52 protein-coding genes and 1 riboswitch are annotated in these 49,079 nt (G+C 64.4%); of the genes, 19 read left to right on the top strand and 33 right to left on the bottom strand.

Features of this window, described 5'->3' with window-relative positions; genetic code table 11:
- Positions 1-413 (top strand): sulfite exporter TauE/SafE family protein (locus tag GJ698_RS27630; RefSeq protein WP_154361067.1); only part of this gene is annotated, 413 nt, incomplete at its 5' end.
- Here GJ698_RS27630 and arfB read toward each other — a convergent pair.
- Complete coding sequence (arfB, locus tag GJ698_RS27635) at positions 410-805, bottom strand: alternative ribosome rescue aminoacyl-tRNA hydrolase ArfB (protein ID WP_154361068.1); 396 nt, start codon at positions 803-805, stop codon at positions 410-412. The genes GJ698_RS27630 and arfB overlap by 4 nt on opposite strands.
- A 114-nt stretch (positions 806-919) precedes the next feature.
- On the opposite strand from arfB, the gene GJ698_RS27640 reads away from it, so the two are divergent.
- Complete coding sequence (locus GJ698_RS27640; protein ID WP_154361069.1) at positions 920-1,399, top strand: chemotaxis protein CheW; 480 nt, start codon at positions 920-922, stop codon at positions 1,397-1,399.
- A 12-nt stretch (positions 1,400-1,411) separates the two neighbouring features.
- Here the strand turns inward: GJ698_RS27640 and GJ698_RS27645 are convergent, their stop codons facing one another.
- From GJ698_RS27645 to GJ698_RS27665, 5 genes are all read right to left on the bottom strand, one after another.
- A complete protein-coding gene (locus GJ698_RS27645) occupies positions 1,412-3,418 on the bottom strand; it encodes an ATP-binding cassette domain-containing protein (protein ID WP_154361070.1) in 2,007 nt (668 codons plus the stop codon).
- A gap of 12 nt (positions 3,419-3,430) precedes the next feature.
- Positions 3,431-4,321: a 50S ribosomal protein L3 N(5)-glutamine methyltransferase gene (gene prmB / locus GJ698_RS27650; RefSeq protein WP_154361071.1), complete on the bottom strand. Its 891-nt coding sequence runs from the start codon at positions 4,319-4,321 to the stop codon at positions 3,431-3,433.
- 46 nt (positions 4,322-4,367) lie between these two features.
- Positions 4,368-5,501 (bottom strand): succinyl-diaminopimelate desuccinylase, encoded by a 1,134-nt coding sequence (dapE, locus tag GJ698_RS27655; protein ID WP_154361113.1) that lies wholly within the window; start codon positions 5,499-5,501, stop codon positions 4,368-4,370.
- Between the two features lies 1 nt (position 5,502).
- Positions 5,503-5,856 (bottom strand): ArsC family reductase, encoded by a 354-nt coding sequence (locus GJ698_RS27660; RefSeq protein ID WP_154361072.1) that lies wholly within the window; start codon positions 5,854-5,856, stop codon positions 5,503-5,505.
- Between the two features lie 68 nt (positions 5,857-5,924).
- Entirely contained in the window at positions 5,925-7,070 is a 1,146-nt protein-coding gene (locus GJ698_RS27665) for a DUF4236 domain-containing protein (protein WP_154361073.1), read from the bottom strand.
- A 331-nt stretch (positions 7,071-7,401) separates the two neighbouring features.
- Between GJ698_RS27665 and GJ698_RS27670 the strand changes: the two genes are divergently transcribed.
- Entirely contained in the window at positions 7,402-7,887 is a 486-nt protein-coding gene (locus GJ698_RS27670; protein WP_154361074.1) for a hypothetical protein, read from the top strand.
- 165 nt (positions 7,888-8,052) lie between these two features.
- On the opposite strand, the gene GJ698_RS27675 is transcribed toward GJ698_RS27670, so the two are convergent.
- The 4 genes from GJ698_RS27675 to dapC are packed head-to-tail and all read right to left on the bottom strand — an operon-like array spanning position 8,053 to position 11,832.
- A complete protein-coding gene (locus GJ698_RS27675) occupies positions 8,053-8,604 on the bottom strand; it encodes a glutathione peroxidase (RefSeq protein WP_154361075.1) in 552 nt (183 codons plus the stop codon).
- A 7-nt stretch (positions 8,605-8,611) separates the two neighbouring features.
- Complete coding sequence (locus GJ698_RS27680) at positions 8,612-9,757, bottom strand: PilT/PilU family type 4a pilus ATPase (protein WP_154361076.1); 1,146 nt, start codon at positions 9,755-9,757, stop codon at positions 8,612-8,614.
- Between the two features lie 24 nt (positions 9,758-9,781).
- The gene (gene dapD, locus GJ698_RS27685; protein ID WP_154361077.1) at positions 9,782-10,609 is read right to left on the bottom strand and encodes a 2,3,4,5-tetrahydropyridine-2,6-dicarboxylate N-succinyltransferase; all 828 of its coding nucleotides are present in this window, start codon (positions 10,607-10,609) and stop codon (positions 9,782-9,784) included.
- Positions 10,610-10,626: 17 nt separating this feature from the next.
- The gene (gene dapC, locus GJ698_RS27690; RefSeq protein ID WP_154361078.1) at positions 10,627-11,832 is read right to left on the bottom strand and encodes a succinyldiaminopimelate transaminase; all 1,206 of its coding nucleotides are present in this window, start codon (positions 11,830-11,832) and stop codon (positions 10,627-10,629) included.
- 86 nt (positions 11,833-11,918) lie between these two features.
- Here dapC and GJ698_RS27695 point away from each other — a divergent pair, with 86 nt between their 5' ends.
- Positions 11,919-13,736 carry a DUF4153 domain-containing protein gene (locus GJ698_RS27695; protein ID WP_154361079.1) on the top strand — a complete coding sequence of 606 codons (1,818 nt, stop codon included), beginning with the start codon at positions 11,919-11,921 and terminating at the stop codon, positions 13,734-13,736.
- Positions 13,737-13,747: 11 nt separating this feature from the next.
- Here the strand turns inward: GJ698_RS27695 and GJ698_RS27700 are convergent, their stop codons facing one another.
- Positions 13,748-14,614, bottom strand: coding sequence for a type 1 glutamine amidotransferase domain-containing protein (locus GJ698_RS27700; protein WP_154361080.1), 867 nt, complete (start codon positions 14,612-14,614; stop codon positions 13,748-13,750).
- A gap of 27 nt (positions 14,615-14,641) precedes the next feature.
- Positions 14,642-15,457 carry an SDR family NAD(P)-dependent oxidoreductase gene (locus tag GJ698_RS27705; RefSeq protein WP_154361081.1) on the bottom strand — a complete coding sequence of 272 codons (816 nt, stop codon included), beginning with the start codon at positions 15,455-15,457 and terminating at the stop codon, positions 14,642-14,644.
- A gap of 148 nt (positions 15,458-15,605) precedes the next feature.
- On the opposite strand from GJ698_RS27705, the gene GJ698_RS27710 reads away from it, so the two are divergent.
- Positions 15,606-16,553, top strand: coding sequence for a GlxA family transcriptional regulator (locus GJ698_RS27710; RefSeq protein WP_154361082.1), 948 nt, complete (start codon positions 15,606-15,608; stop codon positions 16,551-16,553).
- 16 nt (positions 16,554-16,569) lie between these two features.
- On the opposite strand, the gene GJ698_RS27715 is transcribed toward GJ698_RS27710, so the two are convergent.
- The 3 genes from GJ698_RS27715 to GJ698_RS27725 all read right to left on the bottom strand — a co-directional run bounded on the left by GJ698_RS27715 (position 16,570) and on the right by GJ698_RS27725 (position 17,886).
- A complete protein-coding gene (locus tag GJ698_RS27715; protein ID WP_154361083.1) occupies positions 16,570-17,028 on the bottom strand; it encodes a MarR family winged helix-turn-helix transcriptional regulator in 459 nt (152 codons plus the stop codon).
- Positions 17,025-17,429, bottom strand: a complete 405-nt coding sequence (locus GJ698_RS27720; protein WP_154361084.1) for a tautomerase family protein — start codon at positions 17,427-17,429, stop codon at positions 17,025-17,027. The genes GJ698_RS27715 and GJ698_RS27720 overlap by 4 nt, the downstream gene beginning before the upstream one ends.
- 79 nt (positions 17,430-17,508) lie before the next feature.
- Positions 17,509-17,886 (bottom strand): MerR family transcriptional regulator, encoded by a 378-nt coding sequence (locus tag GJ698_RS27725; protein WP_154361085.1) that lies wholly within the window; start codon positions 17,884-17,886, stop codon positions 17,509-17,511.
- A gap of 78 nt (positions 17,887-17,964) precedes the next feature.
- On the opposite strand from GJ698_RS27725, the gene GJ698_RS27730 reads away from it, so the two are divergent.
- A complete protein-coding gene (locus GJ698_RS27730) occupies positions 17,965-18,423 on the top strand; it encodes a hypothetical protein (protein WP_154361086.1) in 459 nt (152 codons plus the stop codon).
- Here GJ698_RS27730 and GJ698_RS27735 read toward each other — a convergent pair.
- Complete coding sequence (locus GJ698_RS27735; RefSeq protein WP_154361087.1) at positions 18,329-18,883, bottom strand: isochorismatase family protein; 555 nt, start codon at positions 18,881-18,883, stop codon at positions 18,329-18,331. The genes GJ698_RS27730 and GJ698_RS27735 overlap by 95 nt on opposite strands.
- Positions 18,884-18,939: 56 nt before the next feature.
- Between GJ698_RS27735 and GJ698_RS27740 the strand changes: the two genes are divergently transcribed.
- Positions 18,940-19,548 (top strand): TetR/AcrR family transcriptional regulator, encoded by a 609-nt coding sequence (locus GJ698_RS27740; RefSeq protein ID WP_229260197.1) that lies wholly within the window; start codon positions 18,940-18,942, stop codon positions 19,546-19,548.
- Position 19,549: 1 nt separating this feature from the next.
- Here GJ698_RS27740 and GJ698_RS27745 read toward each other — a convergent pair whose 3' ends face one another.
- Both GJ698_RS27745 and GJ698_RS27750 read right to left on the bottom strand, forming a co-directional pair.
- The gene (locus GJ698_RS27745) at positions 19,550-20,428 is read right to left on the bottom strand and encodes a hypothetical protein (protein WP_154361089.1); all 879 of its coding nucleotides are present in this window, start codon (positions 20,426-20,428) and stop codon (positions 19,550-19,552) included.
- Complete coding sequence (locus GJ698_RS27750; RefSeq protein WP_154361090.1) at positions 20,428-21,417, bottom strand: dipeptidase; 990 nt, start codon at positions 21,415-21,417, stop codon at positions 20,428-20,430. The genes GJ698_RS27745 and GJ698_RS27750 overlap by 1 nt, the downstream gene beginning before the upstream one ends.
- A 74-nt stretch (positions 21,418-21,491) precedes the next feature.
- Between GJ698_RS27750 and GJ698_RS27755 the strand changes: the two genes are divergently transcribed.
- Entirely contained in the window at positions 21,492-21,854 is a 363-nt protein-coding gene (locus GJ698_RS27755; RefSeq protein ID WP_154361091.1) for a hypothetical protein, read from the top strand.
- A gap of 42 nt (positions 21,855-21,896) precedes the next feature.
- A complete protein-coding gene (locus tag GJ698_RS27760) occupies positions 21,897-23,150 on the top strand; it encodes a DEAD/DEAH box helicase (protein WP_154361092.1) in 1,254 nt (417 codons plus the stop codon).
- On the opposite strand, the gene GJ698_RS27765 is transcribed toward GJ698_RS27760, so the two are convergent.
- Positions 23,151-24,104, bottom strand: coding sequence for a GlxA family transcriptional regulator (locus tag GJ698_RS27765; RefSeq protein WP_154361093.1), 954 nt, complete (start codon positions 24,102-24,104; stop codon positions 23,151-23,153). It abuts the gene before it with no gap.
- A gap of 97 nt (positions 24,105-24,201) precedes the next feature.
- Here GJ698_RS27765 and GJ698_RS27770 point away from each other — a divergent pair, with 97 nt between their 5' ends.
- On the top strand, positions 24,202-24,816 hold the full coding sequence (locus tag GJ698_RS27770; protein WP_154361094.1) for an isochorismatase family protein: 615 nt from the start codon (positions 24,202-24,204) through the stop codon (positions 24,814-24,816).
- Here GJ698_RS27770 and GJ698_RS27775 read toward each other — a convergent pair.
- From GJ698_RS27775 to GJ698_RS27805, 7 genes are read right to left on the bottom strand one after another with little or no spacing between them, the layout of a single operon-like run.
- Entirely contained in the window at positions 24,813-25,157 is a 345-nt protein-coding gene (locus tag GJ698_RS27775) for a translation initiation factor Sui1 (protein ID WP_154361095.1), read from the bottom strand. The two genes, GJ698_RS27770 and GJ698_RS27775, sit on opposite strands and share 4 nt — an antisense overlap.
- A gap of 3 nt (positions 25,158-25,160) precedes the next feature.
- Entirely contained in the window at positions 25,161-26,135 is a 975-nt protein-coding gene (locus GJ698_RS27780; RefSeq protein WP_154361096.1) for a nucleoside hydrolase, read from the bottom strand.
- A 30-nt stretch (positions 26,136-26,165) separates the two neighbouring features.
- A complete protein-coding gene (locus tag GJ698_RS27785) occupies positions 26,166-26,666 on the bottom strand; it encodes a DUF2867 domain-containing protein (RefSeq protein WP_154361097.1) in 501 nt (166 codons plus the stop codon).
- A complete protein-coding gene (locus GJ698_RS27790) occupies positions 26,663-27,313 on the bottom strand; it encodes a hypothetical protein (protein WP_154361098.1) in 651 nt (216 codons plus the stop codon). Before GJ698_RS27790 ends, GJ698_RS27785 begins: the two co-directional genes overlap by 4 nt.
- Positions 27,310-28,278, bottom strand: a complete 969-nt coding sequence (locus GJ698_RS27795) for an MlaD family protein (protein ID WP_154361099.1) — start codon at positions 28,276-28,278, stop codon at positions 27,310-27,312. The genes GJ698_RS27790 and GJ698_RS27795 overlap by 4 nt, the downstream gene beginning before the upstream one ends.
- Position 28,279: 1 nt before the next feature.
- On the bottom strand, positions 28,280-29,068 hold the full coding sequence (locus GJ698_RS27800) for an MlaE family ABC transporter permease (protein WP_154361100.1): 789 nt from the start codon (positions 29,066-29,068) through the stop codon (positions 28,280-28,282).
- A 40-nt stretch (positions 29,069-29,108) separates the two neighbouring features.
- Positions 29,109-29,975: a LysR family transcriptional regulator gene (locus GJ698_RS27805; protein ID WP_154361114.1), complete on the bottom strand. Its 867-nt coding sequence runs from the start codon at positions 29,973-29,975 to the stop codon at positions 29,109-29,111.
- A gap of 84 nt (positions 29,976-30,059) precedes the next feature.
- Here GJ698_RS27805 and GJ698_RS27810 point away from each other — a divergent pair, with 84 nt between their 5' ends.
- Positions 30,060-31,451: an MFS transporter gene (locus GJ698_RS27810; RefSeq protein WP_154361101.1), complete on the top strand. Its 1,392-nt coding sequence runs from the start codon at positions 30,060-30,062 to the stop codon at positions 31,449-31,451.
- A 59-nt stretch (positions 31,452-31,510) separates the two neighbouring features.
- Here GJ698_RS27810 and ribB read toward each other — a convergent pair whose 3' ends face one another.
- The gene (gene ribB, locus GJ698_RS27815; RefSeq protein WP_154361102.1) at positions 31,511-32,173 is read right to left on the bottom strand and encodes a 3,4-dihydroxy-2-butanone-4-phosphate synthase; all 663 of its coding nucleotides are present in this window, start codon (positions 32,171-32,173) and stop codon (positions 31,511-31,513) included.
- A gap of 93 nt (positions 32,174-32,266) precedes the next feature.
- Positions 32,267-32,385, bottom strand: a riboswitch (FMN riboswitch).
- Between the two features lie 93 nt (positions 32,386-32,478).
- On the opposite strand from ribB, the gene GJ698_RS27820 reads away from it, so the two are divergent.
- Both GJ698_RS27820 and GJ698_RS27825 read left to right on the top strand, forming a co-directional pair.
- Positions 32,479-35,304 carry a M16 family metallopeptidase gene (locus tag GJ698_RS27820; RefSeq protein WP_154361103.1) on the top strand — a complete coding sequence of 942 codons (2,826 nt, stop codon included), beginning with the start codon at positions 32,479-32,481 and terminating at the stop codon, positions 35,302-35,304.
- Between the two features lie 9 nt (positions 35,305-35,313).
- Entirely contained in the window at positions 35,314-35,514 is a 201-nt protein-coding gene (locus GJ698_RS27825; RefSeq protein ID WP_072780462.1) for a hypothetical protein, read from the top strand.
- Here the strand turns inward: GJ698_RS27825 and GJ698_RS27830 are convergent.
- Positions 35,511-35,909, bottom strand: a complete 399-nt coding sequence (locus GJ698_RS27830; RefSeq protein ID WP_154361104.1) for a VOC family protein — start codon at positions 35,907-35,909, stop codon at positions 35,511-35,513. The two genes, GJ698_RS27825 and GJ698_RS27830, sit on opposite strands and share 4 nt — an antisense overlap.
- 69 nt (positions 35,910-35,978) lie before the next feature.
- On the opposite strand from GJ698_RS27830, the gene GJ698_RS27835 reads away from it, so the two are divergent.
- From GJ698_RS27835 to GJ698_RS27845, 3 genes are read left to right on the top strand one after another with little or no spacing between them, the layout of a single operon-like run.
- The gene (locus tag GJ698_RS27835; protein WP_229260198.1) at positions 35,979-37,433 is read left to right on the top strand and encodes a cytochrome P450; all 1,455 of its coding nucleotides are present in this window, start codon (positions 35,979-35,981) and stop codon (positions 37,431-37,433) included.
- Positions 37,434-37,448: 15 nt separating this feature from the next.
- The gene (locus GJ698_RS27840) at positions 37,449-37,973 is read left to right on the top strand and encodes an SRPBCC family protein (protein WP_154361105.1); all 525 of its coding nucleotides are present in this window, start codon (positions 37,449-37,451) and stop codon (positions 37,971-37,973) included.
- Between the two features lie 11 nt (positions 37,974-37,984).
- The gene (locus GJ698_RS27845) at positions 37,985-38,419 is read left to right on the top strand and encodes a hypothetical protein (RefSeq protein ID WP_154361106.1); all 435 of its coding nucleotides are present in this window, start codon (positions 37,985-37,987) and stop codon (positions 38,417-38,419) included.
- Here GJ698_RS27845 and GJ698_RS27850 read toward each other — a convergent pair.
- Positions 38,416-39,438, bottom strand: coding sequence for an AraC family transcriptional regulator (locus tag GJ698_RS27850; protein ID WP_154361107.1), 1,023 nt, complete (start codon positions 39,436-39,438; stop codon positions 38,416-38,418). The genes GJ698_RS27845 and GJ698_RS27850 overlap by 4 nt on opposite strands.
- 100 nt (positions 39,439-39,538) lie before the next feature.
- On the opposite strand from GJ698_RS27850, the gene GJ698_RS27855 reads away from it, so the two are divergent.
- From GJ698_RS27855 to GJ698_RS27865, 3 genes are read left to right on the top strand one after another with little or no spacing between them, the layout of a single operon-like run.
- On the top strand, positions 39,539-41,128 hold the full coding sequence (locus GJ698_RS27855) for an FAD-binding oxidoreductase (RefSeq protein WP_154361108.1): 1,590 nt from the start codon (positions 39,539-39,541) through the stop codon (positions 41,126-41,128).
- On the top strand, positions 41,125-42,681 hold the full coding sequence (locus GJ698_RS27860) for a glycerol-3-phosphate dehydrogenase/oxidase (protein WP_154361109.1): 1,557 nt from the start codon (positions 41,125-41,127) through the stop codon (positions 42,679-42,681). Before GJ698_RS27855 ends, GJ698_RS27860 begins: the two co-directional genes overlap by 4 nt.
- A gap of 15 nt (positions 42,682-42,696) precedes the next feature.
- Positions 42,697-44,259, top strand: coding sequence for an FGGY-family carbohydrate kinase (locus GJ698_RS27865; RefSeq protein WP_154361110.1), 1,563 nt, complete (start codon positions 42,697-42,699; stop codon positions 44,257-44,259).
- 99 nt (positions 44,260-44,358) lie between these two features.
- Here GJ698_RS27865 and GJ698_RS27870 read toward each other — a convergent pair whose 3' ends face one another.
- From GJ698_RS27870 to GJ698_RS27885, 4 genes are all read right to left on the bottom strand, one after another.
- Positions 44,359-45,717 carry a diguanylate cyclase domain-containing protein gene (locus tag GJ698_RS27870; RefSeq protein WP_154361111.1) on the bottom strand — a complete coding sequence of 453 codons (1,359 nt, stop codon included), beginning with the start codon at positions 45,715-45,717 and terminating at the stop codon, positions 44,359-44,361.
- Between the two features lie 367 nt (positions 45,718-46,084).
- Positions 46,085-47,278, bottom strand: coding sequence for an aminotransferase-like domain-containing protein (locus GJ698_RS27875; RefSeq protein ID WP_154361112.1), 1,194 nt, complete (start codon positions 47,276-47,278; stop codon positions 46,085-46,087).
- A gap of 94 nt (positions 47,279-47,372) precedes the next feature.
- The gene (locus GJ698_RS27880; protein ID WP_072780445.1) at positions 47,373-47,834 is read right to left on the bottom strand and encodes a RidA family protein; all 462 of its coding nucleotides are present in this window, start codon (positions 47,832-47,834) and stop codon (positions 47,373-47,375) included.
- A 105-nt stretch (positions 47,835-47,939) separates the two neighbouring features.
- The gene (locus GJ698_RS27885) at positions 47,940-48,869 is read right to left on the bottom strand and encodes a DMT family transporter (protein ID WP_166454954.1); all 930 of its coding nucleotides are present in this window, start codon (positions 48,867-48,869) and stop codon (positions 47,940-47,942) included.
- Positions 48,870-49,079: the final 210 nt, after the last annotated feature.

Below are 49,079 nucleotides of genomic sequence, written 5' to 3' on the forward strand. Positions count from 1 at the left end.
TGGGCTACGGCGTGCTGGGGCTGACCGGCTGGCGCATGCCGGTGGCGCCGAGTGCCGAGCGCTGGGCCGGGCCGCTGGCCGGCGCCGCCACCGGCGTCATGGCCGGCGTGACCGGCGTGTTCGTGATGCCGGTCGCGCCCTATCTGCAGGCGCTGAACCTGGACAAGGACCAGCTGATACAGGCGCTGGGCATGGCCTTCACCGTCTCCACGCTGGCGCTGGCCGTGATGTTGACGGTGCGCGGCGAATGGCATGCGGCGGCGGCCGGCGGCTCGCTGCTGGCGCTGATTCCGGCCATGGCCGGCATGCAGCTGGGCCAGTGGCTGCGCAACCGCATGCAGCCGGCGCTGTTCCGCCGCTGCTTCTTCATCGCTCTGCTGGCGCTGGGTGCGCACCAGTTGGTGCGACTCTAGAAATTGACTTTGCCGCGCATCTGTTTGCGCTCGCCGTCCCTGGCCTTGCCTTCGAGGCGGCGGCGCTGCGAGCCGAGCGTGGGCTTGGTGGCGCGGCGCACGGTGGGCAGCACGGCGATGCTGTCGACCATCTCCTGCAGGCGGCGCAGCGCGTCCTGCTTGTTGGCGCCCAGGCTGCGCGACTGCTGCGCCTTCATCACCACCACGCCTTCGCGCGTGATGCGGCTGTCGCGCAGGGCCAGCAGGCGTTCCTTGATGTGGGCCGGCAGCGACGAGGCGGCGATGTCGAAGCGCACGTGCACGGCGTTCGACACCTTGTTCACGTTCTGGCCGCCCGGCCCCTGGGCGCGGATGGCGGTGAATTCCACTTCGTCGGGATTGATGAGGTTCATGCAGCGATTGTAGCAAACACGCCCGCGCACCGGTGAAGGTTGATGCCTGTCAACGCTTGCGGCGGCGCGCGCGGTTAGGATGACATTTGCTGTTCTCCGAACGAAAGGATCATCATGTCTTCTTCGACAACGCAGGCCAGCGCCGGTGCGGCGCAGCAGTATCTGGTATTCCGGCTCGGCGGACTCGATTACGCGCTGGACTTCAACAAGGTGCAGGAGCTGCGGCCCTTGCAGGCGCTGGAGCGCTTTTCGTCGGATGACGGCGAGATTATCAGCGGCGTGGTGGTGTCGCGCGGCGTGATCATGCCGATCGTCGACATGCGCATCGCTTTCGGTCCGCGCCCGCCGCAGCACGATCCGCTGACGGATGTGATCATCCTCAAATTGTCGAGCTGCGTGATGGGGATGGTGGTGGATGGCGTGACCGACATCGTGGCGCTGAAGCTGGAACAGATCGAGCCGATCGCCGGGGCGGCGGCGGTGGATTACCTGATCGGCATCAGCGAGGTGGAAGGGCGCCGCCTGATCGTGGTGGACATCGACAAGCTGATGTCCATCCGCAAAGTGCAGTTCGGCGCCCGCCAGGCGGCGTAGGCCGCCGCTGGTTTAGCCCAGCGCTTCCATCTGCTCCTGCAGTTCCAGCCATTGCGCTTCCAGCTCGCCCAGGTCCTTGGTGAAGAACGACTGGTCGGCCAGCGCCTGTTTCAGCTTGGCCTTGTTGGCGGCTTCGTAGATCGATTCCTCGCCCAGCTTGGCGTCAATCTCGGCCTTCTGCGCGCTGCGCTTGGCGATCTGCTCGTCCAGGCGTTTGATCTTCTGCTCCAGCGGCTTGCGCAGCGCGGACAGGCGCTGGCGCTCTTCCGCCTCCTTGCGCTTCTGTTCCTTGCTGTTGGCGGCCGCCGCGGCCGGATCGGCCTTGGCCGGCGCCACCGGCGACTGCACCGGGAACTCGGTCTTGTTGTCCTTGCCCGCCGCCGGCAGCACGTCGGTGCCTTTACCCAGCTTGGTCTGGAACAGCCAGTCCTTGTAGTCATCCAGGTCGCCGTCGAACGGCTGCAGCTTGCCGTCGGCGACGATGATGAACTGGTCGGTGGTGGCGCGCAGCAGGTGGCGATCGTGGGACACCACCACCAGCGTGCCTTCGAACTGCGCCAGCGCTTCGGTCAGCGCCTCGCGGGTTTCCAGGTCCAGGTGATTGGTCGGTTCATCGAGCAGCAGCAGGTTGGGGCGCTGCCAGACGATCAGCGCCAGGGCCAGGCGCGCCTTCTCGCCGCCGGAAAACGGCGCGATCGAGCTGGTGACCATTGTGCCGGGGAAGTTGAAGCCGCCCAGGAAGTTGCGCAGTTCCTGCTCGCGCGTGGTCGGCGCGATCTTCGCCAGGTGCCACAGCGGCGATTCGTCGTGGCGCAGCATCTCCACCTGGTGCTGGGCGAAGTAGCCGATGTTCAGGCCCTTGCCGGTGGTCGATTCGCCGGTCAGCGGCGCGATCTCGCCGGCGATGGTCTTGATCAGCGTCGATTTGCCGGCGCCGTTCACGCCCAGCAGGCCGATGCGCTGGCCGATCTGCAGCGAGAAGTTGATGTTGTTGACGATGGTCTTGTGGGTGATGTTGCCGGTTTTCTCGTCTTCGATCTTGTAGCCGGCGTCGACGTCTTCCATCACCAGCAGCGGATTCGGCGCGTTCAGCGGCTCGCGGAATTCGAACGAGAATTCGGCGGCGGCCCGCAGCGGCGCCAGTTCTTCCATCTTGGCCAGCGCCTTCATGCGGCTCTGCGCCTGGCGGGCCTTGGAGGCCTGCGCCTTGAAGCGGTTGACGAACGATTCCAGGTGGGCGCGCTTGCGCTGCTGCTTTTCCAGCGCGCCGGCGGCCAGGATCATCTGCGCCGCGCGCTGACGTTCGAAGGCCGAGTAGTTGCCCGAGTAGCGTTTCAGCTTGCGCTCGTCGATGTGCACGACCACGTTGACGATTTCGTCGAGGAAGTCGCGATCGTGGGAGATGATCAGCAGCGTGCCGGCGTAGCGTTTCAGCCAGTCTTCCAGCCAGATGATGGCGTCCAGGTCCAGGTGATTGGTTGGTTCGTCAAGCAGCAGCAGGTCGGAAGGGCACATCAGCGCCTGCGCCAGATTCAGGCGCATGCGCCAGCCGCCGGAGAAGCTGGCCACCGGCTGCTGCATCTGGTCCAGCGAGAAGCCGAGGCCCAGCAGCAGCTGTTCGCCGCGCGACTGCACGGTGTAGGCGTCGGCGTCGGCCAGCGCGCTGTAGACTTCACCGATGGCGATGCCGTTCTCGGTCGATTCCGGCTCGCCCTCCAGGCGCGCCAGTTCGGCTTCCAGCTTGCGCAGGTTGACGTCGCCGTCGATGGCGTAGTCCAGCGCCGCGCGGTCCAGCGGCGGGGTTTCCTGCGCCACGTAAGCGACGCGCCATTTGGCCGGGAAGTCGATGTCGCCCTGGTCCGGGTGCAGCTCGCCGCGCATCATCGCGAACAGGCTGGATTTGCCGGCGCCGTTGGCGCCGATCAGACCGATCTTGTCGCCTGGGTTGAGGGTAACGTCGACTTGTTCCAGCAGCGGCTTCACGCCGCGCATCAGGCTTACTTGGTTAAAACGGATCATTGCGTATTCTTTTTAGAGTTTCAGCTGGTCGGCGGTCAGCAGGAAGACCATATCGTCGCCGTTGCTGGTGGTGAGCCAGGTCAGGCCCAGTTCACCAAACGCCGCTTCGGCAAATTCTTTTTCATTGCCGATTTCGACGATCAGCAGGCCGTCGTCGGTCAGGCGTTCGGCGGCGCCGGCCACGATGCGGCGCACGATGTCCATGCCGTCCTTGCCACCGTCCAGCGCCAGTTCAGGCTCGGCGCGGTATTCCATCGGCAGCTTGCTCATCGAGCCGGAGTTGACGTACGGCGGATTGGTGATGATCAGGTCATACTTTTTACCTGCCGGTACCTTGGCGTACAGGTCGGACTCGATCAGCGTCAGGCGGTCTTCCAGTTCGTAGGTGGCGACGTTGCGCTTGGCGACTTCCAGCGCGTCGGCCGAGATGTCGACCGCGTCGACGGTGGCGTCGGGGAAGGCATCGGCCATCATGATCGCCAGGCAGCCGGAGCCCGTGCACAGTTCCAGGATGTTCGAGACGTTTTCCGGCTCGTTGACCCACGGCGCGAAGTACTCGGGTATCAGTTCGGCGATGAAGGAGCGCGGAACGATGGTGCGCTCGTCGACGTAGAACTTGTAGGTGCCGAGGAAGGCTTCGTTGGTGATGTAGGCAGCCGGCACGCGGTCGTTGGTGCGGCGGTCGATCACGGCCAGCACGGCGGCCACTTCTTCCGGCAGCAGCTTCGCATCCAGGAAGGGATCGAGCAGGTCCAGCGGCAGCTTGAGCGTGTGCAGGATCAGATAGGCTGCTTCGTCATACGCTTCGGCGCTGCCGTGGCCGAAAAACAGCTTGGCGGTGTTGAAGCGGGTGACGGCGTAGCGCAGCAGGTCGCGCGGCGTGGTGAAAAGAGTCGTGTTCATGGCTATCTCGGTAAAACGGTCATCGGAGCCCACGCCGCGCTGCCGCTTACGTCAGCAGGTTTTCCAGCGTGCGGCGATAGATATTCTTCAGCGGATCGACAAATCGCAGCTCGATATGCTCGTCGATCTTGTGGATACTTGCGTTGGGAGGACCGAATTCTATCACCTGAGGGCAGATCTGAGCGATAAAGCGGCCGTCCGAGGTGCCGCCGGTGGTCGACAATTCGGTCTCGACGCCGGTTTCCGACTTGATCGCCGCCGACAGCGCGTCGCTCAGGGTGCCGCGCGGCGTCAGGAACGGCAGGCCACTCAGCGCCCATTTCAGGTCGTAGTGCAGATGATGCTTGTCCAGGATGGCGTGCACGCGGCGCTTCAGTTCCTCGTGGGTGCTGGCGGTGGAGAAGCGGAAGTTGAAGTCGATGACCATCTCGCCGGGGATGACGTTGTTGGCGCCGGTGCCGGCGTTAATGTTCGACATCTGCCAGGAGGTCGGCAGGTAGTACTCGTTGCCGTGGTCCCAGACCTCGGCCACCAGCTCGGCCAGCGCCGGCGCGGCCAGGTGGATCGGGTTCTTGGCCAGCTGCGGATAGGCGATGTGGCCTTGCACGCCCTTGATCGTCAGCTTGCCGGACAGCGAGCCGCGACGGCCGTTCTTGATCATGTCGCCCAGCGTCTCGTCCGAGGTCGGCTCGCCGACGATGCAGTAGTCGATGGTCTCGCCGCGTTCCTTCAGCAGGTTGCAGACAATGACGGTGCCGTCGGTGGCCGGGCCTTCTTCATCGCTGGTGATCAGGAAGGCGATCGAGCCTTTGTGGTCGGCGTGCTTGGCGATGAACTCCTCGCAGGCGACGACGAAGGCGGCGATCGAGGTTTTCATGTCGGCGGCGCCGCGGCCATACAGCTTGCCGTCGCGGTGGGTGGGCGTGAAGGGCTGCGAGCGCCATTGCTCGATCGGGCCGGTTGGCACCACGTCGGTGTGGCCGGCGAAGACCATCACCGGCGAGGTCGTGCCGCGACGCGCCCACAGATTGGTGACGCCGTTCGAGGCGATGGTTTCGCAGACGAAGCCGAGTGGGGTCAGCAGGTCGATCAGGTGCTGCTGGCAGCCCTTGTCGTCCGGCGTGACGGAGGACAGGGAAATCAGCTTTTCGGTCAGCGCCAGGGTCTTGGAAGGAGTCATATCAGCCATTGAAAATTTGTTGGTACTGCGCGTCGGAGAAGCCGACGGAGAAGGCGCCGTTGTTGTCGAGTACCGGGCGCTTGATCACGGACGGGTTTTCCAGCATCAGGGCGATGGCCGCTTCGTCGTCGACGATGGACGCCTTGCGCTCGTCGGACAGCGCGCGCCAGGTGGTGCCCTTGCGGTTCACCAGCACATCGCGCGACAGGTGTTTCAGCCAGCCGGCGACGATCTCGCGCGTCAGGCCCTGCTTTTTGAAATCGTGGAAGACAAAGTCCTGCTGCTGGTCAGTCAGCCAGGTACGCGCTTTTTTGACGGTATCGCAGTTGGGGATGCCGTAGACGGTAATGGTCATGATAGGTCGGGAAAGTTGGACCCGGTAGGATACCATGACCAAGGACAGCGCTCATAGTTGAAATCTGCTCATCTCGCCAGCGTCTGGCTGCGATTCGATTGGTAGTGAGCGAGCTTGGTTAACGCGGCAGCGAAGGCTTCCGCGGTGCCAGTGCGCGAAAATTGGAAGCATTCCTGTATGCCTTGCGTAGAGGACAGGCATAGCTCTTCATACTGGGCGATCGGGATCTGAATATTGTTGTTGAAACGCCGATCCGGGGTGCCGTTCTTGTTCACGAAACGCCAGGTTTGGCCTACAACATTGGAGTCGGATGGAACCCCTCCGTCTTCAATGAAGCGAGTAAGTCGAGCAGTCGAATTGAGAGAGCCGTAAGTACATGCCGCCACGCGACTGCCGCTGACAATGAACACACGGTCAGGGTAAAAATATAACGAGTTGCGGCCAGCGTTTAGCCACGGAACGTCGATATTGCATTGCAGGTGGCTGATGCCGCCTTTGCCCAAAACTGCAGTCTTGCGCTGTAATGTTCTCCCTGCACCCGCGTTGTAGCGTCCATCCAGGACCTGGCCGCTGGCCAAAACGCGCCAGGAGGCTTTGCATTGATATAAACCTGCGAAGCTGCTTAACACTTGTTCATATACGTGCTCGGCTCCGCTGTCGAAGTCATAGAAGAGAACAGTGCTGCGGCGCGCTTCATCCCACATATATAGCCAGAAAGTGCCAACGGCGACCATTATCGACAGGGCCAATAACACGCCAGTCATTATTGGACTGGAAGGGCTGTCTTCGCGTAATAGGTACCACAGCATGCCGATGAAAATCAGTGGCCAGTACCATATGGCCATTTTGCTCCGCTTGCTATTGATTTCCTCCACGATGTCGACCGAATCTGCATCGGAGAGGTGGCTGACGTCTGCTGACTGAATAACTTCCAGCGGCGCGACAGTGGCGCTGCCACTAGGGATGAAACGCTCTCCGGGACGCGGTTCCGCATCGCTTCTTGGTACCTGTAAAGATGCTGTTTCACCCGCCTTTGGATAGTTTGTCGAGTCCTTGCGGTATGTGAATCTGCCGCCTGCCATCGAAATATAGTTGCCGCGCGGACCTGTGCCGACACGAAACCCAGGTATTCCAACAGATACTCCAATTCCAGAGCCGGAAAGATTGAAGTTGAAAGGCCCGGCTTTAATAGTCTTTCTAAATGATAACCCCATATATATCGACCCTACGTTGGCACATCACTAATGCGAGCGAGGATTTTAGAATAGCATTTTGCCTTAGTGAAAAAATGCACAAAATCTCACTAAGAGATCGGGTGTCGCGAGGGGTGGGTGTTGGGTATCTCTTTCGGCAATTTGTTCTAAATGAGTCTAAAACAGGATAGTAAAGTCTAGAGTGGTCTAATAATCATAGATTTGGGTCTAAAATGCGCTGTAATTTTGAGCCGATAATCTAAACCGTTCTAGTTTTTGGACTTCAAAGTCTAAAACGAACGATAATCGGGTGCCGCAATCTAACTTTTAGACCAATTGCGGAGGGCTTATCATGGCATATATACCGAAGGCTGCTGTATATCTTTCCCTCATCGATTTTCAGGAGTTGGAATTTCATTTGTTGGCGACAAGGCCGGGCGTCACGGTGGAAGATTTTGTGAGTGAGCTTGTTCATCGCTGGCTGGCGATTGAGAAGGAGCGGCTGGCGCTGCGACAGAACGGCCCGTCGATGCGAGGTTTTCAGTGGAAGAGCGTATTTCTGCCTGATGGCACCAGTCTGCGAACGCAGCACAATCAGACTATTGAATTTGCCAAAGTGGTTGGTGACCATATCCGTTCCGAGGAGGGCGAGTTATTGACGCCATCTTTTATGGCGAATCGCTACGCCAAGGGGCGCAATGCCTGGCGCTGTATCTGGCTGCGATTTCCTGGCGAAAGCTACTGGATACGCGCCGACGATTACCGCAGGCGCTTTGAAGAGAGGCATCTGAATGAGTCTAAAAGTTGGGCTACAGAACGAGATTCTGGAGCGTTTTAGACTTTAGGGGTGTAAAAATCGACCGTTTTAGATTTTTATCCCGATTTTATGGAGTGTTTTAGACTGCGCCCGCTCATTTTTAGAGCGTGTTAGAGCACTGCGGTCTGGATTAGATCGAATTAGACCAAATTGCGGCGAGGAATACCCAGCCCTGCGCCGCGTCCATCAGGCGCGCAATTCGCGTTCGATCGCTTCTTTCAGCAGGGCGTCGTCGGTGGTGGTGTCGGGCGCGAAGCGGCCGACGACTTTGCCTTCTTTGCTGATCAGGAATTTCTCGAAGTTCCACAGCACGTCGCTCGGATTGTCCTGCTTGATGCCGTAGCCGGCCAGCTTGGCGCGGAAGTCGCTGCCTGGCTTTTCCTGCGCCTGCGGCTGTTCTTCGATCAGGCGCTGGTACAGCGGATGCTGGCCCGGACCCTTGACGACGATCTTCTCGAACATCGGAAACTTGACGCTGAATTTGCTGGTGCAGAAGGCGGCGATTTCCTCGTTGGTGCCCGGTTCCTGCGCGCCGAATTCGTTGGCGGGGAAGCCCGCCACCACCAGACCCTCGGCCTGCTTTTCCTCGTACAGCTTTTCCAGGCCTTCGTACTGCGGCGTCAAGCCGCAGGCGGAAGCCACGTTCACCACCAGCACGACTTTGCCGCGATAGGCGCCGATGCTGGTTTCTTCGCCGTCGATGCGGCGCACTGGAATGTCGTAGACAGCTTGGCTCATATGGACCTCAAGTATTCAGGGTGAATTCGGTGAAGGACGCTTCGCTCGTCGTCGGCTTGGCCTCAGGTTCGGCTGCCTGCGCGGTTTTGCTGTCCGGGCCATTATTCAATAGCCACAGCAGGTTGGTGGCGGAATCGGCGTTGGCCAGCGCTTCGTCCTGGCTGATCTGGCCATCCTGCACCAGCTTGAGCAAGGCCTGCTCGAACGATTGCGAGCCGGGCGACATGCTCTTTTCCATGGCCTCCTTGATCTGGCCGATTTCGCCCTTTTCGATCAGGTCGGAGATGTAGCGGGTGTTGACCATCACTTCCACCGCCGCCGAGCGCGTGCCGCCGTTGGCCGAGCGGACCAGCCGCTGCGAGACGATGGCCTTGACGGTGGTCGACAGATCCTGCAGCAGCGCCGCGCGGTTCTCCATCGGGTAGAAGCTGATGATGCGGTTCAAGGCGTTGTAGCTGTTATTCGCATGCAGCGTGGCCAGCACCAGGTGGCCCGACTGCGCGTACGCCAATGCCGCCGCCATGGTCTCCTTGTCGCGGATCTCGCCGATCAGGATGCAGTCCGGTGCCTGGCGCATGGAGTTGCGCAGCGCGGTGGCAAAGTCCTTGGCGTCGCTGCCGATCTCGCGCTGGTTGACGATGGATTTTTTATTCCGGAACAGGTACTCGATCGGATCTTCCAGCGTCAGGATATGGCCGGAGCGCAGTTCGTTGCGGTGATCGAGCATCGAGGCGATGGTGGTCGATTTGCCGGAGCCGGTGGAACCCACCAGCAGCAGCAAGCCGCGCTTTTCCATGATCAGCTCCGACAGCACCGGCGGCAGCTGCAAGTCGGCCAGCACCGGGATGTTGGCGGGCACAAAGCGGAACACGGCGGAGATCGAGCCGCGCTGCTTGAAGGCGGACAGGCGGAAGCGGCCCAGGTTGGGCACCGACACGCCCATGTTCAATTCATTGGTGGCTGCCAGTTCATCCATCTGCTCCGGCGTGGCAATTTCCGCCAGCAGGGAATGGATGTTTTCCGGCTCCAGCTTCTGCTGGTTGATCGGGATGAGGTTCCCGTTGATCTTGATGTGAACCGGAGAGTTCACCGCGAAGAACATGTCTGACGCGTTCTTTTCCTTCATCAGTTGGAACAGGCGGTCCATGGCCATGGCGAATCTCCGGTTTTTACGGCATTAAACGCCGCGCAGCAGTTCGTTGATGCTGGTTTTGGAGCGGGTTTGCGCATCGACGCGCTTGACGATCACCGCGCAGTACAGCGAGTATTTGCCGTCATCCGATGGCAGCGAACCCGATACCACCACCGAACCCGATGGCACGCGGCCGTAGGTGACTTCGCCGGTGGCGCGGTCGTAGATCTTGGTCGACTGGCCGATGTACACGCCCATCGAGATCACCGAGTTCTCTTCCACGATCACGCCTTCGACGATTTCCGAGCGCGCGCCGATGAAGCAGTTGTCTTCGATGATGGTCGGATTGGCCTGCATCGGCTCCAGCACGCCGCCGATGCCCACGCCACCGGACAGGTGGACGTTCTTGCCGATCTGCGCGCACGAACCGACGGTGGCCCAGGTATCGACCATCGCGCCTTCATCGACATAGGCGCCGATGTTGACGTAGGAAGGCATCAGCACCACGTTCTTGGCGATGAAGGAGCCGCGGCGCGCCACGGCTGGCGGCACCACGCGGAAGCCGCCCTTGGCGAAATCGTCGGCGGTGTAGTTGGCGAACTTGGTCGGCACCTTGTCGTAGAACTGCATGGTGCCATCCGATGGCAGCACGACGTTGTTCTCCAGGCGGAACGACAGCAGCACGGCCTTCTTGACCCACTGGTGAACCACCCAGGCGCCGGTGGCTTTGTCGGCCACGCGGATGCTGCCGTTGTCCAGGCCAGCCAGCACGTGGTTTACGGCGTCGCGCAGTTCGGCGGAACCGTTGGCCGGGTTGATGTTCGCGCGGTCTTCCCAGGCGGTTTCGATGATGTTCTGGAGTTGTTGGCTCATGATTTGACTCTTAATATTTAAAGGGACTTGCAGAATTGGACGATGCGTTGCGCCGCTTCCAGGCCTTCCGCCGTTTCGGCGACCAGCGCCATGCGGATGCGGTTGCGGCCCGGATTGATGCCGTGCGCCTCGCGCGCCAGGTAGCTACCCGGCAGCACGGTGACATTATATTCGGCATACAGGCGCTGGGCGAATTCGGTGTCGGACAGGCCGGTGCGGCTGACGTCCGCCCACAGGTAGAAGCCGGCGTCCGGCAGTTCCACGTCCAGCACTTGTTTCAGCAAAGGCGTGATGGCGTTGAACTTGGCGCGGTATTGTTCGCGGTTCTGTTCGACGTGGGTTTCGTCGTTCCAGGCAGCGATCGACGCAGCTTGCACGGAGAGGCTCATGGCGCCGCCGTGATAGGTGCGGTACAACAGGAATTTTTTCAGCACCTCGGCGTCGCCGGCGACGAAGCCCGAGCGCATGCCCGGCACGTTGGAGCGCTTCGACAGGCTGCTGAACACCACCAGGCGCGCATACGGCTGTTCGATGGTGGCGAGGCCCAGCTGGTGCGCCGCTTCCATCGCGCCCAGCGGCGGCTCGCCCTGGTAGATCTCGGAGTAGCACTCGTCGGCGGCGATGATGAAGTTGTAGCGCTCCGACAGGGCGAACAGGTTCTCCCAGTCGGTCAGCGACAGCACGGCGCCGGTCGGGTTGCCGGGCGAGCAGACGAACAGCAGCGCCACGCGCTGCCACACTTCTTCCGGAATGCTGTCGTAGTCGCAGCCAAAGTTGCGCGCCGGGTCGGAGTTGACGAAGTACGGCTCGGCGCCGGCCAGGTAGGCCGCGCCTTCATAAATCTGGTAAAACGGATTCGGGCTGACCACCAGCGATTTGGCGTCCTTGTCGATCACCGCCTGCGCCAGCGCGAACAGCGCCTCGCGCGAGCCGTTCACCGGCAGCACCTGCGTGGCCGGATTCAGCTTGGGCAGGTTGTAGCGGCGTTCCAGCCAGCCGGCGATGGCGTTGCGCATCTCGGGCGAGCCGATGGTGGTCGGATAGACGGCCAGGCCGCCGAGATTGTCGGCCAGCGCCTGTTCGATGAATTTCGGCGTAGGATGCTTGGGTTCACCCATGCCCAGGCTGATGGCCTTGTACTGCGGAGCAGGCGTGACCTGTTCAAACAGCAGGCGCAGTTTTTCAAACGGGTAGGGATGCAGCTTGTCGAGAAGTGGATTCATAGTCTTTGATTATAGCGCCTCCACGCATGCCCGGTCATCCATGCTAAATTATTAAACTATTCGGATTCACAACCTTGGACGGGACAATGGGGCAAAACGAAATTGCACTGGAGGCGCAAGTCAGCCGCAAGGTCATGGCGTGGCGGCTGGCGACGGGACTGGTGCAGGGGCTGCTGCTGTACTGGCTGTACGCCGCCGTGCGCGACGCCGCCTGGCCGTCCACCGCGCCGTACCTGATGGCACCGCTGATGACGACGCTGCTGATCCTGCCGGTGCTGCTGATTTCCAGCCTGGGCCACCTGGCGCCGCGCCAGGTGGGCGCCTGGCTGCTGGTGGCGCTGGCGGTGCTGCTGGTGCTGTCGCTGCACGACGTGTGGCGCGGATTGAACACGCATCCCTTGCTGCCCAATTCGGGGCGCAAGGAGGTCACGTCGCCGTCCGCGCTGCTGGTGGCGCTTAGCTGCGTGTTCTTCTTCATCGCCCATACGCTGGTGCTGGCCGGCGCACAGGAGCGCAAGCGCATCGCCAGCTACAACGCGTACTTTGAGATTGCCTGGAAGCTGGCTATACAACTTCTGTTCTCCGTCTTCTTTGTCGGCGCGCTGTTCCTGGTGCTGTTCATGGGCGCCAGCCTGTTCATGCTGGTCAAGCTGAAATTCCTGCGCGAGCTGCTGGAGAACGCGTGGTTCAACGTGCCGGTGGCCTTCGCCGCCTTGTCCTGCGCGATGCACGTGACGGACGTGCGGCCGGCCATCGTGCACGGCATCCGCACCTTGCTGCTGGTGCTGATGTCGTGGATATTGCCGGTGGCCGTGGTGCTGGTGACCGGCTTCCTGTGCACCTTGCCGTTCACCGGCCTGACGGCGTTGTGGGAGACGCGCCACGCCACCTCGGTGCTGCTGTCGACTGCGGCCGTGCTGCTGGTGCTGACCAACGCGGCGTTCCAGAACGGCGAAGCCATCGTGGCGCTGCCGCTGCGTGTCGGCGCGCGCACCGCCGCCATCCTGATCCTGCCGGTGACCATGGTCGGGATCTACGCGCTGGGACTGCGGGTGGCGCAGTACGGCTGGACCTCGGACCGCGTGATCGCCGCCGCCTGCCTGCTGGTGGCCTTCAGCTACGCGGCCGGCTATCTATGGGCCGCCTACCAGTACGACACCTGGCTGGCGCCGGTGGCGCTGGTGAACATCTACGTGTCCTGGCTGGTGCTGGCGGTGTTGCTGGCCTTGTTCACGCCGATCGCCGATCCGGCGCGCATCGGCGTGCATAGCCAGATGGCGCGGCTGGCCAACGGCAAGACCGCCGCCGCCAAGTTCGATTTCTACTATCTGCGCTTTGAAGGCGGCCGATACGGACGGGCCGCGCTGGAGGAACTGAAACGCAGCACCGGCCCGGACGCCGCGCTGCTGCAGCGCGAAGCCGCCAGCTTCCTGGCGATGGAGGATGCGGACCGCTGGCATCCGCCGGCGCGGTCGACCGCGCCGGTGTCCGTCGCCGCCAATATGACCGTGTGGCCGGCGGGCGCGCAACTGCCGGACAGCTTCCTGGCGCAGAAATGGGATGCACTGAAGGACAATCAAAAGCCCGACTGCCTGACCAGCAAGGATGCCAGGTGCGACGCCTTCCTGCTGGATGCGGACGGCGACGGCAAGCCGGAGGTGCTGCTGGTGGATCAGTCGCGCATGCGCGCCGGCCAGCTGTTCGCGCAGGGCGGCGACGGTAACTGGGCGGGCGTCGCCAGCATGGCGTATGGCGACGTTCTCTGTCCGCCGCTGCTGGAAAAGCTGCGCAAGGGAGAATACAGCCTGGTCGCGCCGCCGTTCAAGCAACTGAATGTCGGCGGGCGGCGCGTGGCGTTCGAGCCCAGCGCCGCACCGGTGGTGGAGTGCTCCACGCTTAAATAATCGGCCGCAGCTCAGTGATGGCGCGCGTTCAACTGCCGCACCAGCACGTCGCCGAATTCCGGCGCGGACATCGGCTGCTGGCCGGTGATCAGTTCGCGGTCGACAATGACATTGCTATGCCAGTTGGCGACGCCGTCGACGTGCGCGCCTGCTTCCGCCAGCGCGTTCACCGGGTAGAACTGCACATTGCCACCGAGGCCGGACGGGCCTTCCAGCTGCTGCTCCTCGCCGGTGGAGAACACCGTCAGGCGATAGCCGGCATAAGGCCAGCCGGCCGCCAGCGCGTTGGCCTTGCCGTCATTGGCCGCCATCGAGGCAAGGAAGGCATCCGGGTCGCCTAGCGCAGACAGCAGCACGACTGGACCGTGGCAGATGATGCCGGTGGGGCGGCCGGTTTGATGGAAACTGGCGAGTATCCGGCCCAGGTTGCGGTCCTTCAGCAGGTCGGCCATCGGCGCGTGGCCGCCGGGGATGAACAGGCCGACATAGCTGTCCGTGCCCTCGGCCGCGATGGAGGCCAGGGTCTTAGGATGCTTCAGCTGCGCCAGGCCTTGCGCGTATTGCTCCGCATTGGCGCGCGCCGCATCGTCGCCGCCGAAGAACATCTTGTTGTTCGAATTGACGTCCATGACCGGCAGGTCGCCTTTCGGATTGGCGATCACCGGCTCGTAGCCGGCTTCCACCAGCTTGCGGTAAGGGACCACGAACTCGTTGAGATAGTAGCCGGTCGCGTAGCTCTTGCCGTCGCGTAGGGCCAGCTCGTGGGCGCTGGACATGACGACCAGCACCTTGCCCTTGGATTGGGCCGACGCCGAAAGCGGCATGGCGAAAGCCGTCGCCATGGCGAAAGCGGCTGCACTGATTTTGAGGATGCGCATGATGATGCTCCTTGAATGTTGATGGATTCAGACTTTGCCGGCCGGCGCGGCGACGTAGCGTGGCGCCGGCCTGGCGTTGGCGAATTGCGGCGCCAGCGCGCGGCGCCCGGCCTCCCAGCGGGTCCATTGTTCACCGTCGTGCAGCGTCGGAATGGTCACCAGTTCGCCCTGATCGAGGCCGGCCAGCGCCGCGTCGACCAGGTCGGCGGCAGTCATCGTGCTGGCGGCGTCCTTTTGCTTGGGATAGCCGGCGACGTCCCAGAATTCAGTGGCGGTGGCCGCCGGCAGCACGGTCTGGACGCGCACGCCCTTGTCGGCGAGATCGCGCTGCAGCGTGTGGCCGAAACTGAGCACATAGGACTTCGACGCGCTGTAGACGCCATTCAGCGCCTCCACCGCGATGGCGACGGCGGAACTGATGTTGATGATGGTGCCGGCGCCCCTGGCGGCGAACACCGGCGCGATGGCATAGGTCAGCCGCGTCAGCGCGGTGATGTTCAGGTAGATCATCGCTTCCATTTCGTCGACGTCGGCGTTCAGCACCGAGGCCACTGAGCCGACACCGGCGTTATTCACCAGCATGGTGATGCGCTGGTCCTCGCGCAGGACGGTTTCGATTTTGGCGAGTCCCGACTTGTCGTTGAGGTCCGCCACGATGGTGCTGATCGCGCGGCCGGTTTCTGCGCTCAGGTGGGACGCCAGCGTCGCCAGGCGGTCGGCGTTGCGGCCGGTGAGGATCAGGTCATAGCCGCGCTTTGCCAGGCGGTCGGCGTACACGGCGCCAATGCCGGCGGATGCGCCGGTGATCAATGCGGTGCCTTTCGGGGAGTTCGAGGTATTCATATCGTTTCTCTTTCAGGTTGGTCGCGCGACGGAATGTCGGGATAGGTGCCCATTCTGAGCCGGAAGCGATTTGTCCTCAATGACGTAGATGCCATGATTCAGGACATGATATATTCCTGGAATTGTGACGATCACGCGCGGAGCAGCCATGCACACAGTCGGACTCCTGGTCTACCCGAATTTCCAGGCACTGGGCCTCGCCGTGGCGAGCGTTTTCGAATACGCGAACCTGTTCCGGGGCGAGAAGGCCTACCAGTTTCGCCTGGTGTCCGAGGACGGCGGCCCGGTCATGACGTCGCAGAGCTTTTCGGTCAACACCGAGCGGCTGCGCGACGCCAGCTACGACACGCTGATCGTCGCTGGCGACAACGAATGCCATCTTCCGCCGGACAGCCTGCTGGATTATCTGCGCGACGCGCCAAGCCGCAGCCGGCGCGTCGCGGCGATTTGCACCGGTGCGGTGGTGCTGGCCGCCGCCGGACTGCTGGAAGGGAAGCGCGCCACCACGCACTGGTTCCATGCCCAGGAATTCAAGAAGCAGTATCCCAACGTGCTGCTCGACGAAGACCGCATCTTCGTGGTGGACGGCCAGATCTGGACCTCGGCCGGCATGACCGCGGGCGTCGATCTGGCGCTGGCCATCGTCGAAAAGGATTTCGGCCTGGAGACCGCGCGCATGGTCGCGCGCAAGCTGGTGGTGTATCAGCGGCGCGGCGGCGGGCAGTCGCAGTTCTCGGCGCTGCTGGAGCTGGACGCCAAGTCGGACCGGGTGCAGATGGCGCTGGCCCACGTCCGCGAAAATCTCGCCGGCGAGCTGACGGTGGAAAGCCTGGCCGACGTCGCGCGACTCAGCCCACGCCAGTTCAGCCGGGTGTTTCGCGAGGAGACCGGCCAGTCGCCGGCCAAGGCCATCGAACGCCTGCGCGTGGAAGCGGCGCGGCTGATGATGGAAACGACGCGCCATCCGATCGAAGTCATTGCGCGGGAGACCGGCTTCGGCGACCGGGAACGGATGCGGCAGGCGTTTCTGCGTGCCTTCGGGCAGCCTCCACAGGCCATACAGCGGGCGTCGGCGGGAGAGGCGCTGGCCATGTGACGATGGCGGCTGCCGCCTAATCGCGCAGGAAAGCTTCGGCGAATTCGTCGGAAAAAATATCGGCCAGCGCAAGCCGCAGCGCTGCCGCGCGGTCGGCGCCATAGGTCTTTTCAAAGCGCGTCTGCGCTGTTCGCCACAGCAGGTTGGCCTCATCCAGCTTGGCGCTGCCCGACGGCGTCAGCGCGACGCGCCGGCTGCGGCCATCCTTCTCATCCCTGGCCTGCACGAGATAGCCATCGCGTTCCAGCGGTTTCAGATTGTGCGCCAGCGCCGAACGGTCCAGCACCATGGCGTGCGCCAGCTCCGACATCGTCGGCGTTCCCGCCCGCTGCACATGGACCAGCACCGAGCGCTGGGAAATGGTCAGCCCGCACGGAGCCAGCAGGTTGTCGTACAGCTGGGTCACGCGGCGGCTGGCCTTGCGCAGCGCGGCGCCGTTACAGACCAGGGGGTCTTTGATGCTTTGCCGGGTCAATGCCTGTCTCCCATCACTTCGTTCTCGGACCACTCCGGACTGAAGCCGCCCAGGGTTGGATGATACATCTCGTCGCCGGAGTGCTGGGTGAACTCGACGTTCAGCCGGTCCTCGCGCAAGCCGAGGATGTCGATGCAGTCGGCGCACAGCGCCTTGGCCACCTCCATGCGCAGCTCGGCGCTACGGCCCTTGCGGATATCGCACATCAGCACCGACACGGGGACTGGCTCGCCATCCACCACGCGCCAGACGCCGCCTTGGCCCACCTCGCGGATGGCGATGCTGATGCGGCGGATATCAACGGTCATCAGCCGGGCATAGGTGGCGGCCATTCTACCGGCCAGTGTTTTTTTAAGGTCGACAGGGTAGCTGTCGTTGACGTCCAACTGCAAGTAAGGCATGGCGTATCTCCCTGGTTCGCGACAAGGCACATACGTGCATATGCCAGTATCTTAATTTAATTGCATATGCCAGTATTTGTCAAGGAGATGTGCTGGTGGCCGGGTTTAGCGGGCAGGCCTGCATGTCTTCGCCGAGGCGGCGCGTCAGTTCGCCACGCAGCAGGTGCAGGCCGTTGATGCGCTGGTCGATATCGGCCAGTTTGCGTTGCAGGGCGGCGCGCAGCTGCGGCGCCGAGGCGTCCGGCTCGGCCAGCAGCGGCAGGTCGGCTTCGATTTCGGCCAGCGTGAAGCCCAGTGTTTGCGCCAGCTTGATGTAACGCAGCCAGTCCACCGCCTCCGGCGGATAGTCGCGATAGCCATTGGCGCTGCGGCGCGCGCGCAGCAGGCCGCGTTTCTCGTAGAAGCGCAAGGTGTCGCGGCTCAGGCCCGTGGCGCTGGCGATTTCGCCGATCTGCATCTGAAGTCTCCCAATATCGCTTGACCCTGGAGTGTACTCCAGCCTTTAGCATGGCTCCATCATTGACAGGGAGAGCTCATGCTGACATCCGCCACGTATCGAAAAATAGTCCTCGGCAGCGCCATCTACGACCTGCTGGTCACCGCGCCGTTCGCCACGCCGTGGAGCTTCGCCTTCGCCCACGCCCAGTTGGACGCAACCAACCAGGCCCTGGGCGGCGCGGCGCTGCCGGCCTTCACGCCATTCCACGTGCTGTTTGCCTGCCTGCTGGGCAGCGTGGTGCTGGTGTGGGCGACGCTGCGCCTCCGCGACCCGCAGGCGCACTACGGCCGCTACGACGGCGTCGCGCGCCTGCTGTTCACCACCTGGATGATCTGGGCACTGACAGCCACCGGCGCGCCGCTGCTTTGGCTGTTCATCGTGCCGGAGCTGGCATGGGGCGTTATCCAATGGTTGCCAGTAGTTCCGCCGTCGAGCGCACGTGGCCAAGAATCGGGAAGATCGCTTGCACCGAGAACTGGTGCATCTCGGCCTTGAGGCTGGACATGGCGTCTTCGGCGAACATCAGTGCGTAGCCCAGGTCCTGCGCCGCGCGGGCCGTGGATTCGACGCCGAAGTTGGTGGCGATGCCGCCCAGGATGATGGTCTGGATGCCGCGCCGGCGCAGCTGCTGGTCCAGCGCGGTGCCGTGGAAGGCGCCCCATTGGCGCTTGTCGATGACGATGTCGCCCGGCTGCATGCCGGCCGCCTCGACGATCTCCCAGGCCTGCGGCGGCAGCGGCGGGGCGGACGGATCGCGGCTCACCGAGACATCCGCCGGCTGCGGCCGCAGTTCATTGACCAGCACGCGCACGTACACCACGGTGCCGCCCTTGCTGCGCACCGCGTCCGCCAGCCGCGCGCTGTTTGCCACCACCTGCTGCGCGGAATGCGGCGCCAGCGTGCGCGCCACATTGCTGTGTTGAAGATCAATCAATACCAATGCTGTCGTTTCCATGGTGTGCGCTCCTTAATGTGAGGGTGTCCTCATATATTGTAGCCTATAATGTGAGGATGTCCTCAGATACTCAACAACGGCGCAAGCCGCAGCAGCTGCGCGGCGAGCAGCGCATGGCCGCCATGCTGGATGCCGCCGCCGCCGTCTTCGCCGAATCCGGCTTCGACGCCGCCACCATGACCGCCATCGCCGAGCGTTCCGGGTCGTCCATCGGCGCGCTGTATCAATACTTCCCCAACAAGCTGACGCTGGCGCGCGCCCTGCGCGAGCAGTACGGCGAAGACATGGCGCAGCGCTGGAGCGGCCTGACAGCCGATGCCGCCCACCTGAGCGTCAACGCGCTGGTGGACCGGGTATTCGATTTGATGATCGGTTTCTTTGACGAGCACCCGGCCTATTTCACGCTGCTGAACGCCACGCTGGGCTACCAGCGCAGCGCCGACGCGCGCCAGCGCCTGCGGACGCAGTTCGGCGCGGTGCTGAGGCAGAAAAAGCCGGAGATGGCGGAGGCGGAAGCGCTGCGCACCGCCAATGTGGCGCTACAGATCGTGAAAGGCCTGAATCCGCTGTACGCGCAAGCCGGCGCGGCGGAGCGCCGCGAGCTGGTGGCGGAATTCAAGCTGGCGCTGGCCGCCTACCTGAAAACCCGCCTGCACCTTACCTGAGTCAGCAGCCGCCACCGCCACCGGATGCCAGCATCTTCCATGTCGTGTTGCGCTTGCCGAGTACTTCGAACCACCACCACTCGTAACCGCCGCCGACCAGAATGACTTCGTCAAGTCCATCGCCATCAAGATCGGCCGCAGTTACAAAGTCATAGCTGCTCACGCCACTTTCGGCGTCTGCATGATGAAACAGCACATGGCTTGCTCGATAGCGGTGACTTTTGTCCGCCTCCAGTATCAGCGTCAACGAATAACCGGCGAACGGCGCATTGGCGGCAGGTTGACGGTTGGCGCGCACTGCATCGCTAACGCTGTCCCAGTCATAGCTTGCAATAAGGCGCGGCGGCGTTTGGCCATGCGCCGTGATCGCGAAGAATCTCGGATTGTTTGTGGAGGTGATCATTTTGCTGATGACGCCAGCAGGCACCTCATTCCTGCGCAAGACTCCACGCGCCACGCGTTGCATCACCTGAAGCTGTTTCGGCGAAGGCCGAATTGCGGCGCGGCTGGCGGAAACGGGGAGTTGGTAGTTGGTCAGCAGGCCATCCGCTGCGGTTGGCGAGTCGAGCTTCACGCCAGCCGTCAACGACCAGCAGCCGTCAATTTCCGGCCCGGTTGCCGTGCCGGTGCCCCGGTTGGCATCTCGGCCAAGATAATGATAAGTGCTGCCCGGCGCGAACCATGGTGAGAACCAGCGGTCGGCTTCATCGGTGTCATCAGCTGTCGGGCCGATGTTGGCGATGCCATCCTGCGTGATTTGCGCCACTGGCGACATTTTTCCGCCGGTGTAGACGAAAATGGCCTTGATGTCGTCCGCCAGCGCGTAGCCGCTGGCCAGCAACGCGGGGCAAAGCAGCAATCCGGCGCATAAGCGCTGCATCAGGCGGCTTTGGCCAGCGCTTCGGGCGCGCCCCAGACCTGCTGCGCCACGCGCATCATGTTGCGGCCCAGGACCAGCTCCGCCTCGATGTCGTTCATGCCGGCGCGGCGCAGCGCGGCCGGCAGTTCGCGCCAGACTTCCGGCGGCGTGAAGGTCGGCGGCTTGTCGGCGCTGTAGCCGGCGGATGCGGGCCACCAGTGCGACGGGTCGAAGCCGCCCGGCGGCGTGTCGTCCAGGTCGGGCTGCTGGAAGCAGATATCCAGGCCGATGCCGACATGCTTGACGCCCACCAGGTCCGCAAGGTAGGCCACATGGCGCGCCACGTCGTTGGCGTCCGGCTGCTCGCTGCCGAGGAAGAACGACAAGCCGGACACGCACACCACGCCGCCGGTGGTCGCGCAGGCGCGTATCTGCTCGTCGGTGATGTTGCGGCCGTGCTGCACCAGCGTGTAGGGATTGGCGTGGCTGAAGATCACCGGCTGCGACGAGGCGTTCATGATCTCCAGGCTGCACAGGCGACCCGTGTGCGAGCAGTCCATCAGGATGCCGTTGGCGTTGACCGCTTCCACCATGCGCTGGCCCAGCGGCGTGAGACCGCGCGCGACGTCGTGGCAGCCATCGGCCACGCTGTTGTTGCGGTTGTAGGCGAAGTGGATCTGGCGCACGCCCAGCTGCGCGTACAGCGCCACCATGTCCGGCTGTTCCAGCAGCGGCAGGGCGCCTTCGAGGTCGAAGCTGATCGCCATGCGGCCGTCGGCGGCGGCCTGGATGATGTCGTCCACGCTGGACACCAGCGCGTAGCGTTCCGGATCGGCGGCGATGGTGGCGCGGTAACCGGCGATCACCGACATCACCTGCGACAGCGGGTTCATGTCCGCGCCCACGTTGAGCGACACGTAATTGACGCCGGCGGCATGCAGCCGGCGGACGGGCGTGAAGTCGGCCAGCGGGTGCTGCGGCAGGCAGGCATGGGCATCCCAATTGATCATGGTACTTTTTCTTTATCAAAACGGCTATTTTGCATGATAATGGATCGCGTGTATCGACACCGGGGAAAATTCTTATGCGTTTATCCTGTTTGATGTTGTTGGCCGTGCTGTGTGTCGGCGCGCAGGCGAAAGATCCGTACCTGGACGCGGCGGCCAGCGCGGCGCAGGTCAAGGCGCTGCAAGGCCGCACCGATCCTGTGGTGCGCAAGGCCGTCGCCGACGCCATGGCGGCCGAGGTGCCGCCACCGCCGCTGCTGCAAAGCGCGCCGGAATTCAGCGTCGCCAAGTCGGACATCATGACCGCCGCCTTCATCGAAGCCAAGGTGCCGGACTGCCTGCATTCGGAAGGCCTGAAGCGCCAGACTACCCTGATCTTTACCGGCTATCTGGCGCTGCCGTTCATCCCCATCGCCGCGCTGCGGGGGAAATGCAACTAGCATGCTTTATACTTGCGCCTAATTCACTGATTTTAGGCCGATATGTCTTTTTCCACACTGGGCCTTGCTCCCTCCCTGCTGAACGCCATCACCGAGATCGGCTACCAGGAGCCGACCGCCATTCAAAGCGCCGCCATTCCCGCCATCCTGCGGGGCGAGGATGTGCTGGGCGCCGCGCAAACCGGCTCCGGCAAGACCGCCGCCTTCGCGCTGCCGCTGCTGCAATCGCTGCTGGACAACCGCGACGGCCCGCGCCAGCTGCATGGCCTGGTGCTGGTGCCGACGCGCGAACTGGCGGTGCAGGTGGGCGAATCGATCCGCAAGCTGGTGTCGCACCTGCCGATCCCGGTCAAGGTGGCCATCGTGTTCGGCGGCGTCTCGATCAATCCTCAGATGATGGCGCTGCGCGGCGGCGCCGACATCGTGGTCGCCACGCCGGGCCGCCTGCTGGACCTGATCGACCACAACGCGCTGAAGATCTCGCGCGTCGCCATGCTGGTGCTGGACGAGGCGGACCGCCTGCTGGACCTGGGCTTCAGCGAAGAGCTGAACCGCATCCTGGAACTGCTGCCGAAGCAGCGCCAGAACCTGTTCTTCTCCGCCACCTTCCCGCCGGCGGTGCAGAAGCTGGCCGACGCCATCCTGCACCAGCCGTCGCGCATCGAAGTGCTGTCCGAGCCGGCCAGCAAGCCGGATATCGCGCAGCGCGCGATCGCGGTCGATGTGCCGCGCCGTACCATGCTGCTCAAGCACCTGATCCTGGAGCACAAGTGGCGCGGCGTGATGGTGTTCGTCGCCACCAAGTACGCGGCCGACCACGTGGCGGAAAAATTGAACCGCAACGGCATCCACGCCGCGTCCTTCCACGGTGAGCTGAGCCAGGGCGCGCGTACCGAGACGCTGACCGACTTCCGTTCCGGCCATCTGCAAGTGCTGGTGGCGACCGACGTCGCGGCGCGCGGCATCGACATCGCGCGCCTGCCGGCGGTGGTCAACTACGACCTGCCGCGTTCCGCCGTCGACTACACGCACCGCATCGGCCGCACCGGCCGCGCCGGCGAGAGCGGCGTGGCGATCAGCTTCGTCACCGCCGAATCGGAAGCCCATTTCCGCCTGATCGAAAAGCGCCAGGAGCAGCGCATTCCGCGCGAAACCATTCCCGGCTTCGAGCAGACCGAGACGGCGGCGCCGGTCAGCGCCGTCACCGATACGGAGAACGGCGGCATCAAGGGCAAACGCAAGAGCAAGAAGGACAAGCTGCGCGAAGCGGCGGCCCGCGAGGCGGCCGGCGAGTAATCAGCCGGCGCCGGCGCGGAACTGGCGGCGGTATTCGGACGGCGAGGTGCACAGCGCGGTGCGGAAGTGCTGGCGCAGCGACAGCGCCGAGCCGAAGCCGGCTTCCTGCGCCACCAGTTCGATCGACACGTCGCTGGTTTCCAGCAGGCGCTGGGCATGCGCCACGCGCTGGTTCAGCAGCCATTGCTTGAACGAGGTGCCGGTGGCGTCGCGGAAGTGACGGGTGAAATTGCGGCGGCTCATGGCGGCGCGCGCAGCCAGCGCGTCGATGCTGTGGTTGTCGGCCAGGCGCTGGTTGACCCAGTCCAGCACCTGCGCAAAGCGGTCGTCGCTGCCGCTGACCGGCACCGGACGTTCGATGAACTGCGCCTGCCCGCCCTGGCGGTGCGGCGCCACCACCAGCTGCCGCGCCACATGGTTGGCCGCCTCTGCGCCGCACAGCTGGCGCAGCAGGTGCAGGCAGCAATCCAGTCCCGCCGCCACGCCGGCGGAAGTCAGCACCTCATCATCCACATACAGCACTTCGCGGTCGACGGCGACGTCGGGATGGCGCGCGGCCAGCGTGTCCGCATAGGCCCAGTGGGTGGTGGCGCGGCGGCCGTCCAGCAGGCCGGCTTCCGCCAGCGGGAAGGCGCCCAGGCACAGGCCGACGATGCGGGCGCCGCGCCGGTGTGCGCGTTTCAATGCTTCCAGCAGCGCCGCTGGCGCCGGACGGCAGTCGTCGTGCCAGGTCGGCAGGATCACGATGTCGGCACGGCCCAGCGCCTGCAGGCCGTGCCGCACGGAGATGTCGAAGCCGCCGGTGGTGCGCAGCGGCGACGGATCGGCGGAGCAGATCTTCAGGTCGAAGGCGGCGTCGCGGAACACCATGCCGGGCACGGACAGGTGGAAGGGCGTGATGCCGTCGAAGGCGATGACGGCGATCCGGTGGCGATAGGCGGCAGCGGCGTTCATGGCCCGATTATATCGTATGTATGCCTTCGGGCCGCTGTCGGGCGGACGCGCGGACGCGCACAATGTCTCTCATCGCAAACCAACCAGGAGAACTATCATGCGCCGTGCCTTGATCGTAATCGACGTGCAAAACGAATACTTCAGCGGCAATATGAAGATTGAATATCCAGCGGTGGACGTCACGCTGCCCAACATCGCGAAAGCGATGGATGCGGCGCGGGCGGCCGATATTCCGGTGGTGAGGGTGCAGCACGATGCGCCGGAACAGTCGCCGATCTTCGCCAAGGGATCGCCGGGCTGGCAGCTGCACGATGAGGTGGCGAAGCGTCCGTTCAATCACCACATCAACAAGGCCTATGCCAGCGTGTTCACCGGCACCGACCTGGCGCAGTGGATCGCCGACAACGGCGTCGATACGCTGACCATCGTCGGCTACATGACGCACAACTGCGACGCCGCCACCATTTACGAAGCGGCGCACAAGGGATTGACGGTGGAGTTTCTGGCCGACGCCAGCGGCTCGCCATCGTATGAGAACGCGGCCGGCAAGGCCAGCGCGGAGGAGATCCACCGCGTATTCAGCACCGTGTTCCACTCCGGTTTTGCGGCGGTGGCCGGCACGGACGCGTGGATCGCGGCGGTGCGCGCAGGGCAGGCGCTGGAGCGCGACAATATCTACATGTCGGTTCAGCGCGCCCGCAAGGCGGTTTAACCGCCGACGCGCTTGGGCTTGTGGCCGAGTTTCGTCAGCTCGGCCATCACGCGTTCGCAATGGTCGCCCTGGATTTCCAGCACGCCGTCCTTGGCGGTGCCGCCGGAGCCGCAGGCCGCGCGCAGCTGTTTGCCCAGCGCGGCCAGCGCGTCGGCGTCCAGCGGCAGGCCGCGCACCAGGGTGACGGTTTTGCCGCCGCGGCCCTTGGATTCGCGCGACACGCGCACATTGCCGTCGCCGGCCGGCTTGGTCTTGGCGGCGGCCTTGCAGGTGCAGTCGCCTAGCGGCTGGCGGCAGTCCGGGCACATGCGGCCCGTTTCGGTGGAGTAGACGAGGGCCATGGCTTAATCCTGCAGCAGTCGCGGCATCATGATCTCGAAGAAGCGCTTCTGGTCCGAGGCCAGGCACACTTGCGCGTTCGGCTTGCCGGACTGCTCGCGGGTGTAGCCGTCTTTGTCGACGACGATGTGCAGCGGCGTGGTCGGGCAGACGGCCGGATCGAGCAGCCACGCCACCGGCACCACGTCGAACAGCGACGGCATGTTGCTGGACCATGGCTGGTAGGCGTCTATCCATTGGTGGTAGAGCAGGGCCAGCGCGTCGGTGACCGGCGAGCCGTGGCCGAGCAGGGCGTTGCGTTCCACTTCATCCAGGCGGATTTGCGTCGAGTCGACCGGCATCATCACGATAGTCACGCCGGAGGTGAACAGCTTTTGTGCGCCGGCGATGTCGGAGACGATGTTGTACTCCTTGTCGGCCGGGCGCGCCGGCACGTATTGCGACTTGCGGTAGCCGCTGCGCACCGAGCCGCCCATCATGGCGACCTGTTTGAGTTTGCCGAAGGTGACGGCGTCGCGCTCGATGGCGGCGCCGACGTTGGTCAATGGGCCGAGCGCCACCAGTGTGATCTGGCCGGGTTGGCGCTTGATCTGGTCCAGCATGAAATCGATGGCGTCGAGTTTGGACGGCAGCTTGCCGCGCCGGGCGTAGCGCGCCTGCGTGAACGGCTGCGGGTTGCCGGTGGTGCGGACGCCTTGCGCGACCGGGATCTGGGCGTGGCCTGTTTCGCGCAGCATGCGTTCCAGCAGTTGCGCGCGCAGCGCCGTGTCGCCCCAGGCGGTGGTGATGCCGACAATCTCGATTTCCGGGCTTTGCAGCAGCAGGCCGAGGGCGAAGGCGTCGTCGATGTCGTCGCCGATGTCCATGTCGACGATGACTTTTTGCGGCGCGGCTGCATGGGCCGGAGCACCCAGCATCGCGCAGGACAGCGCGAGCGTCGTGAACAGCCCGCGCAGCGGCCGGGCAAGGTTGTAAGCCATGTAAGTCCTCGATTCGTTGAAGCGGGGATTTTACAGGAAGCGCGCGTTCCTCAGCGTGGCCGGTACGATGCGCCGGTGCGCCGGCGCCACGAACAGCATGTAGATGCGGCCCAAGGCGTTGTGCGTGTGCACCACGGTGCTGACGGCGACCTTGCCCGGCAGTTTGCAGACCGAGACCTCAACGTTCAGGTGCTTGTCCGAGTCGCCGAGGATGACTTCCTGCTCGCTCAGGTAAACGATGGAGAAAATGCCGACGCGGTCGCCCACACGGTAGGCGCTGGCCGGCTTGGCGCCGTCGGTGTCGCCCAGCGCGCCGAGGTTTTTCAGTCCGACCAGCCGCACGATGCAGTTACGCAGCTTCATCATGGCGTTGACCCAGTGCGGCGTGCCGGCGACCACTTTCAGGTACAGCGCCAGGGCGGACAGCGGCGTCGGTGCGATGGCCGTTTCGTAGCAGTCGTGGAAGTCGGCGCCGCGCAGGTGTCGGGCGATTTCGGCGTGTGGCGGGACGGCGGTGGCGAGGATGGTCATTTGGCGGTGATCAGGTCGATGCGGCGTTTGATGCGTTGGGCTTCGGCGGCGTCGCCGGTCTGTTCGGCGCGCATCGCCTGCACGCCGAGCCAGGCCAACAGCGGCCGGCGCCAGCCCTGGGCGGAAGCGGTGTCCACGGCGTCCGCCAGCGTTTGCGGACTGGCTTTGCCGGTGCGCAGTAGCACGCCGCTGGCGACCAGCTTGGACAGCGGATCGGCGATGGCCTGCACGGCGCTGACGGCGGCGGCGTCGCTCGCGGCGGCGGCCACCGGCTGGTGCTGGGCCGGGAGCAGGGCGGCATCGGCGGCGGTGGCGCGGCCTGCCAGGTAGGCGGCGTAGGCGCGGTCGGCGGGGGCGGCGTCCTGCGCCAGTTTGTTGTAGCCGGCGCAGTCTTCGAACACCAGCGCAGCGACGCGGGCGGCGCACTGGATCAGTTCCGCACGGATGATCAGGTCCACCTTGCCGGTGCTGGCCAGGGCTTCGCGGGCGCGTTTGGTTTCGGCGGCTTCGACGCGGGCGTTGCCGTCCATGTAGGCGGCGGTGGCGCGTTCGATGCCGTTCTGCGCGTTCATCTGCCAGTCCGGCACCGGCGGGTTGTTGCCGCAGCCGACCAGCAGCAGGGAGGCGATGGCGAGCGTCTTCTTCATGGCAGCTTGATCTCCGTATCGCGCTTGAACGGCCATTTGCGGTTGATTTCATTGACCAGCTGCTCGACCCGACGCAGGCTGCTTTCCACTTCGCCGCGCAGCGTGCCCAGATCCGCCGTGGCTTCCTTGGTGTTGGAGGCCACCGCCTGCGCCTCGACCAGCACCGCGTCCATTTTCTTCAGCGAGTTGCGCGCATCGGCCAGCAGGCCGTTGAGCTGGACGATGGTGGCTTGCGCGTCGGTCATCACGCCTTGCTGGCCGAAGACGCGGTCGTCGGCGTGGCCGATCAGGCTATCGGCCTTCACCGCCAGCGCGTTGACCGTCACCAGCAGCTTGTTGGCGCGCTCGGTCAACTGCTGCGCATTCTTGTCGTCGCCCGCGATCAGGCCCATGGCGCCGTGCGGGCCATTCAGCTTGCCGGTCACGTCGGCGACGTTGGCCAGGCTGCTGGCCAGCGCGGAATTTTCCGCCGTCAGCTCGTTCAGGTTTTGCAGCAGGTCGCGCGCCGCCGCCAGCAGGCGCGGAATCTCGGCGCCGGGATCGCCCACCAGCAGCGTGCGCGCCGCGCCGTCTTCCAGCGGCGGATCGGCGGGAATGCCGCTGAAGGCTTTCAGCTTGGCGCCGCCCACCAGGCCGCGCTCCAGCGTGAAGATGCTGGAGCTGCGCAGCCAGTGCGCATCCTGGCGCGGCACGTCGACCACCACGCGCGCCTTGCCTTCCTGGCTCAGTTCTATGCGCCGCACGCGGCCGATGGGGAAGCCGGCGAAGGTCACGTCCATGCCGACGGTGACGCCTTCCGAGTCGTCGGCCTGCAGTATCAGCGTTTGCGTGGATTCGAAGGCGCCGCGCGCGTACAGCAGGTACAGCGCGGAGCCGGCGACCAGCAGCACCATCAGCACCAGCAGCAGGGCGGCCTTGAATTCGGCATTGCGCACGGGGGCGGCTTCGTTGATTGGTTCTGTCATATCAGTAGTAATTACCCATGAGCGAGGCGACTTCGATGAGGAGCATCACGGCAAACAGCCGCACCATGTCCGACAGGCCGTGCGTGACCTTGTTGCGGTAGCTGGCGCCGAAGTAGAACGAGGAGGCCATCGGAATCAGGCCGACTGCAAAGCTGAAGAACACGATCTTCAGCACCAGGATCAGCGTGACGGCGGGATTGAACACCTGCCCGACCACGCGCGTGTAGCCTGTCATCGCCCATGGCGTAAAGCCGTACAGCGACAGGTAGGCCAGCACCAGCGTCAGCACGCAGCTGACGGCGGCCAGCATCCACACGGCGAACATGCCGGCCGCCACGCGCGGGAAAAATTCGTCGTGCAGCTCATTTTCGGTGACGCGGTTGGCGGCGCTGCGGCCCTGCGAGAATTCCAGGCCGGCGGGCAGCGTGGTGCGCAGCGCAACGAAGGCGGCGGCGGTCAGCGGGATCAGTTCCAGCACCAGCACGCGCACCACCATTTCCAGCGCGAAGCGCGACAGGCCGTAGCTTTGCGAAGTGACCACCACGATGCGGATCAGCACCAGGCTGACCAGCGCCGACAGCACGCCATACCACGCCAGGTTGGGCGCCGTGTCGGCCACCAGGTGCCGCGCCAGCACGGGACGCCTGTTGCGGCCATAGGTGGACGGCGTCAGGGCGATGGAGAACATCAGCACGGCGAAATGCAGCAGCCGCCACCAGCTGTGCAGCCACGCGACTGTGCCGTGGTGCAGCCGTTGCAGGAGGTTGGGAATCGATGCTTGCGTGCTCATGTTGGCATCTTAGCACCGCAGCGCGGCGGACAGGCGTACGTTACTTCTCGGGGAAGGTGTCGATCAGGGCGTCGGCAGCGGCGCGCACGCGGGCGCTGCGGCTTAAATCGCTGTGCATCACCAGCCAGACGTCGTACTGGTCGACGCGCTCCGGCCACACGCGCACCAGGCGCGGGTCGTTGTCGGCCATGTGGCAGGGCAGCTCGGCCAGGCCCATGCCCAGGCCGGCCGCCTCGATCAGCGCCATGCCGCTGTTGACCTCTATCGCCACGCGGGCGTTGTGCACCGGCTCCAGGCAGATCTTTTCCTGATGGCGCGCGGCGACGCTGGCCTGGTAGATGACGATGTCATGTCCCGCCAGGCCGTTGCCCGGCACCGGCATGCCGCGCTCCTTCAGGTAGGCCGGCGTGGCGTACAGGCCCATGCTGCGGCGGGTCAGGTGGCGCGAGATCAGGTCCGGATCGGTGGGCTTGAGCGTGCGCACCGCCAGGTCGGCCTCGCGCCGCGTCAGGCTGGTGATGCTGGTGCTGGTACTGAGCACGATGCGGATTTCCGGGTGCATCACGTGCAGCCGCTGCATGGCGCCGATGACGAAGTGGGCAGCCATGGTGTCGGAGGTGGTGACGCGCACGCTGCCGGACAGGCGGTTGTCGATGCCCTGCATCTCGCGCTGGAACTGCAGCGCCGCCTGTTCCATCTTTTCGGCGGCGGTGACGGCCAGTTCGCCGGCCGGCGTGGCCATGTAGCCGGACGGCGTGCGCAGGAACAGGCGCGCGCCCAGCGATTTTTCCAGCGCGTTGAGACGGCGGCCGACCGTGGCCTGGTCGATGTCGAGCAGGATGGCGGCGGCGCGCAGCGTGCCTTTGCGGTAAATGGCGAGGAAGATGCGGGCGTTGTCCCAGTCCATGGCGGTCTCCGCGATGCATTTTTGCATCAGAGTGCTGATGTTATGCGTATTTACTGCATCAGGCAAGCGGCCTACCATACGCGCATGAATACTTCTACTACCGCTGCGGCAGCGCCAGTGCGCCAGGTGCCGCCCTTTTTGATGCTGATGACGCTGGCCATCGGCTTTGTGATGGCGATGATCGATGTCACCGCCGTGAATACCGCGCTGTCCGATATTTCGGTCAGTCTGTCGGTGCCGCTTACCGGCCTGGTGTGGGTGGTGGATGGCTATACGCTGACTTTTGCCGCGCTGCTGATGGCGGGCGGCGCGCTGGCTGACCGGTTCGGGCCCAAGAACGTTTATCAGGGCGGACTGAGTGTCTTCATTCTCGGTTCGGTGTTGTGCGCGCTGGCGCCCAGCGGACATGCGCTGATTGCGGCGCGGTTGCTGCAGGGCGTGGGCGCCGCGCTGTTCATGCCGAGTTCCTTGAGTTTGCTGACGCATGCCTATGAGGATCAGGCGACGCGGGCGCGCATGCTGGGGACCTGGTCGGCCATTGTCGGCTGTTCGTCGGCGGCCGGGCCGCTGGTGGGCGGGATATTGGTGCACGAATTCGGCTGGCGCAGCGTGTTCTGGGTGAATGTGCCGATAGGTTTGCTGGGCATTGTGCTGACGCAGGTGCTGGCGCCGGCCACGCCGCGTCATGAACGGGATCTGTCGATGGTGAGTCATGCCTTGGGCGTGGCGGCGTTGGCGGCGTTGAGTTTTGTGCTGATCGAGGGGCCTGCGCTGGGATGGACTTCGGCGGGTGTGCTGGCGGCCGGTGTGGTGGCGTTGGCTGCGGCGGCGCTGCTGGTGCGGCGCGAGCGGGCGGGCGCGCATCCCTTGCTGCCGAAGGCGCTGTTTGAGACGCCGGCGTTTGCGGCGGCTAATGGCGTGGGATTCCTGATTAACTTTGCGGTGTTCGGGCAGTTGTTTTTGCTGAGTTTATTTATTCAGCAGGGCGGGGCGGATGCGCTGCAGACGGGGCTGAAGCTGATACCGATGATGGCGGCTTTTGCGGTGGGTAATCTGACCTCCGGGCGGATTACGGCGCGTGTCGGTACGCGGCCGCCGATGATGTATGGGCTGCTGGTCGGCCTGGGCATGGCGCTGGTGATGCTGTTTGGGCTGCGGCCGGAGACACCCTATTGGTTGCTGGTCGTGGCTGCGGTGGTGATGAATGTGGCGATCGGGATTGCGATTCCGGGAATGACGGCGACGGTGATGCTGGTGGCGGGGAAGGCGCATGCTAATAGCGCTGCGGCGGCGTTGAATGCCAATCGGCAGATTGGGGCGCTGGTTGGCGTGGCGATGATGGGCACCGTGATGCATGTGGTGCCCGGGTGGGCATCTCGCCTGCCAGTGGCGTTTACTTTGATTGCTGCGGCCTACGCAGGCGCGTTGTGCCTCGTGTACCGTTACGTCAAGCCCGCACGGCCAGGTGGGGTCTGACCCCGTACGGGGTCAGACCCCTAAGTGGTGATGCAGATGTCGAGGCTAAAGCGTGCGGGTTAGACGTTGTGCTTCTGACGCCACTCGATCATTTCGGCGATCGTCAGGATCGGCATCTGGTGCAGCTCCGCGAAACGTTCGATGTCGGCGCCGCGCATCATGGTGCCGTCGGGGTTCATCAGCTCGCACAGCACGGCCGAGGGGTTCAGGCCGGCCATGGTGGACAGATCCACCGACCCTTCGGTATGCCCCTTGCGCGACAGCACGCCGCCCGGCGTCGCGCGCAGCGGGAACACGTGGCCCGGATGCACCAGGTCCGACGGCTTGGCATTGGCCGCCGTCGCGGCACGAATCGTGGTCACGCGATCGGCCGCCGACACGCCGGTGGTCACGCCTTCGCGCGCCTCGATCGATACGGTGAACGGCGTGCCGTAACGGCTGCCGTTGTTGGCGGCCATCATTGGCAATTCCAGCTCGCGCACCTTGTCGGCGCTCAGGCACAGGCAAACGATGCCGCTGCAATCGCGGATCATCATGGCCATGGTCTGCACGGTCATTTTTTCGGTGGCGACGATCAGGTCCGCTTCGTTCTCGCGGTCGAAATCGTCGAGCAGGATGACCGGCACGCCGGCGCGCATGGCTTCCAGGGCGGCGTGAATGCGACCTTCGAGATCGTCGGATACCAGGGAATAAGAGGGGGATACTGCGGTGTGGTCAGACATTGGCGAAACGCTCCTTGATAAAATAGGAACGCGACAGGGCAAGCGGATACGCGCAGCCAGCCACGCCAAAGGGCGCCGCAGGCTGCGTAAAACGCACATCTTCTTTCATCCGGACTTTAACCGTCGGCCCTGGAATTACACCAGATCTGCGCATTTCTGCGCTCGCGGGCTTTACCGCCGGTGGGGAATTACACCCCGCCCCGAAGACGTTATTGTTACCTGCCGGACGGCAGGCACGAGGATTCTAGCCTAAATTCAGAAAATCGGTGTAAGGTAGCTGTTCCCTTAAATTTTTTGCATTCGGAATGAAGCTGATTACCCTGCGTATCCTGTCCGGCGCTGCAATCCTGGCGTGTAGTTTTCTGGCGCAAGCCGACGATGTGGCGCCACTGAAGCTGGACCAGCAGATTCCGGTCGGTCCGCAGGTCAAAGTTGGCAAACTGTCCAATGGCCTGACCTATTACATTCATCACAACGGCCGTCCGGAGAAAAAGCTGGAGCTGCGGCTGGTCGTCAAGGCCGGCTCCATCCTGGAAGACGAGGACCAGCAAGGCCTGGCGCACTTCACCGAACACATGGCGTTCAACGGCTCGACGCATTTCAAGCGCAACGAGCTGGTGTCCTATCTGCAGTCGATCGGCGTGAAGTTCGGTGCGGACCTCAACGCCTACACCAGCTTCGACGAAACCGTCTACATCCTGCCGATACCCACCGATAGCAAGGAGACCGTCGAAAAAGGCTTCCAGGTGCTGGAAGACTGGGCCTACGGCCTGTCCTTCAACGACGCCGACATCGACAGCGAACGCGGTATCGTGCTGGAGGAACTGCGCCTCGGCAAAGGCGTGGACGACCGCATGAACAAGGTGGTGCTGCCCAAGGTGCTGAACGGCTCGCGCTACGCGCAGCGCATGCCGATCGGTAAAGAAGACATCCTCAAGACCTTCAAGTACGACGCCATCAAGCGCTTCTACCGCGACTGGTATCGCCCGGACCTGATGGCGGTGGTGGCGGTCGGCGACATCGAGCCGGCCGAGGCGCAGCGCCTGATCGAGCAGCATTTCGGCAAGCTGAAAAATCCGGCCCATCCGCGTCCACGCGAATACGCCACGATTCCCGAGCGCCAGGATTCCGAAGGCATCGTCTTCACCGACAAGGAAGTCAGCGCCAACACGGTCTACATCCGCTACCCGATCCAGACGCTGCCGGCCGAGAAGACCTTTGGCGACTATCGCCAGAAGCTGATCGAGAACATGTACAGCTTTATCCTGAGCCAGCGCATGTACGAACTGACGCAGCAGGCCAATCCGCCGTTCCTGCAGGGCGGCAGCGGCATGAACAAGATCGTGCACGGCTACCGCTCGTTCGGCGCCGGCGCGGTACTGGGCAAGGACGGCGTTACGCCGGCCATCAACGCCCTGGTGGAAGAAGACCAGCGCGCGCGCCAGTACGGATTCAGCGCGTCGGAGCTGGAGCGCGCCAAGAAGGGCATGCTGCGCAACTATGAGCGCATCTACAACGAGCGCGATAAATCCGATTCGTCCGGCTACGCGGCCGAGTACATCCGCAACTTCCTCGAAGAGGAGTCGATTCCCGGCACCATCGCCGAATACCGCTACGTGACCCAGCTGCTGCCGACGATTACCGTGGCCGAGGTCAACGCCGCCGTGCGCGCGGCGATACCGGACAACCAGAGCAAGCTGGTGATCTACACCGGCGTCGACAAACCGGGCCTGGCGCAGCCGAAGGCCGATGAACTGGTCAGCATCGCCAGCGCGGCGGAAAAGATCGCCGTCAGGCCGATGGAAGAGAAAACCTATGCCACCCAGCTGATGCCGACGCCGCCCAAGGCCGGCAGCATCGTCAGCGAAACCGTCAACGCCAGGATAGGCGCCACGGAGCTGACGCTCAGTAACGGCGTCAAGGTGGTGCTGAAGCCGACCGACTTCAATAACGACCAGGTGATCCTGGGCGGCCTGCGCTACGGCGGCTGGTCGCTGCTGCCTGACAGCGACGTCTTCACCGCGCATTACGCCAGCAGCATCGTCGGCCAGATGGGCGTGTTGAACTACACGCCGAACGACCTGGTGAAGGTGCTGGCCGGGAAGAGCGTCAGCTCCAGCGCCAGCGTCAGTTCATTGAACGAGTCGGTGGGCGGCAGCTCCGGCAGCACGGACGTGGAAGCCATGCTGCAGCTGGTCTACCTGCAAATGACGCAGCCGCGCAAGGACCCGGCGATCTACACCGCCTACGTCGACCGCCAGCGCGAACTGGCGCAGAACAATCTGGCGCGGCCGGAGTCGGTGTTCTACGACACCGTGACCGCCACGCTGTACAACAACAGCCCGCGCGTGCTGCGCGCGGCACGGCCGGCGGACTTCGACCAGCTGGCGCTGGACCGCGTGCTGGACATCTATAACAGCCGCTTGTCGAGCGCGCGCGATTTCACCTTCTTCATCGTCGGCAGTTTCGACGTCGAGAAGATCAAGCCGCTGATCGCCACCTACATCGCCAGCCTGCCGGTGGGCGAGATTCCGGTCGCCTTCAAGGACGAAGGCGTGCGGCCGATCAAGGGCGTGGTGAAGAAGGAAGTGCATGCCGGTTCGGAGCCGAAGAGCACCATCTCGCTGTCCTTCACCGGCGACGTGGAATATTCGCGCGCCGCGCGCATGCGCCTGCAGGCGCTGGTGGAGGTGATGAACATCAAGCTGATCGAAACGCTGCGCGAGAAGATGGGCGCGATGTACAGCGGCGGCATGAGCGGCAGCATGAGCCGCATCCCGTATGGTAATTACACCATCAACGCCAACCTGCCGTGCGCGCCGGAGAACGTCGACAAGGTGCTGGCCGCCACCTTCGCCGAGATCGAGAAGATCAAGCAGAACGGCGCCGAGGAAGCAGACCTGAACAAGGTGAAGGCATCCTGGATCAAGGGCTACCGCAAGGGCCTGCGCGAAAACAGCTACTGGATGGCGTCTTTGCAGAATGCCTTCTTCAATAATAACAATCCAGAGGATATACTGACTTACGAGTCGCGCGTGAACGCGTTGACGACGGCGGACCTGAAAGAGGCCGCACAGCGCTATTTCGATACCAACAACTATCTGCAAGTAGTGCTGTACCCTGAGAAGTAAGGAGCAATCATGGCAAAGAAAAAAGAAGAGCTGGACCCGGAAACCCTGGAACTGATTAACTGGTGCATCGAAGTGGAGGGCTTCCTGGTGAAGGGCGGCGCCACGCAGGAACAGGCGCAGGAGCACATCGAAGAACAGGTGGAGTGGTTCACAGACCAGTTCTACGAGGGTCTGACGCCCGAGGAAGCGGCCAAGGAAGCCCTGGCTTAATCCGGAAAGGCGTCGTGACAGACGACGCTGAGTTTATTCCCCTCCGGGTCGCGGAAGTAGGCGCCGTAGTAGTTGGCGTGATACTGCGGCCGCAGGCCCGGCGCGCCTTCGCAGGCGCCGCCATGCGCCAGCGCCGCCGCGTAGGCCTGGTCCACCATCGCGCGCGAAGTCGCCATCAGCGCGGTCATCTGGCCGTTGCCGCAGGCCGCCGCCTGGCCGTCGTAGGGCGCGCCGATCACGAACAATGGCCGCGTGCCTTCCGCCGGCTGCCAGGCGGCCCACGGCCGCGAGCTGTCGACGAAGCGCTGGCGCGCACCCACCACCTGCATCAGGGCGCTGTAGAACGCCAGCGCCGGTTCGAAGTTGTTAATTCCCACATAAACGTGCGACAGCATTTGCTTCCTCCAGCAAGTGAGTATATCGTCAACATTTGGAGATGATAGCGTACGCGGAGACGAATAACTATGGGCAAAAACACCATGGAACTCACGCCGGGCGTGGCGCCGTTGCGCCGGCTGGCCGATCTGCCGGGACCGCGGGCGCGGCCGCTGTTCGGCAATGTGCGCGAGATCCGCGCCGAGCCGTTCCACCATGTGCTGGAACGCTGGGGACGCGAGCATGGGCCGCTGTACCGATTCCGCATCATGCGCAAGCAGATGCTGGCCACCGCCGACCGCGATCTGATCGCCGCGCTGCTGCGCGACCGGCCGGACGCGATGCGCCGCTCCAGCCGCACGGCGGAAATGCTCAACGAGATCGGCACGCGCGGCCTGTTCACCGCCGAGGGCGACGACTGGCGCCGCCAGCGCAAGCTGGTGATGCGGGCGCTGACGCCGGAGGTGATCCACAATTTCTTCCCCACGCTGACCGCGCTGACGGAGCGCCTGCGCCGGCGCTGGGCCGCCGCCACCGCCGCCGGCCAGCCGGTCGATCTGCTGCGCGACCTGAAGGCCTACACGCTGGACGTGACCATCGGCCTGGCGATGGGACAGGACATCAACACGCTGGAGCTGGAGGCGCATCCGCTGCAGCGCGATATCGAATTCCTGTTCAAGCTGGTGGCGCGGCGTTTGACCACGCCGTTCGCCTACTGGCGCGTGCCGGTGCTGAAGCGCGCGCAGGACCACGAGGCGATCGCCGCCGCCGCCCGCATCCAGCAGGCCATCTTCGGCTTCATCGCCGAGGCGCGCCGCCGCCTCGCGGAGAATCCGGCGTTGCGGGCCAAACCCTCCAACCTGCTGGAAGCGCTGATCGTGGCGCGCGACGAGCCGGATTCCGGCTTCACCGACGAAGCGGTGGTCGGCAACGCCATCACCATGGTGTTTGCCGGCGAGGACACCACCTCCAACACGGCCGCCTGGCTGATCGAGTTCCTGGCCGATCATCCGCAGGCCGCCGCGCGCATGGCGGACGAGGCGCGGCAGGTGCTGGGCGAGCGCGCCGTGCTGGACGACTATCATTTGCTGGACCAGCTCACCTACATCGACGCCGCCACGCGCGAGGCCATGCGCCTCAAGCCGGTGGCGCCGTTCATGGCGGCCGAGCCGAATCAGGACGTGGTGCTGGGCGACCTGGCGGTGCCGGCGGGGACGGTGATCTTCCTGCTGCTGCGCCACGCCTCCGAGCGCGAGTCCGACCTGGCGCAGCCGGAGCGCTTCATGCCCGAGCGCTGGCTTGACGGCGCGGGCGGACAGGGCGATGATCCGGGCCGCAAGCTGTTTCCGTTCGGCGGCGGGCCGCGTTTCTGTCCGGGGCGCTACCTGGCCATGGCGGAGATCAAGATGGTGATGTCGATGCTGGCGCGGCACTTCGCGCTGGAACGCGTGGCCGGCGCGCCCGCCGCGCGCGAATGCTTCACTTTCACCATGACGCCGGACGCATTGCCGGTGCGGCTGGCGCCTCGATTTATACCAAAATAACAGGGAGAGAAAACCATGTTCAAGAAAATCATCGTCGTCATTTCGGTATTGATTTTGCTGCTGCTGGCCTGGGCCGCGATCCAGCCGTCCACCTACAGCGTGCAGCGCTCGATCGCCATCAAGGCGCCGCCGGAAAAGATCGTCCCGCTGATCAGCGACTTCCACCAGTGGGCCCTGTGGTCGCCGTGGGAAGGGCTGGACCCGGCCATGAAGCGCACCTTCAGCGGTGCGCCGAAGGATCTGGGCGCGGTCTATGCTTGGGAGGGCAACAAGAACGTGGGTTCCGGCCGCATGGAGGTGGTCAGCCTGACGCCGGCCAAGGTCGGCATCAAGCTGGACTTCTTTGTGCCGGTGAAGTCCACCTCGGACACCGAGTTCGTGCTGGAGCCGCAGGGCGACACCACCACGGTGCGCTGGACCATGTCGGGCGAGACCGACTTCATGGCCAAGATGATGAATGTCTTCATCAGCATGGACAGCATGATTGGCCCGGCGTTCGAAAGCGGTCTGACGAAAATGAAAGCGGCAGCGGAAAAATAAGGAGGTAGGTGATGCGGACGGCGATGGTGGGCATGATGACATGGATGCTGGTGTGGATGCTGGCGTGGCCGGCAGGCGCCGCGCCGGTGCGGCATGACCATCCCATCATCGGCATCTGGCGCATCACGCTGCCGGATGGCCTGTGCACCGAAACCTACCGCATCCGCGCCGACGGCACCACGCTGGTGTTCAGCAACGAGGAGGTGGCCGAATCCACCTTCACCATCGCCGACAAGCCGGACAAGGACGGCTTCTACAAGGAGGTCGACACCATCGTCAAGGACAACGGCAAGCGTGACTGCAGCGGCGAGATCACCAAGCCGGGACAGCCCGTCACCAACTACCTGCAATTCCACCCGAGCGGCAATCTGTTCCTGATGTGCGTGGACCGCAACCTGCAACGCTGTATCGGCCCGTTCATCCGCGTGCGCGGCCTCGATATCTAGGCGCTGCGCCAGGCGCCGGGATTGACGCCAGCCCATTCCTTGAAGGCGTGGTTGAACGCGCTCTGCTCCTGGTAGCCGAGCAGGAAGGCGATATCGACCAGGCTCAGTTCCTGCCGCTTCAAATACTCCTTGGCCAGCGCAAAGCGGGCCTGGTCCAGCACCTGCTGGAAGGTGGCGCCGGCTTCGCTCAGCTTGCGTTGCAGGGTGCGCGGGGAGACCTTCAATTGATCGGCAATGGAAGCCAGCCGCACCTGGCCGCCCGACAGGCTGGCGGCAATCGCCGCGTGCACCTGCTGCGTGATGGCCGGCTGAGTGGCGGCGCGCTGTTGCAGCAGCTGTTCGGCGTGCTGCTGCAGCACCGGATACAGGCTGACGTCGGCGTTCGGCACGGGCCAGGACAGCATCATGGCGTTGAAGCTGGCGACGTTGGCCTCGGCGTTAAACACCGGCATATCGCCCAGCACCCGCACATATTCCTCGCGCAGCTCGGGGGGGCCGCCGTCGTGGGTCAGCGTCAGCTGGTTGGCGGGCAGCGTGATCCCGGCCAGCCAGTTGCTGAACACGCGGATGCCGGCGAACACGCTGTCGGCCAGGTGGCGCTGCGCGCTGCTGTAGTTGCTATGCCAGGTGTAGTGGGCGATGTCGTCGTCGATGGTGATGGCGGAGCGGCCCAGGTCATGCGCCAGCTGCTCGTAGCGCATGGTCTGCTCGAATACCTGGCCGAAGTCGCGGCAGCTCAGCAGGATCAGGCCATACACGGTGTAGGTGCCCAGCTTGACGCACTGGCCCACGTGCAGGCCGAAGTGGGGATCGTTGGCCAGCGTGGCGCCGATGTCGAGCAGGCGCACGTAGTCGTCGGCGGGCAGCGATTCCGGCAGCGGTTCCAGTGTGCCGGACGGCAGGCCGGCGGCCCGTTCCAGCGCCTGCGCGCTGACGCCGCGCCGGGCAGCGGCTTCCAGCAGCGTCTGGAGATACGAGCCGGCGACGCGTTTGGCATGATCGAACAAGGCGGATGTCATGAATGCGCAATACCGGTGGGCGGCATTGTTTTAATCTCAAGAGGTGAATAATCGGTGCGCGTCAGTATAACAAGCGCTCCGTCAGGGAGATAGAAAAACAATGAGACGCTGGAACGGATGGGGTGACGAGTCGGTCGCATTTGCGCTGAATGAGGAGGCGCTGGGATTTCTGGCGCAGCGCATCGGCACGGGCACGCCGGTGGCGGATGCGGAATTCGAGCAGGCCAGCGCGCAACTCAAGGTCTCGCGCCTGCCGGAGCACCGGCTGATCGACACGTCGCCGGAGGTCCGGCTGCGCAATGCGCTGGGCCAGAGCCTGCCGGACTGGCTGCGCCTGCGCTATGGTGTGATCGACACGGCGCCGGACGGCGTGGCGTATCCGGAAAGCGCGCAGGACGTGCGCGAGCTGCTGGAGTATGCGGCGCTGCACGGCGTGGCGCTGATTCCGCAGGGCGGCGGCACCAGCGTGGCCGGGCATCTGACGGCACCGTCGGGCACGCGCTCGGTGGCGGTGAACATGACGCGCATGCGGCAGTTGCTGTATCTGGACACCGAGTCGCAGCTGGCGACGTTTGGCGCCGGCGTGTTCGGACCGGACCTGGAGGCGCAGCTGCGGGCGCGCGGCTATACGCTGGGGCACTTCCCGCAGTCGTTCGAATATTCCACGCTGGGCGGCTGGGTCGCCACCCGCTCGTCGGGGCAGCAGTCCTTGCGCTACGGGCGCATCGAGCAGATGTTCCGTGGCGGTTCGGTGGAGACGCCGGCCGGCACCTTGCATCTGCCGACTTTTCCGGCGTCGGCGGCGGGGCCGGATCTGCGCGAGATGGTGCTTGGCTCGGAGGGCCGGCTCGGCATCCTGACCGAGGCGACCGTGCGGGTGACGGCGGCGCCGGCCTACGAGGCGTTCCATGCGGTGTTCTTCCCCAGCTGGTCTGCGGCGGAGACGGCGGTGCGGCAGGTGGTGCAGGCGGGATTGTCGCTGTCGATGCTGCGGCTGTCGAATCCTCTGGAGACCACGACCATGCTGGCGCTGGCCGGTCACAAGCGCATGATCTCGCTGCTGGAGCGCTACCTGTCGCTGCGCGGCTGCAAGCAGGGCAAGTGCATGTTGATGATCGGCGTCAGCGGCCGCAAGTCGCTGGCACGGGCGGCGCTGCGCGAGGCATTGGGGATGACGCTGCCGCATGGCGGCGTGCATGTCGGCCGTATGATGGGCGAGAAGTGGAAGCAGAACCGCTTCCGCAATGTCTACCTGCGCAACGCGGCGTGGCAGCATGGTTATGCCATCGATACGGTGGAGACGGCGGTCGACTGGCCGCGCGTGGAGATCATGATGCGGGCGGTGGAGTCGGCCGCCACGGTGGCGCTGGCGCAGTATGGCGAGAAGGTGCACGCTTATACGCACCTGTCGCACCTGTACGCGCAGGGAGCCAGCGTTTATACGACCTTTGTGTACCGGCTGGCGGGCGATTACGAGACCGATCTGGCGCGCTGGAAGTCGCTGAAGAAGGCGGCGTCGATGGCGATTGTGGAAAACGGCGGCACGATCAGCCACCAGCACGGCGTCGGCAGCGATCATGCGCCGTACCTGGCGGCGGAGAAGGGGCGGCTGGGGATGTCGGTGCTGCGTGCCTTGGCCGAGCATGTGGATACGCAGCAGATCATGAATCCGGGGAAGCTGCTGCCATGAGCCGCTCCCGCTTCGCGCTCGATTGGGATGTGGTCGTGGTGGGCGGCGGCATTACCGGCGCGGGGATTTTGCTGGAAGCGGCGCGTCGCGGTTTGCGGGTGCTGCTGGTGGAGCAGCGGGATTTCGCCTGGGGGACGTCGAGCAGGTCGTCCAAGCTGGTGCACGGCGGCTTGCGCTACCTGAAGGAAGGGCAGTTCGGTTTGACGCGCGAGTCGGTGCACGAGCGTGAGCATTTGCTGCGGCAGGCGGCTGGCCTGGTGGAGCCGCAGAGTTTTGCGTTCGGCGATTATGTGGGGCGCAAGCCGGGCAAGCGGGCGTTCCTCGCCGGGCTGGCGATTTACGACCGCATGGCGGGACAGCGGGGGCGGCACTACTACGGCCGCGAAGAGTTCGCGGCGCTGGCGCCGAATGTGGCCACGGACGGTCTTCAGGGCGGCATGGTCTACACGGACGCCAAAACGGACGATGCGCGGCTGGTGCTGCGCGTGTTGCAGGAGGCGCGCCGGCACGGCGGCGTCGCCGTGAACTACATGGCTGTCGAGTCGCTGCTGCGCGATGGCGCCGGCGGCGAGGTGCTGGGCGTGCGACTGCGCGACGGCTTGAGCGGCGAGCAGCACGAGGTGCGCGCGCGGCTGGTCATCAACGCGACCGGCGCCTGGGCCGACGCGCTGCGCGTGACCGACGCGGTGACACATCGGCTGCGGCCACTGCGTGGCAGCCATCTGGTGCTGCCGGCCTGGCGGTTGCCGCTGGCGCAGGCCATCAGCTTGATGCATCCGGCTGACGGCCGCCCGGTGTTTGCCTACCCATGGGAAGGCGTAACGCTGGTCGGCACGACGGACGTCGACCACAAAGAAAACCTGTCGCGCGAAGCGGCCATCACGCGGGCCGAATGCGATTATCTGATGGCCGCCTTGCACGCCCAGTTCCCGCAACTGCACCTGGCCGACAGCGACATCCTCGCCACCTACGCCGGCGTGCGTCCCGTGATCGACAGCGGCAAAGCCGATCCTTCCAAGGAAACGCGCGACCACATGCTGTGGCTGGAGCACGGCCTGCTGACTGTCACCGGCGGCAAGCTCACCACCTTCCGCGTGATCGCGCTGGACGCGCTCAAGCTGGCCGCAAGCCGGCTGCCGGAACTGCAAGGCCAGCTCACGCCGCAACCGGTGTTCACGGCCGCGCCACCGCTGCGCTACAACGCCGACCTGCCGCCTGGCCAGGCGCAACGCCTGCAAGGCCGCTATGGCGCCGCAGCGCAGGCGTTGGTGAATGCGGCGCAGACGGACGAACTTTCCTGCATCCCCGGCACAGAGACCATCTGGGCGCAGCTGCGCTGGGCCGCGCGCTGCGAGGATGTCTGCAAGCTGGAAGACCTGCTGCTGCGCCGCAGTCGCATCGGCATCCAGTTGCGCGGCGGCGGCATCGACATCCTGCCGCGCGTACGCGCCATCTGCCAGCCGGAACTTGGCTGGAGCGACCAGTGCTGGGAGGAGGAACAAGCGGCCTACCTGGCGCTGTGGAGCGCGCATTACAGCATGCCCAAACCATAACGATAACGAGACATCATGGCAGACCAATATCTGCTTTCCATCGACAACGGCACGCAAAGCGTGCGCGCGCTGCTGTTCGATGTGAATGGCAACCTCGCGGCCAAATCGCAAATCCACCTGCAAGCCTATTTCTCGGACCATCCCGGCTGGGCCGAGCACGATGCCGACGGCTACTGGAATGCGGTGGCCGCCGCCTGCCAGCAGCTGTGGCGCTCTACCGATATTCCGCGCAGCGCCGTCAAAGGCGTGGCGGTGACCACGCAGCGCGGCACCGTCGTCAACCTGGACCGCAACGGCCAGGTGCTGCGGCCGGCCATCACCTGGCTGGATCAGCGCCGCGTCGGCAAGCAGAAGCCGTTAAGCTGGTGGTGGCGCGCAGCGTTCAAGCTGGCGCGCGTGGAGGGGACGATTGAATACTTCCGCCGCGAAGCGGAGATCAACTGGATCGCCGAGCACCAGCCGGAGATCTGGGCCAAGACGCACAAATACCTGCTGCTGTCCGGCTTTCTGAATTACCGCCTGTGCGGACGCCACGTCGATTCGACCGGCTCGCAGGTCGCCTACCTGCCGTTCGATTACAAGCGCCACCAATGGGCCGGCGCGCGCGACTGGAAATGGCAGGCGCTGCGCGTGCGTCCGGACATGCTGCCGGAACTGGTGGCGCCGGGCACGGTGATCGGCGCCATCACCGCTGCCGCCGCTGCGGCGACCGGCATCCCTGAAGGCACGCCGCTGGTGGCCGCCGCCGCCGACAAGGCGTGCGAAGTGATCGGCGCCGGCAGCCTGGAACCGCACATCGCCTGCCTGAGCTACGGCACCACGGCCACCATCAACACCACCAGCAAAAAGTACGTGGAGGTCACGCCCTTCATTCCGCCATATCCGGCGGCGCTGCCGGGCGCGTACAGCACCGAGGTGCAGATCTTCCGCGGCTACTGGATGGTCAACTGGTTCAAGGAGCAGTTCGGCCACCTGGAACAGATGGCCGGCGCGGAACAGGGTCTGGCGCCGGAAGCGATGTTCGACCAGCTGGTGAACGAGGTGCCGCCCGGCTCCATGGGGCTGATGCTGCAGCCGTACTGGAGTCCCGGCATCCGCACGCCGGGGCCGGAGGCCAAGGGTGCGATGATCGGCTTTGGCGACGTGCACACGCGCTCCCATATGTATCGCGCCATTCTGGAGGGGCTGGCGTATGCGCTAAGGGAAGGGAAGGAGCGGATCGAGCGGCGCAGCGGCGTCAAGGTGACGGAACTGCGCATCGCCGGCGGCGGCTCGCAAAGCGACGCGGCGATGCAGCTGACGGCCGACATCTTCGGCCTGCCCGCCGCGCGCGCGCATGTCTATGAAACCTCGGGCCTGGGCGCGGCAATCGCGATCGCCGCCGGCCTGGGACTGCATTCTGACTTTGACAGCGCCACACGCGCCATGACGCGCCCGGGCCGCATCTTCCAGCCGATTCCGGCCAATCAGAAAATCTACGACCAGCTATATCGCCGCGTCTACCTCGGCATGTACAAGCAGCTGCAGCCGATGTACCAGCAAATCGCCGACATCACCGGCTACCCGGAACAGCTTTGAAACAAACCGGGGTCAGTGCCGACATTCAGACACGAGCTGTGCCGTAGCAGCCGCTACGGCACAGCTCGTGTCTGAATGTCGGCACTGACCCCGGTCGGGTTAACGCATCACCAGGGCTTTGACGGCGGCCAGGGAGGCGCCGCCGGTTTTGGTGGCTTGTACCTGATTGCGGCCGCCTTCCTTGGCCACGTACATGGCGCGGTCGGCCGCGACGAACAGCGACTCGGTGTTGTCCAGCTGGTGCGGATGGATGGTGGCGACGCCGATGCTGACCGTCAGCCACGCCGAGGTGGTCGAGCGCGGATGCGGGATTTGCAGCGATTCGATGTGTGCGCGAATCGATTCGGCCAGCAGGTAGGCCGAGTCGCCATCGGTCTCGGCAAACAGCAGCACGAATTCCTCGCCGCCGTAGCGCGCCGCCAGGTCGGTCGGCCGCAGCGCGTGCGAGGCGATGGCTTGCGCCACCTGCTGCAAACAGGCGTCGCCGGCCGGGTGGCCCAGCGTGTCGTTGTACAGTTTGAAGTGGTCGACGTCCAGCACCACCAGCGACAGGGGCTGGCCGCTGCGCATCGCGCGCTGCCATTCCTTTTCCAGGAAGGTGTCGAAATGGCGGCGGTTGGCGATCTTGGTCAGCGGGTCGACCATGGCGGCGCGCAGCAGCGTGTCTTCCGACTGCTTGTGGTGGGTGATGTCGTGCAGCAGGCCGATGAACAGCGGCTGGCGCAAATACATCGGCGTCAGCGTCAGGTCCATGCACACCGAACTGCCGTTGCGGTGACGGATGATGACTTCGCGCGTGCCGTGGTTGTGCGCCGTCTGCGGCGCGGCGGCGTAGCGTTCGAAGTAGTCCAGGTACTCCTGCGCCACCAGGGGATTCAGCAGCTCGGAGATGGTGCTGCCGGCCAGTTCCTCCGCCTGGTAGCCCAGGTATTTGTCGCAGGCGGGGTTGGTGAACTGGATGCGGCCATCGGCTTCGATGATCAGCAGGCCTTCGGCCATGTTGTTGACGATGGTGCGCAGGCGCTCGGCCTGTTCTTCGTGGGTTTCGCTGCGGCTGCGGATCTGCAGCTGCGTGCGCACCCGCGCGCACACTTCCGGCATGCGCAGCGGCTTGCTGATGTAGTCGACCGCGCCCAGGTCGAAGCCGGCCACCACGTCCTCGGTGCCGGTGCGGCCGCTCATGAAGATCACCGGAATGCGCTGGGTGGCGGCGTTGCTCTTGAGCTGGCGGCAGGTTTCGTAGCCGTCCATCCCCGGCATCATGATGTCGAGCAGGATCAGGTCCGGGTGGACGCGGCGCGCGATCTTCAGCGCGCGCTCGCCGCTGGTGGCGACGAAGGTTTGATATCCCTGTTCGACCATCAGCTTGCGCAGCGCGCCCAGATTCTCGGGCGCGTCGTCCACGATCAGGATTGCGGCGTCGCGCCGCGTGGCATAACTCAGACTTCCGGAATTCATTGGGATTCGCCTTTAACCGGGTAGGGCGTAGCGGCGTGAGTCATCGGTTGCGCGGCACGGCAACGGTAGCGGCAAGCAGAGGTGATTGGTGCGTGTTTCAACAAAGGCTGGCCTGATATGAAAGTGACTATCCGTTCAAATCATACCGCTTTGCAACCTTTAGAGGGGAAAAAATTCTGCGGAATATTGAGTATTGCTTCCGATGCATCGAGCCGCAGCCCTGCTGGTGCCAGATGGTGTAACTAATGTTGGCGTGATGTTATGGAATTTGCCGGTTTTGGTGACTTTTGGTGATAAAGTCGCGGCGGTGGTGTTGTATTTTTGCGGGCGGCCGTGGTCGTACAACGGCCGCCCGCAGTGGTGCTGCTTAGACTTTCGCGGCGATCAGTTTGCCCAGGATTTCGATGCCGTGGCGGATGCGTTCCGGCGGCACGGTGACGAAGGACAGGCGCAGCGTGTTGGTGGCCGGTTCGTTGGCGTAGAACGGCGAGCCGGGCACGAAGGCGACTTTCTGGGCGATGGCTTCATCCAGCAGTTTCATGGCGTCGATGTGCTTCGGCAGCGTGACCCAGATGAACATGCCGCCTTCCGGCTTGGTCCACTCGACGCCGGCCGGGAAGTGCTGGGCCATGGCGTCCAGCATCACCTGGCACTGGTCGCCGTACAGCGCGCGGATTTTCGGGATGTGCTGTTCCAGGAAGCCGTCCTTGATCACTTCGTGCACCACCATCTGGGTCAGCTGCGAGGTGTGCAGGTCGGCGGCCTGCTTGGCCAGTTCCAGGCGGCGCGCCAGGGGCAGCGGGGCCACCACGTAGCCCAGGCGGATGCCAGGGGTCAGCACCTTGGAGAAGGAACCCATGTAGATCACGCCGTCCGGGTTCATCGCCACCATCTTCGGCAGCGGCTCGCCCTTGTAGCTCAGGGCGCCGTACGGATCATCCTCGATCAGCGGCAGGCCGAGGCGGGCGCAGGTCTCCACCAGCTCCTGGCGGCGCTCGATCGACATGGTGCGGCCGGTCGGGTTCTGGAAGTTCGGCAGCGAGTACAGCATGCGCGCGCCTTCGGCCACGGCGTCGATCGACGACGGCACCAGGCCGTGGTCGTCGGTTTCCACCGATTTGAATTCCGGACGGTAGACCGAGAACGCCTGCAGCGCGCCCAGGTACGACGGCGTCTCGACCAGCACGCGGCTGCCTTCGTCGATCAGCACTTTGCCCAGCAGGTCCAGCGCCTGCTGCGAACCGGAGGTCATCAGCACTTGTTCCGGCACGATCTTGGCGCCGCCGACGGACAGCGAGTCGGCGATCCACTGGCGCAGCGGGGTGTAGCCGTCGGTCGGGCCGTATTGCAGCGCGACCTTGCCGTTTGCGCTCAGCACCTTGTCGTAGGCCGCTTTCATTTCGTCGACCGGGAAGGTCAGCGGCGACGGCAGGCCGCCGGCGAAGGAGATGATCTCCGGCTGCTGCGTGATCTTCAGGATCTCGCGGATGAACGAGGCTTGCAGTTGCTCGGCGCGTTCAGCGAAGCGCCATTCGATCGGATTCGGGTTTTCGATTTTCATACGTGTCTCATGAGTGGATAACAACAAGCTCGCTTGTGGCGTGCTTTTATAGAAGGAACGGCAGCGGCGAAGCGGCCAATAAGCTGCCGCCCGCTTACGCGACTTCCGCGATCAGTTCGATTTCGACGCAGGCGCCAAGCGGGATTTGGGCGACACCAAAGGCCGAGCGGGCGTGCTTGCCGGCGTCGCCGAAGACTTCGCCCAGCAGCTCGGAAGCGCCGTTGGTGACCAGGTGCTGTTCAGTAAAATCAGGCGTGGAATTCACCAGGCTCATGACCTTGACGATGCGCTTGACGCGGGTCAGGTCGCCGCCGACGGCCGCTTGCAGGGTGCCGATCAGGTCGATGGCGATGGCGCGCGCGGCGGCCTTGCCCTCCGCGGTGTCGATGTTCTTGCCCAGCTGGCCGACCCATACGCTGCCGTCGGCGCGCTTGGCGATGTGGCCCGACAGGAATACCAGGTTGCCGGTTTGGGCGTACATGACGTAGGCGGCGGCTGGCGTGGCCGGTGCTGCCAGGGTGATATCAAGCGCTTTGAGTTTTTCGTAAACAGACATGTGGTTATCCAATGATTAAGTGCGTTGCATGTGCGGAGACCGATATTGTACGTCTTGCCGCCGGGGATGCCCACAATTGAGGCAAAATCAAGATACTGTATGGTGTCAGCCGCGTTTTACCTGCATTTTGCGGCCCGTGCCCACCACGCCGATGACGGCGATTGCGAAGATCAGGGTTTGCCATTCCAGCGCCTCGCCCAGCACCACGGTGGCGCCCAGTACAGACAGAAACGGCTGCACCAGCTGTACCTGTCCCACCCGCGCCACGCCGCCCAGGGCCATGCCGCGATACCAGAAGAAGAATCCGATAAACATCGAAAACACGGAAACGTAGGCGAAGCCGGTCCACGCGGCGGCGCTGGCGTGGGCGATCCGCGCCGATTCCTGCCACGCCAGCCAGCCGACCACCGGCAACAGCGGCGGCGCCGCCAGGATCAGCGCCCAGCAGATGGTCTGCTGGCCGCCCAGCGTCTGCGACAGACGGCCGCCGGCGGCGTAGCCCATGGCGGCCAGCAGCACGGCGACAAAGATCGCCAGGTCGGCCGCGTGCAGACTGCCGCCGCTTTGGCGCAGCGCAAAGCCGATCACCAGTACAGATCCCAAGATGGCCATGATCCAGAAGCCGGCCGACGGTTTTTCGCCGCCCAGCAGGGCCGCGAACATGGCGGTGGCCAGCGGCAGCACGCCGACCAGCACCGCGCCGTGGGCGGCGGGCAGGCTGCGCATGGCGACGGAGGTCAGCCACGGGAAGCCGATCACGCAGCCGATGGCAACCATGACCAGCGCCGGCAGGGCGGCGCGCGGCGGCAGCGGCGCGCGCTTCCAGTACAGCCAGCCGCCGGCCAGTACCGCTGCGGCCAGCGCGCGGCCGAGGGCGACGAACATCGGCGACAGCCCGCCGTCGCCGCTGACGGCCAGCCGGGTGAAGGGCAGGGTCAGGCTGAAGATGGCGACGCCGATCAGGCCCAGCAGCATGCCGGTGGTTTCGTCGCCCAGGCGACGGTGGGTGGTGAGTACTGGCGTATTTGGGTTCATGGGTTTATGCTACGTGACAAAACCAGTACAGTACCAGTACACTTAATAACATAATCCATCATACTGTGACGGTAAAATGACCAATACACGACCACGCACTTCCCTGCTGGGCGCCGCTGCGGCGGCGGCAGCGGAAGCCGTCAACGAGGCGCTGGCCGCCGCCCACGCCCGCGCCATGGCTGCGCCGGCGCCCGGTCCGGCGGTGGCGTC

Source organism: Duganella aquatilis, assembly GCF_009674565.1.
Classification (GTDB): Bacteria; Pseudomonadota; Gammaproteobacteria; order Burkholderiales; family Burkholderiaceae_D; genus Rugamonas; species Rugamonas aquatilis.

Coding starts and splice junctions, on each gene's coding strand:
- GJ698_RS27755 (WP_154361091.1), top strand. CDS start 21,492: ATGCGTTTATCCTGTTTGATGTTGTTGGCCGTGCTGTGTGTCGGCGCG.
- GJ698_RS27660 (WP_154361072.1), bottom strand. CDS start 5,856: ATGACCATTACCGTCTACGGCATCCCCAACTGCGATACCGTCAAAAAA.
- GJ698_RS27720 (WP_154361084.1), bottom strand. CDS start 17,429: ATGCCTTACTTGCAGTTGGACGTCAACGACAGCTACCCTGTCGACCTT.
- dapD (WP_154361077.1), bottom strand. CDS start 10,609: ATGAGCCAACAACTCCAGAACATCATCGAAACCGCCTGGGAAGACCGC.
- GJ698_RS27820 (WP_154361103.1), top strand. CDS start 32,479: ATGAAGCTGATTACCCTGCGTATCCTGTCCGGCGCTGCAATCCTGGCG.
- GJ698_RS27700 (WP_154361080.1), bottom strand. CDS start 14,614: ATGCGCATCCTCAAAATCAGTGCAGCCGCTTTCGCCATGGCGACGGCT.
- dapE (WP_154361113.1), bottom strand. CDS start 5,501: ATGACTCCTTCCAAGACCCTGGCGCTGACCGAAAAGCTGATTTCCCTG.
- GJ698_RS27785 (WP_154361097.1), bottom strand. CDS start 26,666: ATGACCATCCTCGCCACCGCCGTCCCGCCACACGCCGAAATCGCCCGA.
- GJ698_RS27680 (WP_154361076.1), bottom strand. CDS start 9,757: ATGGCCATGGACCGCCTGTTCCAACTGATGAAGGAAAAGAACGCGTCA.
- GJ698_RS27770 (WP_154361094.1), top strand. CDS start 24,202: ATGCGCCGTGCCTTGATCGTAATCGACGTGCAAAACGAATACTTCAGC.
- GJ698_RS27745 (WP_154361089.1), bottom strand. CDS start 20,428: ATGCAGCGCTTATGCGCCGGATTGCTGCTTTGCCCCGCGTTGCTGGCC.
- GJ698_RS27760 (WP_154361092.1), top strand. CDS start 21,897: ATGTCTTTTTCCACACTGGGCCTTGCTCCCTCCCTGCTGAACGCCATC.
- GJ698_RS27710 (WP_154361082.1), top strand. CDS start 15,606: ATGCACACAGTCGGACTCCTGGTCTACCCGAATTTCCAGGCACTGGGC.
- GJ698_RS27640 (WP_154361069.1), top strand. CDS start 920: ATGTCTTCTTCGACAACGCAGGCCAGCGCCGGTGCGGCGCAGCAGTAT.
- ribB (WP_154361102.1), bottom strand. CDS start 32,173: ATGTCTGACCACACCGCAGTATCCCCCTCTTATTCCCTGGTATCCGAC.
- GJ698_RS27740 (WP_229260197.1), top strand. CDS start 18,940: ATGTCCTCAGATACTCAACAACGGCGCAAGCCGCAGCAGCTGCGCGGC.
- GJ698_RS27705 (WP_154361081.1), bottom strand. CDS start 15,457: ATGAATACCTCGAACTCCCCGAAAGGCACCGCATTGATCACCGGCGCA.
- GJ698_RS27775 (WP_154361095.1), bottom strand. CDS start 25,157: ATGGCCCTCGTCTACTCCACCGAAACGGGCCGCATGTGCCCGGACTGC.
- GJ698_RS27780 (WP_154361096.1), bottom strand. CDS start 26,135: ATGGCTTACAACCTTGCCCGGCCGCTGCGCGGGCTGTTCACGACGCTC.
- GJ698_RS27860 (WP_154361109.1), top strand. CDS start 41,125: ATGAGCCGCTCCCGCTTCGCGCTCGATTGGGATGTGGTCGTGGTGGGC.
- GJ698_RS27795 (WP_154361099.1), bottom strand. CDS start 28,278: ATGACAGAACCAATCAACGAAGCCGCCCCCGTGCGCAATGCCGAATTC.
- GJ698_RS27840 (WP_154361105.1), top strand. CDS start 37,449: ATGTTCAAGAAAATCATCGTCGTCATTTCGGTATTGATTTTGCTGCTG.
- GJ698_RS27805 (WP_154361114.1), bottom strand. CDS start 29,975: ATGGACTGGGACAACGCCCGCATCTTCCTCGCCATTTACCGCAAAGGC.
- GJ698_RS27645 (WP_154361070.1), bottom strand. CDS start 3,418: ATGATCCGTTTTAACCAAGTAAGCCTGATGCGCGGCGTGAAGCCGCTG.
- GJ698_RS27790 (WP_154361098.1), bottom strand. CDS start 27,313: ATGAAGAAGACGCTCGCCATCGCCTCCCTGCTGCTGGTCGGCTGCGGC.
- GJ698_RS27825 (WP_072780462.1), top strand. CDS start 35,314: ATGGCAAAGAAAAAAGAAGAGCTGGACCCGGAAACCCTGGAACTGATT.
- GJ698_RS27670 (WP_154361074.1), top strand. CDS start 7,402: ATGGCATATATACCGAAGGCTGCTGTATATCTTTCCCTCATCGATTTT.
- GJ698_RS27850 (WP_154361107.1), bottom strand. CDS start 39,438: ATGACATCCGCCTTGTTCGATCATGCCAAACGCGTCGCCGGCTCGTAT.
- GJ698_RS27675 (WP_154361075.1), bottom strand. CDS start 8,604: ATGAGCCAAGCTGTCTACGACATTCCAGTGCGCCGCATCGACGGCGAA.
- GJ698_RS27800 (WP_154361100.1), bottom strand. CDS start 29,068: ATGAGCACGCAAGCATCGATTCCCAACCTCCTGCAACGGCTGCACCAC.
- GJ698_RS27725 (WP_154361085.1), bottom strand. CDS start 17,886: ATGCAGATCGGCGAAATCGCCAGCGCCACGGGCCTGAGCCGCGACACC.
- GJ698_RS27880 (WP_072780445.1), bottom strand. CDS start 47,834: ATGTCTGTTTACGAAAAACTCAAAGCGCTTGATATCACCCTGGCAGCA.
- GJ698_RS27870 (WP_154361111.1), bottom strand. CDS start 45,717: ATGAATTCCGGAAGTCTGAGTTATGCCACGCGGCGCGACGCCGCAATC.
- GJ698_RS27665 (WP_154361073.1), bottom strand. CDS start 7,070: ATGGGGTTATCATTTAGAAAGACTATTAAAGCCGGGCCTTTCAACTTC.
- GJ698_RS27810 (WP_154361101.1), top strand. CDS start 30,060: ATGAATACTTCTACTACCGCTGCGGCAGCGCCAGTGCGCCAGGTGCCG.
- GJ698_RS27845 (WP_154361106.1), top strand. CDS start 37,985: ATGCGGACGGCGATGGTGGGCATGATGACATGGATGCTGGTGTGGATG.
- GJ698_RS27875 (WP_154361112.1), bottom strand. CDS start 47,278: ATGAAAATCGAAAACCCGAATCCGATCGAATGGCGCTTCGCTGAACGC.
- GJ698_RS27735 (WP_154361087.1), bottom strand. CDS start 18,883: ATGGAAACGACAGCATTGGTATTGATTGATCTTCAACACAGCAATGTG.
- GJ698_RS27695 (WP_154361079.1), top strand. CDS start 11,919: ATGGGGCAAAACGAAATTGCACTGGAGGCGCAAGTCAGCCGCAAGGTC.
- arfB (WP_154361068.1), bottom strand. CDS start 805: ATGAACCTCATCAATCCCGACGAAGTGGAATTCACCGCCATCCGCGCC.
- GJ698_RS27855 (WP_154361108.1), top strand. CDS start 39,539: ATGAGACGCTGGAACGGATGGGGTGACGAGTCGGTCGCATTTGCGCTG.
- GJ698_RS27750 (WP_154361090.1), bottom strand. CDS start 21,417: ATGATCAATTGGGATGCCCATGCCTGCCTGCCGCAGCACCCGCTGGCC.
- GJ698_RS27835 (WP_229260198.1), top strand. CDS start 35,979: ATGGGCAAAAACACCATGGAACTCACGCCGGGCGTGGCGCCGTTGCGC.
- GJ698_RS27865 (WP_154361110.1), top strand. CDS start 42,697: ATGGCAGACCAATATCTGCTTTCCATCGACAACGGCACGCAAAGCGTG.
- GJ698_RS27830 (WP_154361104.1), bottom strand. CDS start 35,909: ATGCTGTCGCACGTTTATGTGGGAATTAACAACTTCGAACCGGCGCTG.
- prmB (WP_154361071.1), bottom strand. CDS start 4,321: ATGAACACGACTCTTTTCACCACGCCGCGCGACCTGCTGCGCTACGCC.
- dapC (WP_154361078.1), bottom strand. CDS start 11,832: ATGAATCCACTTCTCGACAAGCTGCATCCCTACCCGTTTGAAAAACTG.
- GJ698_RS27730 (WP_154361086.1), top strand. CDS start 17,965: ATGCTGACATCCGCCACGTATCGAAAAATAGTCCTCGGCAGCGCCATC.
- GJ698_RS27765 (WP_154361093.1), bottom strand. CDS start 24,104: ATGAACGCCGCTGCCGCCTATCGCCACCGGATCGCCGTCATCGCCTTC.
- GJ698_RS27885 (WP_166454954.1), bottom strand. CDS start 48,869: ATGAACCCAAATACGCCAGTACTCACCACCCACCGTCGCCTGGGCGAC.